Origin of the sequence: Pseudomonas sp. 3HC3, from assembly GCF_044904505.1 — a bacterium.
GTDB lineage: Bacteria > Pseudomonadota > Gammaproteobacteria > Pseudomonadales > Pseudomonadaceae > Aquipseudomonas > Aquipseudomonas putida_Y.
On the sequence record NZ_JADDRH010000012.1, the window covers coordinates 55983 to 111628 of the forward strand.

The 55646-nt window shown below is 62.7% G+C and carries 51 protein-coding genes, 2 pseudogenes and 1 riboswitch (2 of these 54 cut by a window edge); of the genes and pseudogenes, 32 read left to right on the top strand and 21 right to left on the bottom strand.

The window, feature by feature from the left end; genetic code table 11:
* Together INQ47_RS16925 and INQ47_RS16930 are read right to left on the bottom strand one after the other, a co-directional pair.
* On the bottom strand, positions 1-197 hold the start of the coding sequence (locus tag INQ47_RS16925; RefSeq protein WP_404702148.1) for a YbgA family protein. Its footprint begins 772 nt before the window's first position; the window shows 197 of its 969 coding nt (coding positions 1-197); its start codon is at positions 195-197; the stop codon falls past the left edge of the window.
* Positions 198-300: 103 nt separating this feature from the next.
* On the bottom strand, positions 301-1287 hold the full coding sequence (locus INQ47_RS16930; protein ID WP_021783495.1) for an NAD(P)/FAD-dependent oxidoreductase: 987 nt from the start codon (positions 1285-1287) through the stop codon (positions 301-303).
* Between the two features lie 186 nt (positions 1288-1473).
* On the opposite strand from INQ47_RS16930, the gene INQ47_RS16935 reads away from it, so the two are divergent.
* Both INQ47_RS16935 and hemH read left to right on the top strand, forming a co-directional pair.
* Positions 1474-2379: a TIGR01777 family oxidoreductase gene (locus INQ47_RS16935; RefSeq protein WP_404702149.1), complete on the top strand. Its 906-nt coding sequence runs from the start codon at positions 1474-1476 to the stop codon at positions 2377-2379.
* Between the two features lie 13 nt (positions 2380-2392).
* Positions 2393-3409: a ferrochelatase gene (gene hemH / locus INQ47_RS16940; protein ID WP_404702150.1), complete on the top strand. Its 1017-nt coding sequence runs from the start codon at positions 2393-2395 to the stop codon at positions 3407-3409.
* Positions 3410-3444: 35 nt separating this feature from the next.
* Here hemH and INQ47_RS16945 read toward each other — a convergent pair whose 3' ends face one another.
* Both INQ47_RS16945 and upp read right to left on the bottom strand, forming a co-directional pair.
* Positions 3445-4710, bottom strand: coding sequence for a uracil-xanthine permease family protein (locus INQ47_RS16945; RefSeq protein WP_103443485.1), 1266 nt, complete (start codon positions 4708-4710; stop codon positions 3445-3447).
* Between the two features lie 2 nt (positions 4711-4712).
* Entirely contained in the window at positions 4713-5351 is a 639-nt protein-coding gene (upp, locus tag INQ47_RS16950) for a uracil phosphoribosyltransferase (protein ID WP_003247366.1), read from the bottom strand.
* 161 nt (positions 5352-5512) lie between these two features.
* Between upp and INQ47_RS16955 the strand changes: the two genes are divergently transcribed.
* From INQ47_RS16955 to INQ47_RS16970, 4 genes are all read left to right on the top strand, one after another.
* Entirely contained in the window at positions 5513-6070 is a 558-nt protein-coding gene (locus tag INQ47_RS16955) for a hypoxanthine-guanine phosphoribosyltransferase (protein ID WP_003247364.1), read from the top strand.
* A gap of 2 nt (positions 6071-6072) precedes the next feature.
* The gene (locus INQ47_RS16960; protein WP_404702151.1) at positions 6073-6546 is read left to right on the top strand and encodes a WbuC family cupin fold metalloprotein; all 474 of its coding nucleotides are present in this window, start codon (positions 6073-6075) and stop codon (positions 6544-6546) included.
* A 51-nt stretch (positions 6547-6597) separates the two neighbouring features.
* Positions 6598-7068, top strand: coding sequence for a hypothetical protein (locus INQ47_RS16965; RefSeq protein WP_404702152.1), 471 nt, complete (start codon positions 6598-6600; stop codon positions 7066-7068).
* Positions 7069-7136: 68 nt separating this feature from the next.
* Positions 7137-7427 (top strand): PA4642 family protein, encoded by a 291-nt coding sequence (locus INQ47_RS16970; protein WP_404702153.1) that lies wholly within the window; start codon positions 7137-7139, stop codon positions 7425-7427.
* A gap of 158 nt (positions 7428-7585) precedes the next feature.
* On the opposite strand, the gene mqo is transcribed toward INQ47_RS16970, so the two are convergent.
* Complete coding sequence (mqo, locus tag INQ47_RS16975) at positions 7586-9094, bottom strand: malate dehydrogenase (quinone) (protein ID WP_252460293.1); 1509 nt, start codon at positions 9092-9094, stop codon at positions 7586-7588.
* 600 nt (positions 9095-9694) lie between these two features.
* Positions 9695-9928, bottom strand: a complete 234-nt coding sequence (locus tag INQ47_RS16980) for a hypothetical protein (RefSeq protein ID WP_252460292.1) — start codon at positions 9926-9928, stop codon at positions 9695-9697.
* 145 nt (positions 9929-10073) lie between these two features.
* Between INQ47_RS16980 and INQ47_RS16985 the strand changes: the two genes are divergently transcribed.
* Positions 10074-10658, top strand: coding sequence for a YajG family lipoprotein (locus INQ47_RS16985; RefSeq protein ID WP_021783486.1), 585 nt, complete (start codon positions 10074-10076; stop codon positions 10656-10658).
* Between the two features lie 74 nt (positions 10659-10732).
* On the opposite strand, the gene INQ47_RS16990 is transcribed toward INQ47_RS16985, so the two are convergent.
* Positions 10733-10939, bottom strand: coding sequence for a hypothetical protein (locus INQ47_RS16990; RefSeq protein WP_031322363.1), 207 nt, complete (start codon positions 10937-10939; stop codon positions 10733-10735).
* Positions 10940-11099: 160 nt separating this feature from the next.
* On the opposite strand from INQ47_RS16990, the gene INQ47_RS16995 reads away from it, so the two are divergent.
* The gene (locus INQ47_RS16995; RefSeq protein WP_252460291.1) at positions 11100-11360 is read left to right on the top strand and encodes a hypothetical protein; all 261 of its coding nucleotides are present in this window, start codon (positions 11100-11102) and stop codon (positions 11358-11360) included.
* Positions 11361-11395: 35 nt separating this feature from the next.
* On the opposite strand, the gene INQ47_RS17000 is transcribed toward INQ47_RS16995, so the two are convergent.
* On the bottom strand, positions 11396-12565 hold the full coding sequence (locus tag INQ47_RS17000; RefSeq protein WP_014589682.1) for a 1-acyl-sn-glycerol-3-phosphate acyltransferase: 1170 nt from the start codon (positions 12563-12565) through the stop codon (positions 11396-11398).
* A gap of 122 nt (positions 12566-12687) precedes the next feature.
* On the opposite strand from INQ47_RS17000, the gene INQ47_RS17005 reads away from it, so the two are divergent.
* From INQ47_RS17005 to INQ47_RS17020, 4 genes are all read left to right on the top strand, one after another.
* Positions 12688-12873: a CPXCG motif-containing cysteine-rich protein gene (locus tag INQ47_RS17005; RefSeq protein ID WP_010951999.1), complete on the top strand. Its 186-nt coding sequence runs from the start codon at positions 12688-12690 to the stop codon at positions 12871-12873.
* Complete coding sequence (locus INQ47_RS17010) at positions 12873-13133, top strand: putative signal transducing protein (RefSeq protein WP_404702154.1); 261 nt, start codon at positions 12873-12875, stop codon at positions 13131-13133. The genes INQ47_RS17005 and INQ47_RS17010 overlap by 1 nt, the downstream gene beginning before the upstream one ends.
* Before the next feature lie 15 nt (positions 13134-13148).
* Positions 13149-13769 carry an SOS response-associated peptidase gene (locus tag INQ47_RS17015; protein ID WP_404702155.1) on the top strand — a complete coding sequence of 207 codons (621 nt, stop codon included), beginning with the start codon at positions 13149-13151 and terminating at the stop codon, positions 13767-13769.
* Positions 13770-14119: 350 nt separating this feature from the next.
* Positions 14120-14938 (top strand): M48 family metallopeptidase, encoded by an 819-nt coding sequence (locus INQ47_RS17020; protein WP_021783481.1) that lies wholly within the window; start codon positions 14120-14122, stop codon positions 14936-14938.
* 43 nt (positions 14939-14981) lie between these two features.
* On the opposite strand, the gene INQ47_RS17025 is transcribed toward INQ47_RS17020, so the two are convergent.
* The 3 genes from INQ47_RS17025 to INQ47_RS17035 form a co-directional block, all read right to left on the bottom strand.
* On the bottom strand, positions 14982-15563 hold the full coding sequence (locus INQ47_RS17025; RefSeq protein WP_172402786.1) for a TMEM165/GDT1 family protein: 582 nt from the start codon (positions 15561-15563) through the stop codon (positions 14982-14984).
* Between the two features lie 91 nt (positions 15564-15654).
* A riboswitch (yybP-ykoY riboswitch) is annotated at positions 15655-15794 on the bottom strand.
* Between the two features lie 39 nt (positions 15795-15833).
* The gene (locus INQ47_RS17030; RefSeq protein WP_404702156.1) at positions 15834-16832 is read right to left on the bottom strand and encodes a methyltransferase; all 999 of its coding nucleotides are present in this window, start codon (positions 16830-16832) and stop codon (positions 15834-15836) included.
* A 54-nt stretch (positions 16833-16886) separates the two neighbouring features.
* The gene (locus INQ47_RS17035) at positions 16887-17852 is read right to left on the bottom strand and encodes a 2-hydroxyacid dehydrogenase (RefSeq protein WP_404702157.1); all 966 of its coding nucleotides are present in this window, start codon (positions 17850-17852) and stop codon (positions 16887-16889) included.
* Positions 17853-18145: 293 nt separating this feature from the next.
* Here INQ47_RS17035 and INQ47_RS17040 point away from each other — a divergent pair, with 293 nt between their 5' ends.
* From INQ47_RS17040 to INQ47_RS17075, 8 genes are all read left to right on the top strand, one after another.
* Complete coding sequence (locus tag INQ47_RS17040) at positions 18146-19828, top strand: fatty acid--CoA ligase (RefSeq protein ID WP_404702158.1); 1683 nt, start codon at positions 18146-18148, stop codon at positions 19826-19828.
* Positions 19829-20159: 331 nt separating this feature from the next.
* The gene (locus tag INQ47_RS17045; RefSeq protein WP_404702159.1) at positions 20160-22043 is read left to right on the top strand and encodes a DUF1302 domain-containing protein; all 1884 of its coding nucleotides are present in this window, start codon (positions 20160-20162) and stop codon (positions 22041-22043) included.
* A gap of 25 nt (positions 22044-22068) precedes the next feature.
* On the top strand, positions 22069-23433 hold the full coding sequence (locus INQ47_RS17050) for a DUF1329 domain-containing protein (RefSeq protein ID WP_252460485.1): 1365 nt from the start codon (positions 22069-22071) through the stop codon (positions 23431-23433).
* A gap of 334 nt (positions 23434-23767) precedes the next feature.
* Positions 23768-26485 carry a LuxR C-terminal-related transcriptional regulator gene (locus INQ47_RS17055; protein ID WP_404702160.1) on the top strand — a complete coding sequence of 906 codons (2718 nt, stop codon included), beginning with the start codon at positions 23768-23770 and terminating at the stop codon, positions 26483-26485.
* A 159-nt stretch (positions 26486-26644) separates the two neighbouring features.
* Positions 26645-28252: a tetratricopeptide repeat-containing response regulator gene (locus tag INQ47_RS17060; RefSeq protein ID WP_003247330.1), complete on the top strand. Its 1608-nt coding sequence runs from the start codon at positions 26645-26647 to the stop codon at positions 28250-28252.
* Positions 28249-28941 carry a sensor histidine kinase KdpD gene (locus INQ47_RS17065; RefSeq protein ID WP_252458579.1) on the top strand — a complete coding sequence of 231 codons (693 nt, stop codon included), beginning with the start codon at positions 28249-28251 and terminating at the stop codon, positions 28939-28941. The genes INQ47_RS17060 and INQ47_RS17065 overlap by 4 nt, the downstream gene beginning before the upstream one ends.
* Before the next feature lie 334 nt (positions 28942-29275).
* Positions 29276-29920, top strand: coding sequence for an MBL fold metallo-hydrolase (locus INQ47_RS17070; protein ID WP_252458578.1), 645 nt, complete (start codon positions 29276-29278; stop codon positions 29918-29920).
* Between the two features lie 109 nt (positions 29921-30029).
* On the top strand, positions 30030-30749 hold the full coding sequence (locus INQ47_RS17075) for an OmpA family protein (protein ID WP_003247328.1): 720 nt from the start codon (positions 30030-30032) through the stop codon (positions 30747-30749).
* Positions 30750-30828: 79 nt separating this feature from the next.
* Here the strand turns inward: INQ47_RS17075 and pta are convergent, their stop codons facing one another.
* Both pta and INQ47_RS17085 read right to left on the bottom strand, forming a co-directional pair.
* Positions 30829-32916 carry a phosphate acetyltransferase gene (gene pta, locus INQ47_RS17080; RefSeq protein ID WP_404702161.1) on the bottom strand — a complete coding sequence of 696 codons (2088 nt, stop codon included), beginning with the start codon at positions 32914-32916 and terminating at the stop codon, positions 30829-30831.
* A 31-nt stretch (positions 32917-32947) separates the two neighbouring features.
* Complete coding sequence (locus INQ47_RS17085; RefSeq protein ID WP_252458576.1) at positions 32948-33250, bottom strand: DUF3565 domain-containing protein; 303 nt, start codon at positions 33248-33250, stop codon at positions 32948-32950.
* On the opposite strand from INQ47_RS17085, the gene INQ47_RS17090 reads away from it, so the two are divergent.
* On the top strand, positions 33249-33734 hold the full coding sequence (locus tag INQ47_RS17090) for a peptidylprolyl isomerase (RefSeq protein WP_003247325.1): 486 nt from the start codon (positions 33249-33251) through the stop codon (positions 33732-33734). The genes INQ47_RS17085 and INQ47_RS17090 overlap by 2 nt on opposite strands.
* Before the next feature lie 145 nt (positions 33735-33879).
* Entirely contained in the window at positions 33880-34362 is a 483-nt protein-coding gene (locus tag INQ47_RS17095) for a glutathione peroxidase (RefSeq protein ID WP_003247324.1), read from the top strand.
* Positions 34363-34426: 64 nt separating this feature from the next.
* On the opposite strand, the gene INQ47_RS17100 is transcribed toward INQ47_RS17095, so the two are convergent.
* Positions 34427-35617 (bottom strand): glycosyltransferase family 4 protein, encoded by a 1191-nt coding sequence (locus tag INQ47_RS17100; protein ID WP_404702162.1) that lies wholly within the window; start codon positions 35615-35617, stop codon positions 34427-34429.
* Between the two features lie 307 nt (positions 35618-35924).
* On the opposite strand from INQ47_RS17100, the pseudogene INQ47_RS17105 reads away from it, so the two are divergent.
* Positions 35925-36518: pseudogene (locus INQ47_RS17105) on the top strand (PAS domain-containing protein); the annotation flags it as partial.
* Between the two features lie 180 nt (positions 36519-36698).
* Positions 36699-37112: pseudogene (locus tag INQ47_RS17110) on the top strand (methyl-accepting chemotaxis protein); the annotation flags it as partial.
* A gap of 112 nt (positions 37113-37224) precedes the next feature.
* Here the strand turns inward: INQ47_RS17110 and cysZ are convergent.
* Positions 37225-37953 (bottom strand): sulfate transporter CysZ, encoded by a 729-nt coding sequence (gene cysZ, locus INQ47_RS17115; RefSeq protein ID WP_209967990.1) that lies wholly within the window; start codon positions 37951-37953, stop codon positions 37225-37227.
* Positions 37954-38283: 330 nt separating this feature from the next.
* Between cysZ and trxB the strand changes: the two genes are divergently transcribed.
* Positions 38284-39246 carry a thioredoxin-disulfide reductase gene (gene trxB / locus INQ47_RS17120; protein WP_003247318.1) on the top strand — a complete coding sequence of 321 codons (963 nt, stop codon included), beginning with the start codon at positions 38284-38286 and terminating at the stop codon, positions 39244-39246.
* A 75-nt stretch (positions 39247-39321) separates the two neighbouring features.
* Here the strand turns inward: trxB and nadC are convergent, their stop codons facing one another.
* Complete coding sequence (gene nadC, locus INQ47_RS17125) at positions 39322-40170, bottom strand: carboxylating nicotinate-nucleotide diphosphorylase (protein ID WP_021781721.1); 849 nt, start codon at positions 40168-40170, stop codon at positions 39322-39324.
* 242 nt (positions 40171-40412) lie between these two features.
* On the opposite strand from nadC, the gene INQ47_RS17130 reads away from it, so the two are divergent.
* From INQ47_RS17130 to ampE, 3 genes are all read left to right on the top strand, one after another.
* A complete protein-coding gene (locus INQ47_RS17130; protein ID WP_404702163.1) occupies positions 40413-42572 on the top strand; it encodes a DUF1631 domain-containing protein in 2160 nt (719 codons plus the stop codon).
* Positions 42573-42660: 88 nt separating this feature from the next.
* Positions 42661-43233, top strand: coding sequence for a 1,6-anhydro-N-acetylmuramyl-L-alanine amidase AmpD (ampD, locus tag INQ47_RS17135; protein WP_252458569.1), 573 nt, complete (start codon positions 42661-42663; stop codon positions 43231-43233).
* Positions 43230-44060, top strand: a complete 831-nt coding sequence (gene ampE / locus INQ47_RS17140) for a regulatory signaling modulator protein AmpE (protein WP_404702164.1) — start codon at positions 43230-43232, stop codon at positions 44058-44060. Before ampD ends, ampE begins: the two co-directional genes overlap by 4 nt.
* A gap of 44 nt (positions 44061-44104) precedes the next feature.
* On the opposite strand, the gene INQ47_RS17145 is transcribed toward ampE, so the two are convergent.
* Both INQ47_RS17145 and cra read right to left on the bottom strand, forming a co-directional pair.
* Positions 44105-44881, bottom strand: a complete 777-nt coding sequence (locus INQ47_RS17145; protein ID WP_252458568.1) for a TatD family hydrolase — start codon at positions 44879-44881, stop codon at positions 44105-44107.
* 2 nt (positions 44882-44883) lie between these two features.
* Positions 44884-45879: a catabolite repressor/activator gene (gene cra / locus INQ47_RS17150; RefSeq protein ID WP_209967980.1), complete on the bottom strand. Its 996-nt coding sequence runs from the start codon at positions 45877-45879 to the stop codon at positions 44884-44886.
* A gap of 284 nt (positions 45880-46163) precedes the next feature.
* On the opposite strand from cra, the gene ptsP reads away from it, so the two are divergent.
* Genes ptsP through INQ47_RS17165 form a run of 3 tightly spaced genes read left to right on the top strand, consistent with a single transcriptional unit; the run spans position 46164 to position 51703 of the window.
* Positions 46164-49016, top strand: coding sequence for a phosphoenolpyruvate--protein phosphotransferase (ptsP, locus tag INQ47_RS17155; protein ID WP_404702165.1), 2853 nt, complete (start codon positions 46164-46166; stop codon positions 49014-49016).
* On the top strand, positions 49017-49964 hold the full coding sequence (gene pfkB / locus INQ47_RS17160; RefSeq protein WP_392546327.1) for a 1-phosphofructokinase: 948 nt from the start codon (positions 49017-49019) through the stop codon (positions 49962-49964). It abuts the gene before it with no gap.
* Positions 49961-51703: a PTS fructose-like transporter subunit IIB gene (locus INQ47_RS17165; protein WP_404702166.1), complete on the top strand. Its 1743-nt coding sequence runs from the start codon at positions 49961-49963 to the stop codon at positions 51701-51703. The genes pfkB and INQ47_RS17165 overlap by 4 nt, the downstream gene beginning before the upstream one ends.
* Positions 51704-51762: 59 nt before the next feature.
* Here the strand turns inward: INQ47_RS17165 and INQ47_RS17170 are convergent, their stop codons facing one another.
* Entirely contained in the window at positions 51763-51984 is a 222-nt protein-coding gene (locus INQ47_RS17170; RefSeq protein WP_404662639.1) for a DUF3820 family protein, read from the bottom strand.
* A gap of 201 nt (positions 51985-52185) precedes the next feature.
* Between INQ47_RS17170 and INQ47_RS17175 the strand changes: the two genes are divergently transcribed.
* Positions 52186-52662: a PA2169 family four-helix-bundle protein gene (locus INQ47_RS17175; protein WP_404702167.1), complete on the top strand. Its 477-nt coding sequence runs from the start codon at positions 52186-52188 to the stop codon at positions 52660-52662.
* Here INQ47_RS17175 and INQ47_RS17180 read toward each other — a convergent pair.
* Both INQ47_RS17180 and INQ47_RS17185 read right to left on the bottom strand, forming a co-directional pair.
* Positions 52659-54149, bottom strand: a complete 1491-nt coding sequence (locus INQ47_RS17180; RefSeq protein WP_404702168.1) for a sensor domain-containing diguanylate cyclase — start codon at positions 54147-54149, stop codon at positions 52659-52661. The genes INQ47_RS17175 and INQ47_RS17180 overlap by 4 nt on opposite strands.
* Before the next feature lie 683 nt (positions 54150-54832).
* Positions 54833-55646 carry the 3' portion of an OprD family porin gene (locus INQ47_RS17185; protein ID WP_252458840.1) on the bottom strand. 521 nt of this gene lie beyond the right edge of the window, so only the last 814 of its 1335 coding nucleotides appear in the window; its start codon lies off the right edge, out of view; its stop codon occupies positions 54833-54835.

Consider the following 55646-nt stretch of genomic DNA (forward strand, 5'->3'; position numbering starts at 1 on the left):
ACCAGGCGAATCGGGTCACGGGGAATACCCAGGCCGATTGCCACTTCCGGACACACGGGTAGCCAGTCGAAGTGATGTTCCAGCTGTTTACGGCACAGGTCGGAAGCCTTGTGGCCGCCGTTGTAGCGCACGCTGTGCCCGGTCAGGCAGGCGCTGATGGCGATGCGTGGCTTGCTGTGTACGGAAGGGTCGTGCATGGCTGCCTCCGAAAATAAACCTGTACGTGACGCAAATCTTGTACAGGTTTATTTCAGCACAGCGATGAAGTTATGCAAACTAGTATTTTTGTATAGTTCTGCATCACTCAAGGTGTTCGAGCAAGCGCCGCGCTGCTTCCTGGCCACTGAGCCAGGCGCCCTCGACGCGGCCGGACAGGCACCAGTCCCCGCAGGCGTACAAGCCTTGGTCAGCATCCGCCAGTGCCCCCCACTCATGGTTGCTGCTGGGGCGGGCATAGAGCCAGCGGTGGGCGAGGGCGAAGGTGGGCGGCGGTACCACGCAGCCGACCAGCTCGGCGAATTCGCCCCACAGCTGTTCGATGACTTCTTCCTTGGGCAGGTCGATGTGCTGCCGGCTCCAGTCTGACGTGGCGTGTAGTACCCAGGTGTCCAGGTGCTCATCGCGGCCGGGCTTGCTGCGATTGCGGGCCAGCCAGCCCAGCGGGCTGTCCTGCACGAAGCAGCCTTGCATTGGCGTATCCAGCGGTGCCTCGAAGGCGAGGGCTACGGCCCAGGTAGGTTCCATTTGCACGCCAGCGGCCACGGCAGCCAGCTTCGGTGTGGCGGCCAGAAGTGGCGTGGCCTGCGGTGCCGGGACGGCGATCACTACACGGCTGTAGGGGCCGTGGCTGCAACCTTCGGTGTCCTGCAGGTGCCAGTACTGCTTGCCGCGAAACACTTCCGCGATGCGGCAGCCGAAGTTGACGGTGACGTCCTTGAGCAAGCCTCGGGTGATGGCGCTCATGCGTGGCACGCCCACCCAGCGCGTCTGCTCGTCGGGGGAGGGGGTGAGTTCGCCATCAAGGTAGTTGTACAGCTGAGGCTTCCACTGCTCGGCCCAGCCAGCGGCCACCCATTGCTGCACCTGATCGACAAAGCGGCGGTCACGGGCCGTGAAGTATTGGGCTCCGAGGTCGAGCGCGCCGGCCTCGCTGCGCTTGCTGGCCATGCGCCCGCCACTGCCGTGGCCTTTGTCGAACAAGTGCACGGATTGCCCGGCCTTCTGCAAGGCCTGGGCGGCTGACAAGCCGGCGATGCCGGCCCCGATGATGGCGATAGGTACTGTCATGATGGCCTCTTCAAACCTTGCTGTGAGCAGACTACGCTGTCAGGCAAACCTGTACAATGCACAAATTATGTATAAGGTTATTCCGTGTGGCGAACAGGTTGGCCTATGTTTATCCGAGAGCGTCGGGTCAAAAAAGTGCCTTGATGTTAAAAATAGACCACCGCCGCACTCTGCGAGGACACAGCCATGCATATATTGCTGACAGGTGGCACCGGTTTGATTGGCAAGCATCTATGCCAGTACTGGCTTGGCCAAGGGCATCGGCTTACGGTTTGGAGCCGGCGTCCTGAACAGGTGGCGAAGATTTGTGGTAGCGGGGTACGTGGCATCGCCCGCCTGGAGCAGCTGGAGGCCGATGATCATCTTGATGCGGTGGTCAACCTTGCCGGTGCGCCGATTGCCGACAGGCCCTGGACGGCCGCCCGGCGCAACTTGTTGTGGGCCAGCCGTGTCACCCTTACCGAGCAATTGCTGGCTTGGCTGGGCACCCGTGAGCAGCGCCCGGAGGTGTTGATCTCCGGCTCTGCGGTAGGTTGGTATGGAGACGGTGGCGAACGCGAACTGACCGAGGCTTCACCCCCGGTGCGCGCAGATTTCGCCAGCCAGTTGTGTATTGCCTGGGAAGAGACCGCCCAGCGTTCGCAAGCACAGGGGATCCGCGTGGTACTGGTACGTACCGGCCTGGTGCTGGCCAGCGACGGCGGCTTTTTGTCGCGGCTGCGCATGCCCTTCAAGCTCGGGCTGGGCGGGCCTTTGGGCAACGGGCGGCAGTGGATGCCCTGGGTTCATATAGATGACCAGGTCGCCCTGATTGATTTTCTCTTGCAGCACAAGGATGCCAGCGGTCCTTATAATGCCTGTGCCCCGGAGCCTGTGCGCAACCGTGAGTTTGCCAGGCGGCTGGGCCGCGCCCTGCATCGTCCGGCGCTGCTGCCAGTGCCGGCATTGCTGCTCAAGGCGGGCCTTGGCGAGATGTCGACCTTGCTGCTGGGAGGCCAGCGGGCACGCCCGGTACGCTTGCTGGAAGCCGGCTTCACCTTCCGCTTCAACGATCTGCAATCGGCGCTGGACAACCTGTCCAGTCGCCTCTGACATAGGACGCTGCATGACCGATCACGCCCTGCTGCTGGTCAACCTGGGTTCCCCGGCCTCCACCTCGGTGGCCGATGTGCGCCGCTACCTCAACCAGTTCCTCATGGACCCGTACGTGGTCGACCTGCCGTGGCCGGTGCGGCGCTTGCTGGTGTCACTGATCCTGGTCAAGCGCCCGGAGCAGTCGGCACATGCCTACGCTTCGATCTGGTGGGAGGAGGGCTCGCCTTTGGTTGTGCTGACCCGTCGCCTGCAGGCCGCGATGGTCGAGCACTGGCCCCATGGCCCGGTGGAAATTGCCATGCGCTACGGCCAGCCGGCCTTGCCTGATGTGTTGGCGCGGTTGGCCGCCCAAGGTGTGCGCAAGGTGACTTTGGCACCGCTTTATCCACAGTTCGCCGACAGTACGGTGACCACTGTGGTCGAGCAGGCAAAACAGACGGTCAGCGAGCGGCAGTTGCTGTTGCAGATGCGCGTGCTGCAGCCGTTCTACGAGCACCCGGCGTACATTGAGGCGCTGGCAGCCAGCGCCCGGCCGTACCTGGAGCAGGGTTACGACCACCTGCTGCTGAGCTTCCATGGCTTGCCGGAACGGCACCTGAAGAAGCTGTTTCCGAAGGGGGTCAAGCACGACCTGCGTGCTGCCGATTGCTGCCACGGTGCTCCTGCCGAAGTACGTTCGGTTTGCTATCGCGGGCAATGCCTGGCTACGGCCAAGGCCTTTGCGCAGAGCATGGGCATACCTGATGGCAAATGGTCGGTATCGTTCCAGTCACGGCTGGGGCGGGACAAGTGGATCGAACCCTATACCGAGACGCGGTTGGATGAGCTGGCCAAGGCCGGAGTGAGGAAGCTGCTGGTGATGTGCCCGGCGTTTGTGGCGGATTGCATCGAGACACTGGAAGAGATTGGCATGCGTGGCAGCGAGCAGTTTGTCGAGGCTGGCGGCCAGGAGCTGGTGCTGGTGCCGTGCCTGAATGATCACCCGGAGTGGGTCAGGGTGTTGGCTGATATGTGTGAAAAGGCCTGAATCGAAGGGGCCGTGTTGCGGCCCCTTCCGACCGGTTATACATCCAGCTTCTTGTGCTTCCAGCCATCATTGCCCGGCAGAATCAGGTTCAGGGCAATAGCCACAATGGCGCACAGGGCGATGCCCTTCAGGCCCCAGTCATCCGGGCCGTCACCGCTGCCGATCAGCACGCCGCCGATACCGAACACCAGTGTCACCGAGACGATCACCAGGTTGCGTGCTTCGGCCAGGTCGATCTGGTGGCGGATCATGGTGTTCATGCCCACCGCTGCAATCGAGCCGAACAGCAGGCACAAAATCCCGCCCATAACCGGCACCGGGATGCTCTGCAGCAGCGCGCCGAATTTGCCGATAAACGCCAGGGTAATGGCGAAGACCGCCGCCCAGGTCATGATCTTCGGGTTGTAGTTCTTGGTCAGCATCACCGCGCCGGTCACTTCGGCGTAGGTGGTGTTGGGCGGGCCGCCGAACAGGCCGGCTGCAGTGGTGGCCAGGCCGTCGCCCAGCAAAGTCCGGTGCAGGCCGGGCTTTTTCAGGTAGTCACGGCCAGTCACGCTGCCCACTGCGATCACCCCGCCGATATGCTCGATCGCTGGCGCCAGCGCAACCGGGACGATGAACAGAATGGCCTGCCAGTTGAACGCAGGGGCGGTGAAATTGGGGATTTCCAGCCACGGTGCGGCAGCGATCCTGGCGGTATCGACCACGCCAAAGGCGAACGACAGGGCAAAGCCCACCAGCACGCCAGAGATGATCGGAACCAGGCGGAAAATACCTTTGCCGAATACGGCGACGATCAAAGTTGTCAGCAGCGCTGGCATCGAGATCAACATGGCCGTCTTGTACGGCATCAGTGCTGTACCGTCCCCACCTTTGCCCATCGCCATGTTGGCGGCGATCGGTGCCATGGCCAGGCCGATGGAGATGATCACCGGACCGATCACTACCGGCGGCAGCATGCGGTCGATGAAACCGGTGCCTTTGACTTTGACCATCAGCCCCATGAAGGTGTACACGAAGCCAGCAGCCATTACACCACCCATGGTCTCGGCAAGGCCGAACTGGCCTTTGGCGAGGATGATCGGAGTAATGAAGGCAAAGCTCGAGGCCAGGAACACCGGTACCTGACGACCGGTGACCAGCTGGAATAGCAGCGTGCCGATGCCGGCGGTGAACAGCGCGACGTTCGGGTCGAGGCCGGTGATCAGGGGCATCAGCACCAGCGCGCCGAATGCCACGAAGAGCATCTGCGCGCCCGAAACGACCTGGCGCCAGAGCGGGTCGTTGAAGCCGTCCTGCATGGTCAGGCGTCCTTTTGCTTGGTGCCGAAGATCTTGTCACCGGCATCGCCCAGGCCAGGCACGATGTAGCCGTGTTCGTTCAGGCGCTGGTCGATCGAGGCGGTGTAGATCTTCACGTCCGGGTGGGCTTTTTCCACCACCTCGATGCCTTCTGGCGCGGCGACCAGGACCATGGCGCGAATCTCTTTACAGCCGGCCTTTTTCAACAGGTCGATGGTGGCAACCATCGAGCCGCCGGTAGCCAGCATCGGGTCGATGATCAGGGCCAGGCGCTGGTTGATGTCCGGCGCGAGCTTTTCCAGGTAGGTGTGGGCTTCGAGGGTTTCTTCGTTACGGGCAACGCCGACGGCGCTGACCTTGGCACCCGGAATCAGGCTGAGCACGCCGTCAAGCATGCCGATGCCGGCGCGCAGGATCGGTACTACAGTGATCTTCTTGCCGGCGATTTTTTCAACCGAGACCTTGCCACACCAGCCGTCGATTTCGTAGGTTTCGAGGGGCAGGTCCTGGGTGGCTTCATACGTCAGGAGCGCGCCGACTTCCTGGGCGAGTTCGCGAAAGTTTTTGGTGCTGATATCGGCACGGCGCATCAGGCCGAGCTTGTGGCGGATCAGCGGATGGCGGATCTCACGAGTGGGCATAGGGGGGCTCCGAAAGGCGGGCAAAAAAACCGCGCTAGATTAATCTATTCAGCCTGTGCTGTCGTCTGGTCATTCTGGACGTTAGTCCATAAATGCTTGATCTGTGACGAGCGGATGCGTACCTTTGCCCGCTTTTCCAAAATGCCCCCCCGGAGAGCGCCATGTCCGCCGATCTCGAGCATATCCGTCAAGTCATGCGTGAAGCTGACTGCCTGTACACCGAAGCCGAAGTCGAAGCGGCCATCGCCAAAGTCGGCGAGCAGATCTGCAAGGACCTGCACGACAAGAACCCGGTTGTGTTCTGCGTGATGAACGGCGGCCTGATCTTCTCCGGCAAACTGCTGACCCACCTGCAGTTCCCGCTGGAAGCCTCGTACCTGCACGCTACTCGCTACCGCAACCAGACCAGCGGCGGCGAGCTTTTCTGGAAGGCCAAGCCAGAAGTGTCGTTCATCGACCGTGATGTGTTGATCGTCGACGATATCCTCGACGAAGGGCACACCCTCAGCGCCATCATCGAGTTTTGCAAGCATGCCGGCGCCCGATCGGTGTACACCGCTGTGCTGATCGACAAGGACCACGACCGCAAGGCAAGCCCTGACCTCAAGGCCAACTATGTGGGCCTGCCTTGCGTTGATCGCTATATCTTCGGTTACGGCATGGACTACAAAGGTTACTGGCGCAACGCTAACGGCATCTTCGCCGTAAAGGGGCTGTAACCTTGCGCCGGCCTGCGTTCATCGACCAATCGCTGTTCGCCGGGCTGGCCGAAAAGGCTACTGCCAACCCGCGTGGGCGGCAGCACCATAACTTTCACGATATGGAAGAGCCCTGCCACCGCATGGTCGTCGGGCTGCAACCGAGCACCTACATTCCGCCGCATCGCCATTTGAGCGCCGACAAGGCTGAAACCTTGATAGTGCTCAAGGGGCGCCTTGGCCTGCTGATCTTCGATGAACAGGGCGCGGTAACTGACACGCGGGTGCTGCAGGCCGGTGGTGACTGCTTGGGTGTGGATCTGACGCCTGGTACCTACCATGGTTTGGTGGTGCTGGAGCCGGACAGTATGCTGTTCGAGTGCAAGGCTGGGCCATACCGACCGGTGGGCGAGGGCGAGCACGCACACTGGGCGCCGCGCGAGGGTGAAGCCGGTGTGGCCAATTACCAGGCCTGGATGCGCGCGCAGTTCGATTGATATCGGCTGTACCCGGCGTGCTAGAGTGCTCCTTCAGACAAGGAGCCTCACATGCGTGCGATTCTTCCCCTCCTGCTGGCGGTCAGCATGCCGCTCGTTGCCGCACCGCTGCACAGTCAGTTCCTGCCACCTGATGACCTGTCCTTGCGCCAGGAAGCGCCGACTAGCCAGCAATTGCTGCAAGTGACTGACTATTCGGTGGTCGTAGGGGCCCAGCGCCCGTCCGATCAGCAGCCGATCCCGATCACATCGTCGTTGCAGGTGCGCCTGAAGGGCAAGCCGCTGAGCAAGGGCGCGACCATTGCCCAGGTGCTGCTGACGTTCGATGGTGAAGCGGCCAAAAGCCTGAAAAAGCCTGTGTATGACGCTAAAACCCGCACGTTGAGCCTGAACTATCCGGTGAGCAACTACCGGGTGGTCATGGACTTGCTGCGTAACGAAACCCTGTACGTGCAGTTTCTGACCTACGGCAACGGCCACATCTGGGCCGACTTGCACACCGGGACGGTACGTACGCGTTGAGGCGCGCAGCCTGCGGGGGGTAAACTGCCGGCCTTCGAAATTCCGTGATGGTCCAGTTGGAGTCGGCAATGCGTAAAGACAAGAAACAGGTAATCGGTGACGAAATCAGCGACGACTACATCAAGTCGTTCCTTCAGTTCGAGCCGGCCGATGGTGTGACTTCGCCGTCACTGCACAAGCTGGTCAAGGCCTACCGCGGCCTGCGTGTCGACGACTTCGAGCGCTTTGTAGGTTTCTTCGTCGAAGCTGGCCTGGACCTGGATGGCAAGGACGAGCACGGCAAAACCTTCGTCGAGCAGATTGCCGACCAGCGCAATGCCCCTGATTACATCGAGATCATCAATAAAGCCCGTGGTTGATTGGTAACCTGTCCCGGCCCTTTCGCGGGTAAACCCGCTTCTACAAAGGATATGCGGTCCATGTAGGAGCGGGTTTACCGCGAAAGGGCCGGCACAGGCTGACAAACACCCAGGCACAAAAAAACGCCCCGAGGGGCGTTTTTTCGTTAGCAGGCGGTTCAGGCGTAATGCTTGGCCGCCGGGCTGCTTTCTGCCAGGTCCAGGGCCGCGTCGTTATCGGCACTGATCTTGTGGTATAGCGCAGCATCGGTTGCCAGGGTCTTCTCGCGAGCCGGGAAGATTTCCTTGAGCTTGGCAGCCCAGGCACCCTTGGCCTGCTCGGGGAAGCAGCGCTCAATCAGTTCCAGCATGATCGATACGGTTACCGAGGCACCCGGCGATGCGCCGAGCAGTGCTGCCAGGCTGCCGTCCTGGGCCGAGACCAGCTCGGTACCGAACTGCAGCACGCCGCCTTTTTTCGGGTCTTTCTTGATGATCTGCACGCGCTGCCCCGCCACTTCCAGGCGCCAGTCTTCGGCCTTGGCCTGCGGATAGAAACGACGCAGGGCTTCCAGGCGCTGCTCCATCGACTGCATCACTTCGCTGACCAGGTACTTGGTCAGGTCCATGTTGTCGCGGGCCACGGCCAGCATCGGGCCGATGTTGCCCATGCGCACCGACAGCGGCAGGTCCATCAGCGAGCCGTGCTTGAGGAACTTGGTGGTGAAGCCGGCATAGGGGCCGAACAGCAGCGAGGTCTTGCCGTCCACGACGCGAGTGTCCAGGTGCGGTACCGACATCGGCGGGGCCCCTACAGCGGCCTGGCTATACACTTTGGCCTGGTGCTGCTTGACGATTTCCGGGTTGTCGCAGCGCAGCCACTGGCCGCTGACCGGGAAGCCGCCGAAGCCTTTGCTTTCCGGGATGCCGGACAACTGCAGCAGCGGCAGGGCCGCGCCACCAGCGCCGAGGAAGACGAAGCGGGCGTCGACTTCACGGCTGCCGCCGCTGTTGACGTCCTTGATGCTCACGGTCCAGCCGCTGCCGTTACGGCGCAGGCCGACAACCTTCTTGCTGTACTTGACCTGCGCGTCCGGTGAGTCGCCCAGCAGCTTGAGCAGCTTGTTGGTCAGTGCGCCGAAGTTCACGTCGGTGCCTTTGGCCACGCGGGTAGCGGCGATGTGCTGGTCGGCCGGGCGGCCAGGCATCATCAGCGGCATCCAGTCGTTCATCACGGCCTTGTCTTCGGTGTATTCCATCTCGGCGAAGGCGTGGTGCTGCTTGAGCAGCTCGAAGCGCTTCTTGAGGAAGGAAACACCCTTGTCACCCTCGACATAGCTCAGGTGCGGGACAGGGTTGATGAAGGCACGCGCCGAGCCGAAGTTGGCCTTCTTGCTCAGGTAGGCCCAGAACTGGCGCGAAACCTCGAACTGGGTGTTGATGTGCACGGCCTTCTTGATGTCGATGCTGCCATCGGCGGCCTGCGGCGTGTAGTTCAGCTCGCACAGGCCGGCGTGGCCGGTGCCTGCATTGTTCCAGGGGTTGGAGCTTTCCGCGGCCCCGGAGTCCATAGCCTCGACGACCTCAAGCTTCAGGGTCGGGTCAAGCTCCTTGAGCAGTACGGCCAGGGTGGCACTCATGATGCCCGCGCCTACCAGTACCACATCAACCGATTCGTTCTGCGCCATTTAACGCGTCTCCACAATCTACAGCTACCTAATTGACAGCATAGGACCTGGGGTTGCCAGGGTCGCCATGTCCGACTTTTCGCAGTTCTTGCAACTTCCGCGGACACCGCCAATCAGTCTTCGGGTTCGTGTATTGAACGCCGTTTGCCACAGGTGCGGCAATTCGACTTATGGTCAAGGTGTCGTGCGTGCGTTATGGAACGGTTCAGACACTCATACGGGATGAGCGCATCTGCCGCCTGTTCAGGGCTGTTCGGGACACATCTGCCGCTTTTGCACATGCCAGACTGTTCATTTGCTCGCCACACTCTTGTGAAGTTGTGAAAACCGTTTTTTCACGCTCTTTTGGAGACGTGAACCTCAAAAGGGGACTGCGCGATGGCAACCCGCAGGTTCATGCAGTGTGAAGGGCCGGAAAAACAGGCACGACAGCCGATGCAAGACCTGAGTGGAAGGCTCTCTGTGGGCGAAGCGGTGAAGTTGCCGGGGTCAATCGGCGGATGCGGGGCCCGATCAGGAGACGTCCTTATAATCGGGGGGAGATTATAGCGATGTCGCGGGCAGAAATGTCGCCATTCGTGGTTTTTATTGCAGCGTTTGTCAGACAGCGAGGAGGCGCTGGTGCCAACGGCGGTTTGCGCGGGCGCAAACCCGGGCTTCGATGGGCAGCTCGCGCCCCAGCCAGGCCAGCTGAATTTCGCTGATCTGCACCCAGTCGATACCGCTTGGTGCCTGACTGCATTGCTTGAAGGCCAGGCATTTGCCATCAGCGTCAAGGCGGGCATAAGCGTTGTGGCGCGGCCGTTGGAAGAGCAGAGTCCAGAGCGAGGCCATGGCGGCGAGTCCTTTGCGTTAGGGCTTGGCGCAAGGATAAGGGAGTGGCCATGAAACGATTGTGACAACCGGGTCGGGCCGATGACTGGTCTGTGCCTGGCTAGGTATACTGTGGGCCTTTGCCGCATTTTCTGGAGAAACGCGCATGTTGCAACGTCTGTTGTTCGGTTTGATCGCCGTGGCCAGCCTTAGCCTTGTCGGTTGTGCCCACAGCCCGCAACAACTCAACCCGCAACCCACGCTCAAGGCCCAGCTGGCCCCGGTCGGCCATGGCCAGCCGGTGGTGGTACGGGTAGTCGATGGCCGGCCTTCGCAGTCCCTGGGTACCCGCGGTGGCATGTACCCCGAGACCAGCACCATCAGTGTCAGCGGTAATGACGTGGTGCCCAAGCTGCAGGCTCAGGCTGAAGCGGCTGTGCGCCTGCTCGGCTTCACCCCGACCCCGAACGCCGGCAATGCACCGCAGCTGACCGTGACCCTGGCCGAGCTGAAGTACCAGTCGCCGAAAGACAACCTTTACGTGACCGAGGCCACCATCGGCGCCACCTTCCGTGCTGATGTGACCAATGGCGGCCGCCGTTACAGCGGCCGTTATGGCGCTTCGCTGGACCAGCGTTTCGGCATGGCGCCGAATCAGGACACCAATAACCAGCTGGTGGGTGATGTGCTGAGCGATGCCCTGACCCGCCTGTTCAAGGACCCGAGCATCGGGCAGGTGCTCGGTCAGTAAGCTTCAGGTTGTACAAGAAAACCCGCTGCCTGAGTGACAGGCCGCGGGTTTTTTATTGTCCGGTCGGCGCAGGCTCACGCAGCTTCTATGTGGAAATCCAGCAAGCTGAACCCTGTGCCTGCATGCACTTCGGGCAAATCCTCATGCGCGTGCCCGCCAAGCGCACAGTAGACCAGCCACTGGCGGTCCTGCACATTGATGGCAAAACCATCGATCAACGCCTGTTGTTCATCGCTCTGGGCAACGAGGTAGAGGCGGTCCTGGTTTTCGGCGTGCAACATGAAAAGGCTCCGGGCCATGAAAAGGCCGACAGGGTCGCCTGTATTGATGACGAGCGGATGACAGATGAAATTTAATGACAGTTTGTCGCCAAGGCCGGGCACCAAGGTGCGACTTGGGTAGAATGCTGGCCTTTGCCGTTGCTCACACCGAGGTTGCGTGATGTCCTTGCAAGTGCTCTGGGGGTTCCTGGCCGCCCACCCCACCAAGCTGATCAACCTGCTGGCGCTGCTGCTGACCTGCCCGGGCGGTTTGCTGCTGCACAGTGCGCGGCGGCGCGAGGCCGAAACCCGCGAGTACATGGCAGTAGACGAGGGGGTAGTGGACGCATCCGACCTTCGAGTGCCGAAATACTTCTACATTCTTGGCTTTTCGTGCCTGGCGATGGCGCTGCTGCTGTCCTGGTTCAGCACCTGGGTCTGAGAACCATCGGGGCCGCAAGGCAGCCCCAAACCTGATCAGGCTACAGGAGCCTGCTGTCTGACCTGGTACTGGTTGCGCACCGGCGTCGCATACTGCAACACCAGGTATGGCCGCTGCTCTTGCGGGCAGGCATCCAGACGCCGTTGCCATTCTTCCTTGGCCTTGGCCAGCTCATCCGCCGGGAACACCTTCTCGGCGCTTGGCACCTGCAGGGCTTCGTCCTTGCCCTCCCACATCGCATACGCCAGGTAATGCACCGGGAACAGTCGGTAGCCCCCCAGAATCTGCCGGTCGATCTCCGCCGCCAGCTGCTTGGTGTCTTCGTGGTACTCGGTTACCGGCGGGGCGAAATTGATGTGCACGCGGCCCTTGTAGCCGGTAATGCCTTTGGCAATGCTGTTGTCATCTTCGCCGGGCGCCTTCTTGTAGGTGCCGGTGGTGGCGCGGATGTACAGCTCCCGGGCCTTGGCCTGGTCGCACGGGTCATACTCGTAGCTGATCGACACCGGGGTCAGGTTCAGGCTCTGGATCACTGCACCGAACGGCTCGTCCTTGCGGCTCATGTGGAACATCTTGAGGATCGCCGAATCGGTGCGGTCGTCACCGTCCTTGGCCCGACCTTCGGCCTGGGCGATCCAGATCGAGGTGGCATCGTTGCGGATCGAGTGGTTGATGTAGGCCGATAGCAGCTGGTAAGCAGCCAGTTTTTCGCGTCGCCCGCTGATCGAACGGTGCACGATGAAGCTCTTGTTCAGGCGCATCATGTCGCTGACAAAGGGCTTTTGCAGCAGGTTGTCGCCAATGGCGATGCGCGGCGTGGGCAGGCCGGCGTGGTACACCGCATAGTTGACGAAGGCCGGGTCCATGACGATGTCACGGTGGTTGGCCAGGAACAGGTAGGCGGTGCCGGCCTTGAGCTGTTCCACACCCGAGTAGGTGACGCCGTCGGTGGCGCGATCGATGGTCTGGTCGACGTAGTACTCGACTTTGTCCTGCAAGGTCGAGACACAGGTAACGCCGGCGAATTCCTTGCGCAGGCGGCGTGCAATCAGGGGCTTGAGCAACCAGCCGAGAGCACCGGCCGCCCGCGGAAAGCGGAAGTGGGTGAGGATATCGAGGAATGCCGGGTCGCTGAGCAGGCGTGCCAGAACGGCAGGGACCTCAGCGTCGTCGTACGGTCGGATGGCATCGAATTCGCCCATCATGCTCTCTTGTTGGAAACGGCTAGGGTAATAAGGTAGGGACGGGCTCCGAAAAACGGCTCGGACGCACACAGACCCTGTAAACAGACCGGCAATTATACGCATAAGTCACTGCGGAGGCCGCGATGCTGGAAACCGACTTCTATGATTGCCCTTATTGTGGCGAACGTGTGGAAACTACCGTCGATCTATCTGCTGGCGACCAGGTTTATACCGAGGATTGCCAGGTGTGCTGCCAGCCTGTGGTGTGCATTCTGCAGGTGCACGGTGACGAATGGATGCTCGAAGTCCGCCGCGAGGACGACACCTGATGCAGCGCATCTACGAACCGGAAAGCCTGCTCGAAGCGGAAATGCTGGCAGGCATGCTTGCCAGCGAGGGGATCGAGGTGCACGTGGTCGGCCGTGACCTGCTCGGTGCCGCCGGCGAGCTGCCTTTGCAGGGGCTGCTGGGGCTCATTGTCACTGATGAGCAGGCCGAATGCGCACGGCGGCTGATCGATGCGTACAATGATGCCCAGCCATTGGTTGGCGACGAACCGGAGAATGTCCCCGGTACCTTGATCTGCTAGGTTCTGAATTCGCCCATGTGTGGACGTTATGCCCTGTTTCGCTGGCCTCAGGCCCTTGCCAGTCTGCCGGGCTTCCCCGTCGGTCAGCCGGCCCAATGGAATATATCGCCTGGGGCGTCGGTGCTGATCCAGCGTCAGTTTGACGGCCAGCAACAACTGGCCAAGGCGCGCTGGGGGTTGACCCCGGCCTGGCTCACCGACCTCTCCCGCACCCCTGCCCATGCCCGCGCCGAAACGCTGGCCGAACAGCCGATGTTTCGCGATGCGTTTCGCCAGCGCCGCTGCCTGATGCCGGCCAACGGCTTTTACGAATGGCGTGGCAGTGTGCGCAAACGCCCGTATTGGTTGACCCCGGGGGAGGGGGCGTCGTTGTACTTTGCGGCGGTTTGGGAAGCCTACCCGGTGCAGGACCAGGTATGGCTGAGTTGCGCGGTGGTGACCCAGGCCGCCATGAACCAGCGCCGGCCGCTCATACTCGACGAAGCGGGGCAGGCGGCCTGGCTTGACCCGGATACGCCGGTTGCCCGCTTGCACGAGCTTCTGGCCAGCCCACCGGCGACGTTGCGTGAGCGGGCCTTGGCCAATTTCGTCAATGACCCGAAGCTGGATGCGCCGGAGTGCCTGACCCCGGCTTGATGGGTTGTCTGCGCCGGTCCTTTCGCGGGCAAGCCCGCTCCTACAACGGTCGTGTTCCCCTGTACGGGCGGGCTTGCCCGCGAAGGGATCGGTACAGTCGACGAAAATCCTCCCAGCGGCCAAGGCGGCCAAGGCGGCCAATTTCGTCAATGAGCCGAAGCGGGATTGATGGGGTGCCTGTGCCGGCCCTTTCGCGGGCAAGCCCGCTCCTACCAACGGTCGTGTTCCCCTTGTAGGAGCGGGCTTGCCCGCGAAGAGGCCGGTACAGGCGACGAAAATCTTCCCTGCGGCTATGGCAGCCACTGGCGACTCGGCCTAGGATACGGCGCATGTAAAAAGGGAGTGTTTTCATGCGTAAGTCTTTTGTCGTCAGCCTGTTGAGTGCTGGCATCCTGCTGGCCGGCTGCCAGGCGGTGAATACCACCAGCGGCGGTGCTGTTGGCGTCGAGCGCCAGCAGTACATGTTCAGCATGCTCTCGACCGACGAGGTCAATCAGATGTACGCCCAGTCGTATCAGCAGACCTTGGGTGAAGCATCGAGCAAGGGTGTGCTCGACAAGTCCAGTGCCGATGCCAGGCGTGTGCAGGCCATTGCCAACCGCCTGATCGCCCAGGCGCCCAAATTCCGCCCGGATGCCGCGCAGTGGGACTGGCAAGTCAACGTGATCAAGAGTGACGAACTGAACGCCAACTGCGGCCCGGGTGGCAAGATCATCGTTTACACCGGGCTGATCGATCAGCTCAAGCTCACCGATGCGGAAATTGCCGCAGTGGTGGGGCACGAGATTGCCCACGCCTTGCGTGAGCATAGCCGCGAGGCCATGTCCAAGGCATACGGTGTGGAAATGGCTCGCCAGGGTGCCGGTGCCATCTTCGGCCTCGGCCAGAGCAGCATGGCCATGGCCGACACGGTGGTGAACTACGCCATGACCTTGCCCAACAGCCGGGCCAACGAGAACGAGGCCGACCTTATTGGCCTGGAGCTGTCGGCCCGTGCCGGCTACGACCCGAATGCCGCGATCACCTTGTGGAACAAGATGAGCAAGGCTTCCGAAGGTGCACCGCCTGAGTTCATGAGTACTCACCCGGCGTCCGCGAGCCGCATTGCTTCGCTGCAGGCGGCGATTCCGAAGGTGATGCCGCTGTATCAGGCTGCAGCCAAACCGTAACTGCCTGAATCCTGGGGCTGCATGGCAGCCCCCGTTTTTCCCTTTACCCAATCCAGCCACTGGTCTTCATTGCCGAATAGACGGCCACGATCGCCAGCACGAAGAACGCCGTTGCCGCCAGGCGGCGAATCAGCGTCAGCGGCAGTTTGTCAGCCGCGAAGTTGCCCGCCAGCACCACCGGCACGTTGGCAATCAGCATGCCCAGGGTAGTGCCGATAATGACCATGATCAGGTGCGGATACTGCGCAGCCAGCATCACGGTGGCGACCTGGGTCTTGTCGCCGATTTCGGCCAGGAAGAACGCAATCAGTGTCGTCAGGAACGGCCCGAACCGGCGCGCCGGGTTCTCGTCGTCATCCATTTTGTCCGGCACCAGGGTCCACAGTGCGGTGGCGGTAAAGCTCGCGGCCAGGATCCAGTGCAGCGCCGATTCGCTGAAGAAGCTGCCGACCCAAGCCCCCACGGCACCAGCTGCAGCATGGTTGGCCAGGGTGGCGGCGATGATGCCGGCGATGATCGGCCAGGGTTTGCGGAAGCGGGCAGCGAGAATGAGTGCGAGCAGTTGCGTCTTGTCGCCGATCTCGGCCAAGGCAACGATAGCGGTGGGGACCAACAGAGATTCCAGCATCAGGATTCCTACGGGGGCGGGTCGACACGGCTATGACACGTACAGCCTTCCCGCCCCGGGTAAGGTGTGCGTGTCATAGGTCTTGTCAAACCCTCGATCCGTCTATGCGGATCTCGCCATGCAGGCTTGCATGGTGGGTCGCACGCGCCATGGTCTGTGGACCAAGTATGTTGACGCGTACCGGGCGAGCTGGGTGCTCGCGGGAGACTACTCCCCTAGGACGGTGCGGATTCTGCCTAGGCAAAACGCTTTCGGCAAGCGCTGTTTTTATCCGTGAGTTGCCTGGTAGATGCGGAAACCGTCGGCCTCGTCGCATACTTGGCAGTTGCCCAATGCCCCTTCGATCAGTGGCTGGTAGCGCAGGAAGCTGTTGGCCACCAAGCGCATTTCGCCACCTTTTCGCAGATGAACGGCCGATTTTTTCAGCAAGTTTTCTGAAGCTTGATAGTTGGTATGAACGCCGGTGTGGAACGGCGGGTTACTCAGAATAAGGCTCAGTTCGGTTGGGGCTGCGTCAATGCCATCGCCGCTGATCACTTCGCCTTCCAGGCCGTTGGCAGCCAGCGTCAGGCGGCTGGCTGCCACGGCAAAGGCATCCACGTCCAGCAAGGTCACCCGGCTTTGTGGGTATCGGCGTTTGAGCGTGGCACCCAACACCCCGGCACCGCAGCCAAAGTCCAGCATGTGGCCACCGGGCAGGCCGTCAAGATGCTTCAGTAGCAGGGCGGTACCTCGGTCGAGTCGGCCATGGCTGAATACCCCAGGCAGGCTGACCACCTGCAGCGGGCCGTCTTCCAGGGCCAGCTCGAAGCGCTCGGCCAGGCTTTCCAGCGGTTTTGCCTGCGGCGCCTGGTCGATTGTCACTTGCCACAGCTGGCAGTGCCGGGCGCTGTCGAGTTTGCGTGGCTTGCCAAAGGCCTGCAACTGCTTGGCCGCGCCCTCGATGCCTCCGCGCTTCTCACCGACCAGGTACAGCTCGCGGCCAGCCAGGCGCGACGCCAGGGCGTTGAGCAGGTAGGCGGCCAACTCGCGGGATTTGGGCAGGAACAGCACGGCGCTGTCGAATGCTGCTTCAGGGGCCTCGACGCCGTAATGGCTGCGGCCTGCGAAGCGGCTTTCGAGCATGGCCTGATCGCCGGCATGCCAAGTCCAGGCCTGGGCCTGAGGCAACTGGCCGAGCAGGTCGTCGGCGGGGGCGCCGGCGATCAGCAGCGGCCCCTGAAACAGCTCTGCCTGGCGGAGCAACACTTCACTGCGCGGGTCCATGGACGACGTCTCCTGGAAAAAAGTGGCGCAGTGTAGCAGAGGCAGGCGCCCGGCTCAGCTGACCACGCGGCGTGGCTGCCCGGCGAAGAAGGCCTGGGCATTCTCGCTGAGCTGGCCGACGATGCGCTGGCGTGACTCCACGGCACCCCAGGCGCTGTGCGGGGTGATGATCAGGCGCGGGATGCCGGGCTCCAGCAGCGGGTTACCGTTGATCGGCGGCTCCACGCTCAGCACGTCGGTGGCCGCGCCGCCCAAGTAACCACCGCGCAGGGCGTCTGCCAACGCCTGTTCGTCGATCAGGCCGCCACGGGCGGTGTTGACCACCAGCGCATTGGGCTTGAGCAGGGCCAGTTCGCGGGCACCGAGCATATGCCGGGTGTGCTCGTTCAGCGGGCAATGCAGGGTCAAGGCGTCGACTTGCGGCAGCAACTCGTCCAGCGGCAGCCGGTCGGCGCGCTCCGGGCGGCCAGGGATCTGCCCGCTCAGTACGCGCATACCAAAGGCTTCGGCCAGCCTCGCCACGGCGCCGCCCAGTTCACCGTGGCCGAGCAGACCGAGGGTTTTGCCTTCCAGTTCGACGATAGGAAAGTCCAGCAGGCAGAACTGGCTGGCCTTGGCCCACTGGCCTTCGGCTACCGCCTGGTTGTAGTCGCACAGGCGGGTGGCCAGGGCCAGCAGCAGGGCCAGGGTATGCTGGGCGACAGACGGCGTACCGTAGCCCTGGCAGTTGCACACGGTGATGCCCTGGGCGCGGGCGGCGGCCAGGTCGACATTGTTGGTGCCGGTAGCGGCCACCAGGATCAGCTTCAGTTGCGGGTTGGCGGCCAGGGTAGCGGCGTCGAGCATGACTTTGTTGCTGACCACTGCCACGGCGCCCTGCAAGCGTTCCGCGACCTGTTCCGGGCGGGTCGCGGCGAACAGTTCGAATGCGTCGAACTGCTGCTTCAGGGGCGAAAGGTCGAGGTCGCCAAGGTCCAGGGACTGGTGATCGAGAAACACGGCGCGACGCGGGCTGGGCATGAAGATCTCCGGTGGCAGGGAGGGATAAGGGCGTTGTGGCCATTTGCGGGCATGCCCGCGCCCACAAGGTCACCACAACCCTTGCAGGAGCGGGCTTGCCGGCGAAGAGGCCCTCGGCTTCGGTGCAAACCTGAAGCCGACGCCGCAGTGTCTAGCTCAACCTTGCTGCCCGTCAACGCCCGCCACTCATACCTCTGCCGCGCAAATCATTCCTTCGGCTGATTTGGCCGTCACATTGGCGAACTACAGTAATCCCAGACTTGTCCGGCCCGCTTTTCAGAAAAGGGATCCCCATGTTGCAGACACGCATCATCAAGCCCGCCGAGGGCGCCTATGCCTATCCATTGCTGATCAAGCGCCTGCTGATGTCCGGCAGCCGCTATGAAAAGACCCGCGAAATCGTCTATCGCGACCAGCTGCGGCTGACGTATCCACAGCTCAACGAGCGCATTGCCCGCCTGGCCAATGTGCTGACCGAGGCCGGGGTCAAGGCCGGGGACACCGTGGCGGTGATGGACTGGGACAGCCATCGCTACCTGGAATGCATGTTCGCCATCCCGATGATCGGTGCCGTGGTGCACACCATCAACGTGCGCCTGTCGCCCGAGCAGATCCTTTACACCATGAACCACGCCGAAGACCGGGTGGTGCTGGTCAACAGCGACTTCGTCGGCCTGTACCAGGCCATTGCCGGGCAGCTGACCACTGTCGACAAGACCTTGCTGCTGACTGATGGCCCGGACAAGACTGCCGAACTGCCCGACCTGGTCGGCGAGTATGAGCAGCTGCTGGCTGCCGCCAGCCCGCGCTACGACTTCCCGGACTTCGACGAGAACTCGGTAGCCACCACCTTCTACACCACTGGCACCACCGGTAACCCCAAGGGCGTGTATTTCACCCACCGGCAACTGGTACTGCACACACTGGCCGAAGCCTCGGTCACCGGCAGTATCGACAGCGTGCGCCTGCTGGGCAGCAACGACGTGTACATGCCCATCACCCCGATGTTCCACGTGCATGCCTGGGGCATCCCTTACGCTGCCACCATGCTCGGTATGAAGCAGGTGTACCCGGGGCGCTACGAGCCGGACATGCTGGTCAAGCTTTGGCGCGAAGAGAAGGTCACCTTCTCCCACTGCGTACCGACCATCCTGCAGATGCTGCTCAACTGCCCGAACGCCCAGGAGCAGGACTTCGGCGGCTGGAAGATCATCATCGGCGGCAGTTCGCTCAACCGGTCTCTGTACCAGGCCGCCCTTGCACGCGGCATCCAGCTGACCGCCGCGTATGGCATGTCGGAAACCTGCCCGCTGATTTCGGCCGCACACCTGAACGATGAATTGCAGGCCGGCAGCGAAGATGAGCGCGTCACCTACCGAATCAAGGCCGGTGTGCCGGTGCCGTTGGTCGAAGCGGCCATCGTCGACGGCGAAGGCAACTTCCTGCCCGCCGATGGTGAAACCCAGGGCGAGCTGGTACTGCGTGCGCCGTGGCTGACCATGGGCTACTTCAAGGAACCGGAGAAGAGCGAGGAGCTGTGGCTGGGCGGCTGGCTGCACACCGGTGACGTCGCCACCCTCGACGGCATGGGCTACATCGACATCCGCGACCGCATCAAGGATGTGATCAAGACCGGTGGCGAGTGGGTTTCCTCGCTCGACCTGGAAGACCTGATCAGCCGCCACCCGGCCGTGCGCGAAGTGGCGGTGGTGGGGGTGGCCGACCCGCAGTGGGGGGAGCGCCCGTTTGCCCTGCTGGTGGTACGTGACGGCCACGATATCGACGCCAAGGCGCTGAAGGAACACCTCAAGCCGTTCGTTGAGCAAGGTCACATCAACAAGTGGGCGATTCCAAGCCAGGTCGCCGTTGTTACTGAAATTCCCAAGACCAGTGTCGGCAAGCTCGACAAGAAACGCATCCGCCAGGACATCGTCCAGTGGCAGGCCAGCAACAGCGCATTTCTTTCCACGTTGTAACCTTTGTGCGGGTCGCGTACGTCAGGGCGCGACCCGCATGCTAGAGAGCCCGCCGCCTTGCCAAACGGCAGAAATGCGCCATCCTTGAGCATTGCCAGCCCGCAACCGGAGCAAAACTGCAGCGAGTTGGTGGCATGGAGCGCAAATCACACTTTAGAGGGATCAAGCGCCTGTGCCTGCTGGCTATAGTCGGGGCCAGGGGATTTTCAGGAATGGGGGAGGGCGACATGCGCAAGTTGTGTCGCCGCAGGTGCAAGCCTGCAATCCGGTCGCTCGGGCCGTTCTTGAAAGGACTCACTGCCATAACAAAAAAGTACATGGAGTAGCGTCGATGAAATCTGCAAACCTGTTCTGGCGCCGGGCCAAGCTGCCCTTGGCCGTCAGCCTTGCTTCCACGCTCGCAAGTCCTGCTTTCGCTGTCAGTTTCAACATTGGTGAAATCGAAGGCCAGTTCGACTCGTCGCTCTCCATCGGCGCCAGCTGGTCGACGGCCAACCCCAACAAGAACCTGATAGGGGTGAACAACGGCGGCAAGGGCCTGTCACAGACGTCCGACGATGGCCACCTGAACTTCAAGAAGGGCGAAACCTTCTCCAAGATCTTCAAAGGCATTCATGACCTGGAGCTCAAGTACGGCGACACCGGTGTGTTCGTCCGTGGCAAGTACTGGTACGACTTCGAACTGAAGGACGAAGGCCGCGAGTTCAAGGACATCAGCGACTCCAACCGCAAGGAAGGCGCCAAGTCGTCCGGCGCCGAGCTGCTCGACGCCTTTGTCTATCACAACTACGCCATCGGCGATCAGCCTGGCTCGGTGCGTTTTGGCAAGCAGGTGGTGAGCTGGGGCGAAAGTACCTTCATCGGCGGCGGCATCAACGCGATCAACCCCATCGACGTGTCGGCGTTCCGCCGCCCCGGGGCCGAGATCAAGGAAGGCCTGATTCCGGTCAACATGTTCTACGTTTCGCAGAGCCTGACCGACAACCTGTCGGCCGAGGCCTTCTACCAGCTCGAGTGGGACCAGACGGTCGTCGATAACTGCGGCACTTTCTTCTCCCAGCCGGACATCATTGCCGATGGTTGCAGTGACAATCTGCGGGTGTTGAACAGTAGCAGGGCGTTGTCGCCCCAGGCGCTTGCCGGTTTGTCGGCATTTGGTGTGGACGTGAACAGCGAGGGTGTGAAAGTACCGCGTGGCGCCGACCGCGATGCGCGTGACAGCGGCCAGTTCGGCGTCGCGTTCCGCTACATGTTCGAGCCGCTGGATACCGAGTTCGGTGCCTACTTCATGAACTACCATAGCCGGGCACCGATCTTCAGTGCTACCGGGGCGCCGCAGGCGCTGTTCAACCTGGTGAACAACCCACTCGCGTCACCTGCGGTACGAGCGCTGGCGCCGTTGATCATTGCAGGCAACTCCCAGTACTTCGTCGAGTATCCGGAAGACATCCGTCTGTACGGGCTGAGCTTCTCCACCACATTGCCTACTGGCACGGCCTGGAGCGGCGAACTTAGCTACCGCCCTAACGCTCCAGTGCAACTCAACTCCACAGATATTCTGTTTGCCGGTGTAAGGCCGATCGATAGAGCGCCCTACAACAATGCCTCGGTGCTGACTGGCACTCCAGGACAAGACCTGCACGGCTACCGGCGCAAGGAGGTCACCCAGTTCCAGACCACCTTCACGCACTTCTTCGACCAGGTCATGGGTGCCAGCCGCCTTACCGTGGTCGGCGAAGTCGGCGTTACCCATGTGGGTGGGCTGGAAAGCAACAGCAAGGCGCGCTACGGGCGTGACCCGGTCTATGGCCCGGGCCCATTGCCAAACGGCACCTGCGCCACTCTCAACGGTGCCACCATCGTCGGTTCGGGGCTTGGCTCCTCAACCGCGAACCTTGATCGCAACTGCGAAAACGACGGCTTTACCACCTCGACCTCCTGGGGCTACCGCGCCCGTGCCATCTGGGACTACAACGACGTATTCGCCGGGGTCAACCTCAAACCAAGCGTGGCCTGGTCGCATGATGTCTCCGGCTACTCGCCCGGCCCTGGCGGCAACTTCGAGGAAGGCCGCAAGGCTGTCAGCCTGGGCCTGGATGCCGAGTATCAGCAAACCTACACGGCGAGCCTCTCGTACACCAACTTCTTCGATGGCAAGTACAGCACCGTGGATGACCGCGACTTCGTCGCCCTCAGCTTCGGCGTGAACTTCTAAGCATACAGATCCAGGACGACACGACATGAACAAGACCAGAAGTCTGCTGCAAGCCGGTGTACTGGGCCTGTCCCTGCTGGCGACCAGCGTCATGGCTGCGGTATCCGCCGACGAGGCGGCCAAGCTGGGCAGCACCCTGACCCCGATGGGCGCCGAGAAAGCCGGCAACGCCGACGGCTCCATCGGCCCGTGGGAGCCGCTGTCGAAGACCGCAGGCAGTGTTGACGGCAAGGGCTTCCTGTCCGACCCGTACGGCAGTGAAAAGCCGCTGTTCACCATCACGGCGCAGAATGCCGACCAGTACAAGGACAAGCTCTCGCCCGGCCAGTTGGCCATGTTCAAGCGCTACCCGAACACCTACAAGATCCCGGTGTTCAAGACCCACCGCGGCGCAACCGTCCCGGCCGATGTGTTCGCTGCCATCAAGGAAAACGCCACCAAAACCACCCTGGTGGAGGGCGGCAACGGCCTTAGCAACTTCCGCACGGCGGTGCCGTTCCCGATCCCGAAAAGCGGCCTTGAGGTGATCTGGAACCACATCACCCGCTACCGCGGCGGCAGTGTCAGCCGCCTGGTGACCCAGGCCACACCGCAGCAGAACGGCTCGTTCAACCCCGTGTACTTCTCCGACCAGTTCGTCTTCCGCGACAAGATGAAGGACTACGACCCGAACAACCCAGGCAACATCCTGTTCTACTTCAAACAGGAAGTTACTGCGCCTGCGCGCCTGGCCGGGACTGTGCTGCTGGTGCACGAAACCCTCGACCAGGTGAAGGAGCCGCGCAAGGCATGGATCTACAACGCCGGCCAACGCCGTGTGCGCATGGCACCGCAAGTGTCGTATGACGGCCCGGGTACCGCCGCCGACGGCCTGCGTACGTCGGACAACCTGGACATGTTCAACGGTGCACCCGATCGTTATGACTGGAAGCTGGAAGGCAAGAAGGAGCTGTACATCGCATCGAACGCCTTCAAACTGGATGATCCGAAGCTCAAGTACGCCGACATCATCAAGGCCGGGCACATCAACCAGGACTTGGCCCGTTACGAGCTGCGCCGCGTCTGGCACGTGGTTGCAACCCTCAAGCCGGGTCAGCGGCACATCTACGCCAAGCGTGACTTCTATATCGATGAGGACACCTGGCAGGCAGCAGTGATCGACCAGTACGACGGCCGTGGCCAACTGTGGCGCGTGTCCGAGGCTCACGCCCAGCCTTATTACAACGTGGAAGTGCCTTGGTACACCCTGGAAGCCATCTACGACCTGCAGTCCGGTCGTTACCTGGCCCTGGGCATGAAGAACGAAGAGAAACGCGCCTACGACTTCGGCTTCAGCGCCAGCAAGGCCGACTTCCAGCCAGCGGCGCTGCGTCAGTCGGGTATTCGCTAAGCTGAGATCACTGAACGCCGTGTGATCCCCAGAACGCCCCGGCTCGCCGGGGCGTTTCTATTTCCTGAACCGGCCTCTTCGCGGGTGAACCCGCTCCTACAGGTTCCGCGCAGCCCTGTAGGAGCGGGTTCACCCGCGAAGAGGCCGGACAAGGCAATAAACCTCCTGAATACCTCCCCAAACCCCCGCCCCAGCCCCTGTCCATCAGCCATGTTGCTTTTTGTCGCAGTCTTTTCCACGCCAATTGTGCCCATCATCTTCAAATACGCCGCATTACCCGCTAGTCTCGCAAACATCCATACCGCCGTTGTCTTCCAACCAGAACGAGCCGGCCATGACAGATTTGTCCCGTACGCATGGATTCGCAAGTCAGGCCCTTGGCCTGCGGGACGGGCGTTTCTTCCGGCCGCCGCTGCCGGACGGCCATGTACCGCGCCTGCGTTTGTGCCAGCGGCTGGAGGCCGGCTTGGGCGGGCGGCTGCTGCTGGTCAATGCGCCGGCGGGTTTCGGCAAAAGCTCCCTGGCCATCGAGTTTTGCGAAACGCTGCCCGAGCACTGGCGCAGCCTGTGGCTGGGCCTGAGCCAGCGGGATGCCGACCCCGGCCGCTTCCTTGAGCGCTTGCTTGAAGGCCTGCAGCAATACTGTCCGGCACTGGGCGGCCAGGCCATGGGCCTGCTGAAAATGCGCCAGCGCCATCAGCCGTTTGCCTTTGAAGAGTGGCTCGACGGCCTGCTCGACGAGCTGGCGCTGTACCTGCAAGCTGATACGCCGCTGCTGCTGGTGCTGGACGACTATCACCTGGCCCAGGGGCCGGTGCTCGACCGTTGCCTGCAGTTCTTCCTCAATCACCTGCCCCCCGGCCTGGTGTTGCTGGTGACCAGCCGCCAACGGCCAGACTGGCACCTGGCGCGCCTGCGCCTGTCCCGGCAGTTGGTCGAGCTTAACGAACAGGACCTGCGCCTCACCGCGGATGAGGCGCTGGCAGTGATCGGTCGCCAGCCTACCGGCCTGCGCGGCCAGGCGCTGGACAACCTGATCCAGCGCAGCGACGGCTGGGTGGCCGGGTTGCGTTTCTGGCAGTTGGCTGCCAGCGACAGCGCTGACGAGCAAGCCTTGCCCCAGGCGCTGCATGGTGGCGAGGGCCTGATCCGCGACTACCTGCTTGAAGAGGTCATCGACAGGCTACCTGCAGACGTGCAGGCCTTCTTGGACGAAACCGCCTGCCAGGAGCGTTTCTGCGCTCCACTTTGCGATGCGCTGCGTGGCCGTCACGACAGTGCCGCCGTCCTGAGCTTCCTGCAGGCGCATCAGGTGTTCCTTGTGCCGCTGGACGAGCATGGGCACTGGTTCCGCTATCACCATTTGTTCTCTGACCTGCTGCGCAGCCGCCAGGCCAGCGAATCGCTGGTGGCTCTGCATTTGCGGGCCTGCCGCTGGTTTGAAGCCCAAGGCCTACTGGATGAGGCGGTGGAGCAGGCTTTGCGTGCCGGCCACCTCGATGTTGCCGCCGACCTGGTGCAGAGCCTGTCCGAGGAGCAACTGCTGGCCGAGCAGAACGTCGGCATGTTGCTGCGCTGGAAGATGGACCTGCCCGACAGTCTGTTGATCAGCACGCCGCGGCTTATCGTGCTGTACAGCTGGGCGTTGGGCCTGGCTTGCCAGTTGGATGCTGCCGAGGAGCTGGCCGCCTACCTCAGTCGCTTTCTGCCCGCGCCTTCGGCGACCGCGCAAAAGTCGATGCTGGCCCAATGGCTGGCACTCAGTGGGGTGATTGCCCGTGGCCGTGGCGACCGCGAGCGCACCCTGGCCTATTGCGGCGAAGCGCTACAGAGCCTGCCGAGCAAGCGCTATGGCCAACGTCTGGTGTGCTTGTCGACGCTGTCCAACCTGGCCATTGCCGATGGTGACTTCTGGCGTGCCCGGGGCTGGAACCGTGAAGCCCTGGAGCTGGCCCAACGGGTCGGCAACCCCTTGTTCGAGGCGCTGGCTCATTACGACCGGGCGCGGGTGCTGCATGCCCGTGGCGAGGTGCTGCGCGCGCTGGACGAAGTGCGCCAGGGGCTGCAACGTCTGCAAGGGCTTTCGGCGCAGCGGCTGTATGCCGTACGTGCGCGGCTGACGCTTTACGAAGGTTACCTGTTGGTCTCGCGCCTGCAGCCGGCCCAAGGCCGGGCGCGTTTGCGCGCGGGGCTGGGCGAGGCGCGAGCGTGCCGGGACATCAGTGTGCTCATTGGTCATTGCGTGATTGCCACGCTCGATGGCCGGGAAGGTCACTTTGCCGAGGCCTTTGCCGAACTGGCCGAGGCCGAGCGTTTGATGCATATATGGGATGTGCCCCCGGTCTACTATCTGGCCATGATTACCCTGGTCAAATGCGAACTGTGGCTGGCCCAGGGGCGTACCGACCTGGCGGAGTCCTGGCTGCAGCGCCTGGGCCAGACCTATGGCGGTGAGCAGCCGGCGGTGCCACCGGAATTCCATCCGCTGCTGCCTTTGCACATTGCGTTGCAGCAGGCATTGCTCGATCGTATCCAGTTGCGTAGCGACGATGCCGTGCAACGCCTGGCTTGCCTGGTAGAGCGCGGCCAGGCCAGTGGCGGCATGATGCTCGCCGTAAGCGCCCTGTGCCAATGGCTTTCCCTGCTATTGGACGAAGGCAAGGAAGGCCAGGCCGCGCAGTTGCTGCCCAGTTTACTGGAGGCGGCTCATGGCGGCGTGATGCAGCCGATGCAGCCACTTCTGGAAAAACACCCGCAATGGCTTCATGAACAACTGCAGGCAGGTGCCGTTTGCCCGGTGCAGGCTGAACTGCTCAAGCATCTGCCGCCAGTGCCAGTCGCCAGTACGGGCAATGGCGAAGCGCTGAGTGGTCGCGAATTGGCCGTGCTCGAACTGATTGCCCAGGGCTGTTCCAATCAGCAGATCAGCGAGCGGTTGTTCATTTCCCTGCACACGGTGAAGACCCACGCCAGCCACATCAACAGCAAGTTGGGCGTGGAGCGGCGCACCCAGGCGGTGGCCAAGGCCAAATCCCTGGGGTTGCTGGGGTGATACTGGCCCTGTAGGTCATTGCTCGTTAAAGTGATGGCCTGACGCCATGGTTTGTGGCCGGCAATGCTCTACCCTCATCTTTCCCGACCAGCTGCCGATACAGCTATCGGTGGCATCGCCTCGCGCGATTTTTCAATCATTCCAAGGCAGGTCGTGTTGATGCTGCAGTACGGGCAAAAGAGCTTTCTGATCGTCGACGACTTTACCGACTTTCGTACGTCGACCCGTTCCATGCTGCGCGAGTTGGGCGTGCGCGACGTGGACACCGCTGACAGCGGCGAGCAGGCGCTGCGCATGTGCGCGCAGAAGCGCTATGACTTCATCCTGCAGGACTTCCATCTGGGCGATGGCAAGAAGAACGGGCAACAGGTGCTTGAAGACCTGATCATCGACAAGCACATCAGCCATGAGTGCGTGTTCATCATGGTCACTGCCGAGAGCAGTCAGGCGATTGTTCTCAGCGCCATCGAGCACGAGCCCGATGCCTACCTGACCAAACCGTTCAACCGGGTTGGCCTGGCCCAGCGCGTCGAGAAACTGTTCCAGCGCAAGACGTTGCTAAAACCGATCCTGCAGGCGCTGGACCGCAACCGCCCGGCCGAAGTACTGGCGGCCTGCGCCGAGCTGTGCAAGAAGGATCCGCGCCTGGCGCCATTGTGCTTGCGCTACCGGGCCGATGCCCTGCGCAACCTCAACCGTTTCGAGGAACTGGAAAAATTCCTCAAGGCCATCCTGGCCAGCCGCCCGCAGCCGTGGGTGTACGCTGCGTTGGGCGCACTGATGCACAAGCGTGGTCAGAATGCCCAGGCCCAGGGTGTATACGAGCAGGCGCTCAAAGCGTTCCCGATCATGCCAGGCCTTTACGATGGAATGGCCGAGGTGCTGGTGGCTCAGGGCGATACCCGGCGCGCGCAGAATTTGCTTGAAGAAGCCGTACGCTTGTCGCCATTGTCGGTGCGTCGGCAGTCGACGCTGGGCAAGCTTGCGCTGGAGAACGAAGACTTCGAGAGTGCATCGAAGGCGTTCCGTCATGCGGTGAACCAGGGGCAGAGTTCGCGTTACAAGGATGCCGAAAACAACCTTGGCCTGGTGCAGGCGTTGATGAGCAAGAATGCAGGCTTCGGCCTGGACGCCCGTACCCGGGTCGAGATCAACACCACGCTCAGTGAAGTGGCCAAGGAGAACCCTGAGGACCAAGGCCTGCAGGTGCGTGCACGGATGATGAAGGCTGCCAGCCTGCAGCAGGCCGGCGACCCGGAAACGGCCGGCAAGCTGACAGAACAGGCGATTCAGCGCCTGGACAAGATGAACCAGTTCTTCTCGGTCGATTCGGCCCTGACTGTCGCTGCGCAACTGCAGGCGATGGGGCAGGAAGCCGCCGCCATCGGCGTGCTGAAGAACTGTGTGGAAAGTTATGGCGATGACCCCAAGGTCATGGAGAAAGTGGGCAAGCTGACGGATGACCCCAGCGTGCTCAACGCCATTACCGAAGCGGTCACCCTCAATCGTCAGGGTGTGCGCAGTTACCAGGGAGGGCAGCTTGGCGAGGCATTGCAGCTGTTCCGAAAGGCATTGGGTTTACAGCCGAAGAACATCAGCATCGCCCTCAACACCGCCCAGGCGCTGCTGCGCATTGGCGGTGACAACCCTCAGCCTGCGATCATGCAGGAGTGCCGCGACGCCTTGACCAGCGTGGCCGGCATCCCTGCCAGCGATAATCGCTATGACCGTTACCGCAAACTGCACATCCGAGTGTTCGGCGCATGAATCAAGACAATCAGGGGCTGGATTTTTCCACGGTGATCGCCTCCACCGTGCACGACCTCAAAAGTTCATTGTCGGCGCTGATCCAGTCCCACAGCCAGTGGGTGGAGCGCTTGCCAGAGGAACTGCGCGGCGGTGCCGAACAGGGGATCATGGAGCATGAATTTCGTCACCTCAACGGCATGCTCGTGCAGTTGCTGGGCTTGTACAAACTGGGTGTGAACCAGTTGCCGGTATGCCCGGACTACCATGAGCTGGATGATTTCATCGAAGCCCAGCTGGCGGCGCACGAGGAAGTGCTCAAGCACAACGACATTCTAGCCACCTGGCGTATCGACACCGACAACCCGCTGGGTTTCTTCGACCGCGAACTGGTGGCCTCGGTGATCTCCAACGTCATCACCAACGCCACCCGCTTTGCCGGGCACGCCTTGCTGATCACCATCGAAGAGGCCGACAACCAGTTGGCCATTTGCGTCAACGATGACGGCCCGGGTTATCCAAAGCACATGCTCGAGCGCCAGGAGGAGTATATCCAGGGCATCGACTCGACCAGCGGCAGTACCGGCCTTGGGCTGTATTTTGCGGCGCGGATCGCCGCGTTGCATGAAAGCGGCGGGGTGCACGGGCGGATCGAGATCTCCAACGGCGGGGCGCTTGGGGGTGGGTTGTTCAGGTTATTCCTGCCTTGAGGTATTGGGTGCCTCGGGGATCGAGCGCCGCCCGCGCGGCGCATCGCGAGCAAGCTCGCTCCTACATTTGTTTCGGGCCAGTATTGCCTGCACCCACGCGCGCGACCGCCTTGTTTGTTCCACACAATATCGAGGTGGGCACCAAGGGGGCGTGCACCTCCGCCTCAGGAATAACTGGCTCGAAACAAATGTAGGAGCGAGCTTGCTCGCGATGCGCCGCGCGGGCGGCGCTCGATCTCACAGGCGCCACTTCGCTCAAGACATTAACCTCGTGCACCCACCCCATTTTCCTGTCAGGCTCCCAGCAGAACCCAGCTTCACCTGCGAGAACACCATGACCCAAGCCCCGCCTGCTCTCATCCGCGAAACCTTCCCTGTCGGCCCTTTGCAGTGCAACTGCACGCTGATCGGCGACCCCCTGACCAAGAAAGCCATTGTCGTCGACCCGGGTGGTGATGTGGACAAGATCCTTGCCCGCCTGCAGGCCCACGGCCTGACGCTGGTGAGCATCATCCACACCCATGCGCACTTCGACCACTTCCTCGCGTCAGGCAAGCTCAAGGAGCTGACGGGTGCTACGCTGCACCTGCACAAGGACGACCAGGTGCTGTGGGACAACCTCGAGATGCAGTGCCAGACGTTCGGTGTACCTTACACCCCGGTACCGGCACCGGACCGCTGGTTGGGCGATGACGAAGAACTCGCCTGCGGCTGCGGTGTGGCGCTGCATACGCCTGGTCATACCCCGGGCTCGATGAGCTTCTGGTTTGCCGATGCCAAATTGTTGATTGCCGGTGACACCCTGTTCCGTCGGGGTATTGGCCGCACCGATTTGTGGGGCGGCGACCAGCGGGCAATCGTGCGCTCTATCAAAGAGCGGCTGTACCGGCTGGACGAAGAGGCCGTCGTGGTGACCGGCCACGGGCCCGACACCCGTTTGGGCGACGAGATGCGCGAAAACCCGTTCGTGCGTGCCTGATGGCACATGAAGGCACTTTCATGGAATTTTTCGTTGCCGATGCAATCCAAGGCTGGCATAGATCCCTTTGAGATCTGCCGCATTCATGAATTTCAGTAGGAGCTTGTCCATGTTCACCATGCGTCGTCTGATTATCGTCGCAACCGCCGCAGCACTGATGACCGGCTGCGCCGGCCAGAATCCTTACGACAACCAGGGTCAGGCGCAGGGCTCCACTGGGATGAGCAAGACCGCCAAGTACGGCGGCCTGGGGGCGCTGGCCGGTGCCATCGCCGGTGCTGCGATCGACCACAACAACCGTGGCAAGGGTGCACTGATCGGTGCTGCCGCAGTGGGTGCCGCTGCAGCCGGTTATGGCTACTACGCCGACAAGCAGGAAGCCGAGCTGCGCGCGCAGATGGCCAACACGGGTGTGGAAGTGCAGCGCCAGGGTGACCAGATCAAGCTGATCATGCCGGGCAACATCACCTTCGCCACCGACTCGGCCAACATCGCCCCAAGCTTCTACTCGCCGCTGAACAACCTGGCTGGCTCGTTCAAGCAGTTCAACCAGAACACCATCGAAGTGGTCGGCTTCACCGATAGCACTGGCAGCCGCCAGCACAACATGGACCTTTCCCAGCGCCGTGCGCAGGCGGTCAGCACCTACCTGACTTCGCAGGGTGTGGACGCTTCGCGTATCTCTGTACGTGGCATGGGCCCGGACCAGCCGATCGCCAGCAACGCTGACGCCAATGGTCGCGCGCAGAACCGCCGTGTGGAAGTGAACCTGAAGCCGATTCCGGGTCAGCAGTATGAGCAGCAAGGTCAGGTTCAGCAGTATCCCTGATTGACCTTCAGGGCCGCTTTGCGGCGCTATGGGAGCGGGCAGTCCCGCTCCCACAAGGCTTGCAAAGAAGCCGCTGCTTTTAGCGCGCCACGCTGGCCTGAATCGCCGTCAGGGCAATGGTATGCACGATATCGTCAACCTGCGCCCCACGTGGCAAGTCGTTCACCGGCTTGCGCAAACCCTGCAGCATCGGCCCCAGGCTGACCCCGTCGGCACTGCGCTGCACCGCTTTGTGCGTGGTATTGCCGGTATTCAGGTCGGGGAACACGAACACCGTGGCGCGCCCGGCCACCGGGCTACCCGGTGCCAGCTCTCGGGCAATCGCCGGGTTTGCCGCCGCGTCATACTGCAACGGCCCGTCGATCAGAAGCCCCTGCGCCGCGCCCTGTGCCAGGCGTGTCGCTTCGCGCACTTTCTCGACTTCTTCATCGCTGGCCGAATCGCTTGAATAACTGATCATCGCCACCCGTGGCGCGATGCCGAAGGCCTGCGCCGATTCGGCGCTCTGCTGGGCAATCTCTGCCAGCTCGGCAGCGCTTGGGTGCGGGTTCATCACGCAGTCGCCGTACACCAGCACCTGCTCAGGGAACAGCATGAAGAACACCGACGAGACCAGGCTCGAGCCGGGTGCGGTCTTGATCAGCTGCAGGGCCGGGCGGATGGTGTTGGCCGTGGAGTGCACCAGGCCCGAGACCAGGCCGTCCACTTCGTCCAGGGCCAGCATCATGGTGCCGATCACCACGGGGTCTTCCAGTTGCTGCTCGGCCATCGGTGCGTTGAGGTTCTTGCTTTTGCGCAGCTCGACCATGGGGTCCACATAGCGCCCGCGAATCAGTTCGGGGTCGAGAATCTCCAGCCCCGGCGGCAATGTGATGCCCTGGGCGCGGGCCACTGCGTCGACATCTTCGGGTTTGGCCAGCAGCACACAGCGGGCAATGCCGCGGGCCTGGCAGATGGCTGCGGCCTGCACCAGCAGTGGCTCGGCGCCTTCTGGCAGGACGATGCGCTTGTTGGCCTGCTGGGCGCGCTGGATCAGCTGGTAGCGGAACACTGCTGGTGAAAGGCGCAGTTCGCGTGGCGTGCCGCAGCGTTGGTGCAGCCAGGCCGCGTCGAGGTGGCTGGCGACGAAGTCGGTGATGAACTCGGCACGCTCGCGGTCGTCCACCGGGATTTCGCGGTTCAGCGAGTTGAGCTGGTTGGCGGTGTCGTAGGAGCCGGTGCTGACCGACAAGATCGGCAGGCCGGCCTGCAGTGCACCGCGGCACAGGCCAAGGATACGCTCGTCAGGCTTGCTGTCGCTGGTCAGCAGCAAGCCGGCCAGTGGCACGCCATTGATCGCTGCCAGGCTGACAGCGAGGATGATGTCGTCGCGGTCGCCTGGGGTTACCACCAGGGTACCCGAGGTCAGTAGCGGGACCGTGTTGGCCACCGTGCGCGCACAGATGATGATCTTGCTCATGCGCCGCTGTTCGTAGTCGCCGGCATTGAGCACCTGCGCACCGAGCAGATCGGCCACATCGCGGGTCCGCGGTGCGTTCAGCTCGGGCTGGTAGGGTATGCAGCCAAGCAGACGGAAGTCATTACCACGCAGCAATGGCGAGTGCTCGCGCAGGCGGGTGGCAAAGGCCGCCATGCTCTCATCGGTGCGCACCTTGTTGAGGATCACCCCGAGCACTTTCGGGTCGCGTGGGCCGCCAAACAGTTGGGCCTGCAGTTCGACCCGCCCAGACAGCTCGCTGAGCACTTCGTTTTCCGGGGCCGATACCAGGATTACCTCGGCATCCAGGCTCTTGGCCAGGTGCAGGTTGACCCGCGCTGCGTAGCTGGCGTGGCGCGTGGGTACCATTCCCTCGACCACGACCACGTCGTTGCCGACGCAGGCTTGCTGGTAGAGGCGGATGATTTCTTCAAGCAACTCGTCCAGCTGGCCATCGCCGAGCATGCGCTCGACGTGGGCCAGGCTCAGAGGGACAGGTGGCTTGATGCCGTGGGTGCGGGCAACCAGTTCGGTGGAGCGCTCGGGGCCGGTGTCACCCGGGTGGGGCTGGGCGATAGGCTTGAAGAAGCCGACCTTCAGGCCGGCACGCTCCAAGGTGCGCACCAGGCCCAGGCTGATCGAAGTCAGGCCGACACCGAAGTCGGTCGGCGCAATGAAAAATGTCTGCATGCGTGCTTCTCGAAATAAGCGGTGCAAGAAATTAACGGCCAAGGGTAGCGCTATCGGCCCCTTGTGCGCACCAGCCGCAAGCGAAAGGCTGGCCGATGTGTTGCGCACGTTGTGCCGGGTCGAGCACCCAGGGGCGTGCCTGCCACGGCGGCTGGTGGCGCAGGTGCTGGGTATGGCCGCACGAAAGTTCCGCCACCCAGTGGCCTTCTTCGTCCTGATGAAAGCCGTCGATCCGACTGATGGGTCGTTGCTCGTCTGCAGTTCGTTCGCAATCGGACGATGGCTTGGTTACACTTGTGCGCTCTACATTCTTTTGCAAAAGGTCTTGCCCCATGCTGATCGCCGCCAACAAGGCTGTCTCCATCGACTATACCCTGACCAACGACGCCGGGGAGACCATCGACAGCTCCGCCGGTGGCGCGCCGCTGGTTTACCTGCACGGTGCCGGCAACATCATCCCGGGCCTGGAAAAAGCCCTGGAAGGCAAACAGGCTGGTGACGAGCTGAACGTTTCCATCGAGCCTGAAGAAGCCTACGGCGAGTACCTGGCCGAACTGGTCAGCACCCTGAACCGTAGCCTGTTCGAAGGTGTCGACGAGCTGGAAGTGGGTATGCAGTTCCACGCTTCGGCACCGGACGGCCAGATGCAGATCGTCACCATCCGCGACATCGACGGCGACGACGTTACCGTTGATGGCAATCACCCGCTGGCCGGTCAGCGCCTGACCTTCCAGGTCAAGGTTGTCAACGTGCGTGACGCCAGCGACGAAGAAATCGCTCACCGTCACATCCACGGTGAAGGTGGCCATCACCACTGATTTTCTGCGCTAAGCTCAGAAAGTCGCCAGGCGCTCGGGCAAGCCGATTTGCCTTCCTACGGGAGGTGAACGGTTTGGACGAGCGCCTTTTTAGTGGGCGAAATTCGCCTGCACGGCAACCGGGAACCTGAGAGGGGATTTCATCATGAGTGCATTTCACGACCTGAAACTGGAAGCGCTGAACGGCGGAGAACTGCCCCTCGCACCCTTCAAGGGCCAAGTGGTGCTGGTGGTCAACGTTGCCTCCAAATGTGGCCTGACGCCGCAATACAAGGCTCTGGAAAACCTCTACCAGATCTACAAGGACAAGGGCTTCAATGTGCTTGGCCTGCCGTGCAACCAGTTTGCCGGGCAGGAGCCGGGTAGCGAAAAGGAAATCCAGGACTTCTGTAGCCTCAACTACGGGGTCAGCTTCCCGCTGGGGGGCAAGCTGGAGGTCAACGGGCCGCAGCGCCATTCGCTGTACCGCCTGCTGGCAGGCGAGGGGGCCGAGTTCCCCGGTGACATTACCTGGAATTTCGAGAAGTTTCTGGTAGGCAAGGATGGCCGGGTGCTGGCGCGTTTTTCACCGCGCACGGCGCCGGATGACCCAGCGGTGGTGCAGGCCATTGAAAAAGCACTGGTCTGAATAGTACTGGGCGCGATCATTGTGGCATCTGCGAAGTCGAGCGCCGCCTGCGCGGCACTCGCTCTCACAGGCGCTGCACATGCTGCGTCGAACGACCAGCCGCAGCGCTGACACTTCGACAAGCGTTATCCAGATACCCCTCGAACTGCTCGACAATCGCCGGCCAGCCCTGGCGGCTGGCATGCTGTCGCGCATTCAGGCGCACCCTGCGCAACGTCTCCACTTCTTCCAGCAACCAGCACGCTGCGTCAACAAACGCCGCCTGGTCCCCCGGCATGGCCAGCGCGCCGCTGTGGCCATGACGAATATGCTGCGCTGCGGCTGCCTCGTCATAAGCAACCACCGCCAACCCTGAGGCCATGGCTTCGAGCACCACATTGCCAAAGGTCTCGGTCAGGCTCGGGAACAGGAACAGGTCGCCGCTGGCATAGTGCTCGGCCAGTCGTTCACCGCGCTGGGCGCCGCAAAACGCGGCATCCGGTATCTGTTGCTCAAGGCTGGCGCGCTGAGGCCCGTCGCCGACCATGATCAGGCGCAGGCGCTTCTGTGGATACGTCTTGCGTAACGCCTCAAGGCAAGGCCGTAGCAAGCCAAGGTTCTTTTCCGCCGCCAGCCGCCCGACATGCAATACGGCGATATCCTCCGGGCCTAGCCCCCAGCTTTCGCGCAAGGCCTGGCTGCGTCGGGCCGGATTGAACAGGCAGGCATCGACCCCTCGGGCCAGCAGCTCCAAGCGTTCGAAACCGCGACGCTCAAGCTCCAGGCGCTGGCTGGCACTCGGCACCAAGGTGATTGCCGTGCGCCGATGGAACCAGCGCAAGTAGTGGGTGAGCAGGCGCGCCAGCAGGCCAAGGCCGTACTGGCCGGAATACTGCGGGAAGTTGGTGTGAAAGCCACTGACCACTGCCACCCCCAGGCGTCGGGCCGCGCGTAGGGCGCTGAGCCCCAGCGGCCCCTCGGTGGCGATATACAGTACATCCGGGCGCTGCCGGCGCCAGCGGCGCAACAGCTTGTGCATCGACACCTCGCCCCACTGCAAACCCGGGTAGCCAGGCAGCGCCCAGCCACGGCACAGCATCAGCTGCGGGTCGTTGTGCACGTGCCCTTCGCCGGCCTGGCGCGGGCGCACCACCTCGACCTCATGGCCGCGCTGGCGCAACCCTTCGCTGAGGCGGCCAAGGGTGTTGGCCACGCCGTTGATCTCGGGTGGGAAGGTTTCGCTGACCAAGGTGATGCGTAGGGCGGGTGTATTCATGACAAAAAGTTTCCGCCTGCCGGGTTGCGCTAATGTGACTGCCTTATGACGTAAATGTGACGCCTGATCGCCGGCATTTTTGCCGCTATGAATATTTCCTCGCACAGCACTCAAGAAGGTGTCGCCGGCAGCCGATGAAGATGCATTCGACTACGTGATGCGCTCCAGGAGAGCGGTGATGTTCAACAACAAGCTCAAGCAAGAAATCCGGCAACTGCGCGAAGACCTGATGTCCATCGAACAGGTCAAGAGTAGTCTCGACAGCGAGATGCTGGTGCTGCAGCTCGACCCTCAGGGACGGATCGAGATGGTCAACGGCAACTTCGAGAGCGAGATGCTCTACCGTGCCGAACAATTGCTTGGACGCAATATCGAGGACATCGTCCCCGCCCACGTAAAGTCGCTGGACTTCTACCAGCGCATGAAAAGCGCGATCAGCCGTGGCGAACACCTGAACGGTGCGTTTCGTCTTATGCGCGGCAATGGTCAGGAAGCCTGGCTGCGCTCGATCCTGCAGCCGGTGAAGAACAGCGAGGGGCGCATCAAGTACTTCACCCTGCATTCCAGCGACCTCACCCGAACCATCGAGACCTCACGCGAGCACGAAAGCCTGATCAAGGCGCTGATGCGCTCTACTGCGGTGATCGAGTTCGACCTCGACGGTATCATTCTCACTGCCAACGAACGTTTCCTGGCCACTGTCGGCTATCGCCTGGAGCAGATTCGCGGTAAGCACCACCGCATGTTCTGCGAACCGCAGGAGGTCAACTCGGCCGGCTACCAAGCGTTCTGGGACAGGCTGCGCCGTGGCGAATATGTTGCCGATCGCTTCAAGCGCATTGATGCCCATGGCCGGGTGATCTGGCTGGAGGCCTCGTACAACCCGATCTTCGATGCCCACGATGTGCTGTACAAGGTGGTCAAGTTCGCCACCGTGATCACCGATCAGGTCAACCAGGAGTTTGCAGTGGCCGAGGCGGCGGATGTCGCCTACAACACCTCGCTGGGTACCGATGTCAGTGCTCGCAAGGCCACCGAAGTGGTCACTCAGACTGTCACCGTGATGCGTGGCCTGGAGGCTTCGATGCAAGAGGCGGCCGACGGCATCCAGGCGCTGGATACCCAGTCGCGGGTGATCGGTTCGATCATCAAGACCATCAGCGACATTGCCGGGCAGACCAACCTGCTGGCCCTTAACGCGGCCATCGAAGCTGCCCGCGCGGGCGAGCAAGGGCGGGGCTTTGCCGTTGTTGCCGACGAAGTGCGCCAGCTGGCCTCCCGCACCAGCACCGCCACCGAAGAGATCGCCCGGGTGGTACAGCAGAACGAACAACTGGCGCAGGCGGCAGTGTCGATCATCGACACCAGCAAGCGCCAGGCCGAACAGGGGCTGGCGCTGGCGGATGAGACGGGCAGCGTGATTGTCGAGATCCAGGACGGGGCCAAGCGGGTGGTGGATGTGGTGGGGCAGTTTTCCAGCCGGTTGGGGCAATAAGGAGCAAGCCAGGCAGGCTCCGCTTTTTTGTGGGAGCGGCCTTGTGTCGCGACAGGGCCGCTCCCACAGTGCCCGGGCATGGCAAGCGGAATGTGCAACGTGCCGAGAGCGATCAGCTCCGCTCCCGCACCCAGAACAACGTAGCCCCGGCCACCGCCGCCGGCATCATCAGCACGTTCACGCCCGGAATCATCAGCGCCAGGTAGGTGATGCCGCCAAAGCCCAGGCTCTGCCAGCGCTTCTGCCGCAGCCAGGCGAGCATGTCCTGCCAGCTCATCTTGTTGTTGTCCGCCGGGTAGTCGATGTACTGGATGGCCATCATCCACACGCCGAAGATCAGCCACAGCGGCGCAGCCACCACGTTGACCACCGGGATCAGCGACAGGACGAACAGGCCGATGGCGCGTGGCAGGAAGTAGCCCAGCTTGCGCATTTCGCGGCTGAGGGTACGCGGTACCATGGCTGCCAGTTCGCCCCAGCTGAAGGCTGGGAAGGTGTCTTCGCCACGTACCACCACCTCGACCTTTTCCGCCAGAAAGCCGTTGAACGGCGCGGCAATGATATTGGCCACCAGGGTGAAGGTGAAGAACACCATCAGCACCAGCAAGGCAACGAACAGCGGCCACAGAATGTAGCTGAGGAAGCTCAGCCAGTCAGGCAGCGTTGGCATAAGGGCATCGAGCCACAGGCCGAACTGATGGCCGGCGAAGTAGATCAGGCCACCGAACAGCAACAGGTTGACCGCCAGTGGCAGCAGCACGAACAGCCGCAGGTTGGGGCTCAGCACCAGTTTCAGGCCTTCGCGCAGGTATTGGGGGCCAGAGAGGACAGGGGCTTGCATCTAGGTACTCCGCAGAGAAGGAAAACGCGCTGACCTTACCGAGTTTGCCGCGCCGACGAAAGGCACGCAGTCGGCGGGAAACGGGATGTAACAAAAGCGCCCGGAGGGTGCTTATCGATGAAATCGCAGCATAGGCGATGCCTATGAGGTGGATTGTCTAAGGATATTTCCTTAATCTTTGCGACCTCGCTACAGTGCGCTCAACTTTTCGCTTTGCGGGCCTGCGCGTTTTAGCCTTCCCCAAGTGCTGCGTGGGTCCTTTTTAATTTCTTGGCTGGCGCAGCCGGTACACCGATGCCGGCCCTGCGGCCCGCTCGACAGGAGTTCGACATGTCTGAAGTACGTCATTCGCGCGTCATCATTCTCGGTTCCGGCCCTGCCGGTTACAGCGCTGCGGTGTATGCCGCCCGTGCCAACCTCAAGCCGCTGCTGATCACCGGCATGCAGGCTGGTGGCCAGCTGACCACCACCACCGAAGTCGACAACTGGCCGGGCGACCCCCACGGCCTGACCGGCCCGGCCCTGATGCAGCGTATGCAAGAGCACGCCGAGCGTTTTGAAACCGAAATCGTCTTCGACCACATCAACGCGGTCGATCTGGCCAACAAGCCGTTCACCCTGCAGGGTGACAGCGGCAAGTACACCTGCGATGCGCTGATCATCGCCACCGGTGCCAGCGCTCGCTACCTGGGCCTGCCGTCGGAAGAAACCTTCATGGGCAAGGGTGTTTCGGCCTGTGCCACCTGTGACGGTTTCTTCTACCGCAACAAGCCGGTCGCCGTGGTCGGCGGTGGCAACACTGCCGTGGAAGAGGCACTGTACCTGGCCAACATCGCCAGCAAAGTGACCCTGGTACACCGTCGCGAAACCTTCCGCGCCGAGAAGATCCTGGTCGACAAGCTGAACGCCCGTGTGGCCGAAGGCAAGATCGAGCTCAAGCTCAACGCCACCCTGGACGAAGTGCTGGGTGACAACATGGGCGTAACCGGTGCGCGTCTGAAGAACAACGACGGCAGCAGCGACGAAATCAAGGTCGACGGCGTGTTCATCGCCATTGGCCACACCCCGAACACTTCGCTGTTCGAAGGCCAGCTGACCCTGAAAGACGGCTACCTGGTGGTCAACGGCGGCCGCGAAGGCAACGCCACCGCTACCAACGTTGAGGGTGTGTTTGCCGCTGGCGACGTGGCTGACCACGTTTACCGCCAGGCCATCACTTCGGCCGGTGCAGGCTGCATGGCGGCGCTGGATGTCGAGCGCTACCTGGACGGTTTGGCCAACGCCTCGTTCTGATCTGAGAAAAAGGGGGGCAAAGCGCCCCCAATAAAAAACCGGCCAAGCGCCGGTTTTTTATTGCCTGCAATCAGTTCACAGGCTCAGTCGCATCGACAGGTCCACCGCTTTCACATCCTTGGTCATGGCACCAATCGAGATGTAGTCCACCCCTGTCTCGGCGATCACCCGCAGGGTCGTTTCGTTGACCCCGCCGCTGGCTTCAAGTTTGGCTTTGCCCGCGGTAATGCGCACGGCTTCGCGCATTTCGTCCAGGTTCAGCTCGTCGAGCATGATGATGTCCGCGCCAGCGGCCAGCGCCTGGCGCAGTTCATCCAGGCTTTCGACCTCGATTTCAACCGGTTTGCCCGGCGCAATGCGGTGCGCTGCGGCCACGGCCTCGGCTACGCCGCCGCTGGCGGCGATGTGGTTTTCCTTGATCAGGAAGGCGTCGTACAGGCCTATGCGGTGGTTGTCGCATCCACCGCAGGTAACCGCGTACTTCTGCGCCAGGCGAAGGCCCGGCAGGGTTTTGCGGGTGTCCAGCAGGCGCACCTGGGTGCCTGCTACCAGGTCGGCAAGGAAGCGCGCACGGGTAGCAACCCCCGACAGCATCTGCAGGAAGTTCAGTGCGCTGCGCTCACCACTGAGCAGCGAACGGGCCGGGCCTTCCAGGTGGAACAACGGCTGATTGGCAGTAGCCTGCTCTCCGTCGGCCACCTGCCAGTGCACTGCAACGCGCGGGTCGAGCTGGCGGAACACGGCATCGACCCAAGCGGTACCGGCGACCACGCAGTCTTCGCGGGTGATGATGGTCGCCTTGGCCAGGCGCTCGGCCGGGATCAGTTGCGCGGTGATATCGCCACTGCCGATGTCCTCCAACAGCGCGCGGCGCACGTTGGCTTCAATTTCAGCGGTCAGGTCGGCAAGGCGTAGGTTCGGCATGGTCGGCTCCACAAGCTAGGTGCCCGCGATTATAGGGCAGGGGGCCGGTGTGTACAGCCGCCTTGGTGCTGACCTTTGGTCGGGCGTCATGAGTAATCGGAGCAGAGCAAGGTCATTAGCCTGCCAGCGAAACGGCGCTGGCAGGCATACGGTTTTTTACCGATAATGGCGACCAGTATTTGGCGTCATAGCTTTGACGATTTTCGGCCCTTTCGGGCAAGACACCCTGCAAGGAGTCCAGGATGCAAAAAGAAGGCAAGGTGGTGCCCCTGGCGGCAGCCATCGACCAAGGGGGGCGTACGCCTCTGCCTTGCCTTCCGGTCGTGTTGCTGCAGGTGCGCGACAAGGCCGCGTTGCAGTTGCGTCAGGGCCTGCAGGACCTGTTCGACAATGCCGATGACACGCTCTTCGAAATGGCCGACAAGGCCTTGGACCGCGGTGACCAGAACCTGTACTTCGAGGCCATGCGTGACCTGCGCCTGAAGCGCAAGAGCATCGAGCGTGGTTTTCTGGATACGTTCCAGGATGCTTTCGTCCGAACCGGCCAGGTCGACTTGCTGGCAAACCTGGCTCAGCCGGGCAACCCGCGCAGCAAGGCTCAAATGGAGCGGGCCGCCGCCATTGAGGGCATGGTGGCGCGGGTGCTGTCACGCGATGGCATTGCCCTGCAGCAACTGGGTTTGCGCCTGCACGCGTTGCTCGACCGCCCCCTGTACGAGCAGCACAACCCGTTGGGGCCAGCCGCGCTGTGTCGTTACTTCCTCGATGCCGGGCGTAATCTGGGCGTTGGCCTGCGGGTCAAGCTGGTGCTGCTGAAGCTGTTCGAGCGTTATGTGCTGCGCGATGTCGATGTGATCTATGGCGAAGCCAACCAGTTGCTGGCCGCTGCCGGCGTACTGCCCGAACTGCAACCGGCGCCGCGCCGGCGTGCCGAAGACCGGCGCATGCGTGCGCGCCCTGGGCCGGCGAATCTTGGCCAGGAGGTGGGGGCGGATGCCGCAGGGCAGGCTTTGTTTGCCTCGTTACAGGCACTGCTGGCGCCGGTGCGCGGGCAGTTCGCTCCGCGCTTGCACGCGGTGGCTGCCGCCCAGCCGATCAGTACCGCCGACCTGCTCCGGCTACTTTCGCATTTGCAGCGCTACGTGCCTGCCATCCACGAGGCCGATGACTTCGAGCTCGGCCAGCAGCTTGAGCAACTGCTGTTGCGGGTGAGTGTGCGCAGCGGCACGCGTCGGCGTCTTGAAGTGGCTGACGAAGACATGGTCAACCTGGTTGGCTTGCTGTTCGCGTTCATCCACAACGACGACAACCTGCCGGCCAGCCTGCGGGCGCTGATTGCGCGCCTTCATATTCCCCTGCTCAAGGTGGCATTACTGGACAAGGGGCTGTTCAGCCGCGGTAGCCACCCCGCGCGCCGGCTGCTTAACGAAATCGCCGGCGCCGCGATTGGTTGGGAGTGCGGCAGCGAAGGCCTGCGTGACAGTTTGCACTTGCGGGTAGAGCGTATCGTCCAGCGCCTGCTCAATGATTTTGCCGACGATGCAAGCCTGTTCGCCGAGTTGCTCGACGACTTCCTGGCCTTCAATCAGGACGAACGGCGACGTAACGAGTTGCTGGAACAACGCACTCGCGACGCCGAAGAAGGCCGTGCCCGGGCAATGCAGGCCAGGCAGCAGGTGCAGCACGTGCTCAACCAGCGCCTGCGTGGCCGGGTATTGCCGCAGGTGGTGGTAAAAATGCTGGTGCAGGCCTGGAGCCAGGTGCTGCTGCTGGCTTGGCTGAAACAGGGCGAGGCCTCCGCGGTTTGGCGTGACGCATTGCAGACGATGGATTTGCTGCTGACCAGCATCACGCCGCCACATGAGCCGCAAACTTTGCTGCAGCAGGTGCCGGCCCTGCTCAAGGCGCTGCGCGATGGCCTGGCCAGCGTAGCTCTGGACGCGGTGGCGACCCGCGAGTTCTTCCTGCAACTGGAACAGTTGCACCTGCGCGCATGCGCAGGTAAAGAGGCGTTGCCGGCAGGGGAGGGCCGATCCTTGGGCGACGTGCTGGTGGCCGAAGAGATTGTGCTGGCAATTGCCGAAGAGCCCGCCTGCGTGCCTCTGCACGCTGCCGAGGGGCAGGCTGCAGCGCTGCGCCAGGCTCAACGCCTGCGCATCGGCACCTGGGTCGAGGTACTCGACGACGATGAACCACTGCGCTGCAAGCTGGTCGCGCGTATCGACAGCAGCGATAGGCTGGTGTTCGCCAACCGCACCGGCATGAAAGTGCGCGAGTGGAGCAGCGCCAGCCTGGCCCAGGCATTGCAGCGGCACGAAGTGCGCGTGCTGGATGACCGCCTGTTGTTCGAACGGGCGCTGGAGGCGGTACTTGATAGCTTGCGGCAAGGGCAGGCGCAATAGGCAGACGCATTACAATCATTCACATGCACACGGCGTTGGCGGCAGGGCATACTGTGGGCATGTTCACGGCGTTTTTCAGGATCTGCCCATGCAATTGGACCGTGCCACTGGCTGGTTCCACGGAATCGGAATCACCCACTGCCCCTCGCCGAACTTCAATACGCGCCCCGAAGGCGAATCGATTTCCCTGCTGGTGATCCACAACATCAGCCTGCCCCCGGCCTGTTTCGGCACGGGCAAGGTGCAGCAATTCTTCCAGAACTGCCTGGCCCCTGATGAACACCCGTACTTTGCCAGCATCAACCACCTGACCGTCTCGGCGCACTTGTTCGTCGAGCGTGACGGCGCGGTGACTCAGTTCGTGTCGTTGCATGACCGTGCCTGGCATGCGGGTGTGTCGAGCTTTGACGGGCGTGAAGGCTGTAACGACTTTTCCATCGGCATCGAACTGGAAGGCACCGACGACCTGCCCTATACCGATGCCCAGTATGCGGTGTTGGAACAACTCACCCGGCATATCCGAGATGCCTGGCCGGCCATCGACCTGAACCGCATTCAGGGCCACAGCGACATTGCCCCGCAGCGCAAGACCGACCCCGGCCCGGCCTTCGACTGGCCGCGCTACCGCCAGGCGCTGCAGCACAAAGAGGACAAGGCATGAGTTTTCTGGTGTTGTTGCTGGCGCTGTGGGTCGAGAAGTTTTCGGCCCTGCGCCATCGGGTGCAGCGCGACGGGTTCTTTCTTGGCGAACTGGTGCGTCTGGAACGCAACGGCAAGGTGCACCCATGGTGGACGTTGGCCATCCTGGTGTTGGCGCCGGTAGCGCTGCTGGTGTTGCTGCTGCATGTGCTGGAGCCGGTGGCCTATGGTTTGCTGGCGTTTCCGGTGCACCTGCTGGTGCTGATCTACAGCCTGGGCCGCGGCGATGCCAAGGCATCGCTGGGGGCGTTTCGTGATGCCTGGCGGCGGGGGGACGATCAGGCGGCGCTGCACGTGGCCGAGCGCGACCTGGGCCTGGTGGCCGATGAACCGCACAGCCTGCTGGAGCGGGTGCAGGGTAATTTGCTGTGGCAGGTGTACCAGGGCTTTTTTGCGGTGATCTTCTGGTATTTCGTACTGGGCCCAGGCGCTGCGCTGGCTTATCGACTGTTGGCGCTGTGTGGTGAACACAGCAAGCAGCCGGCGCTGAAGGTGCGTGCCGAGCAGTTGCGGCACATCATGGACTGGTTGCCGGTGCGAGCGCTGGCGTTGAGCTTTGCCCTGGTGGGCAACTTCCTCGCGGTGACACGGGTGATGCTGCACGAGGTGCTCAACTGGCACATCAGCGCCGGGCACCTGGTGGCTCGGGTCGGGCGGATTGCCGATGACATTCCCGAGGAAGAAGACAGCCAGCGCGGGTTGGGGCGGCTGGACAGCCTGTGGGAGCTGCTGTTGCGCTGCGCAGTGCTGTGGTATGCAGGGTTTGCGCTGTGGACCGTGCTGGTCTGAATCGGGGCCAATCGCATCCCACGGGATTCCCGATCACCTGAGTCTCACCAGCCAAACAACGCGCAAGCATTGCGGGTGCTGGCCTGTGCCAGCACCTCGACATCCAGCCCCATCACTTGCGCCAGCACCGCGGCAATTTCCGGCAGATGCTCCGGGCTGTTGCGTACCCCCGGGTACATCACCGGTGCCATGTCCGGTGCATCAGTCTCCAGCACCACACTGTCCAGTGGCAGCCGCGCCAGGGTCTTGCGCAGCCGCAGTGCCTGCGGCCAGGTAGCCGCACCGCCCAACCCAAGCATGAACCCCAGCTTGATGTACTCGCGGGCCTCTTCGTAGCTGCCGGCAAATGCATGAATCACCCCCGCCCGCGCAGGCTTGTAGCGCTTGAGCGTGGCAATCACCTGAGCATGGCTGCGGCGCACGTGCAACAGGGCCGGTAGTTCGAAGTCGCAAGCCATCTGCAGTTGCGCTTCGAACAGCACCTGCTGGCGGGGCTTGTCCAGGTCTGTGAGGTAATAGTCCAGGCCAAACTCACCCACGGCACATAGCCGCGGGTTGTCGCGCAGGCGCTCCAGCCACTCGCGCAGTTGCAGCAGGTGCTCAGGTCGATGCTGGTCGAGGTAGACCGGGTGCAGGCCAAGCGCGGCGAACAGGCGCGGCTCGGTGCAGGCCAGTTCCCACACCCGTTGGAAATTCGCCTGGTACACCCCCAGCACCACCATCCGCTCCAGCCCACGCGCCGCCGCGTTGGCCAGCAGGCGCGGGCGGTCGGCGTCGAAGTCGGGGAAATCCAGGTGGGTGTGGGTGTCGATCAGGCGCATGTTCAGGCCGCTGAAATGCGTTGCTTGAAGGTGCGGCCAACAGCATGCACGCCGGGCTCATAGCGTTTTTCCTCGATGGCGGCCAGTGCCAGTTCAAGCGCGGTGGCGGCAATCTGGCCGTGCTGCTGGGCCATGGCATTGACTGGCAGCGGCAGGAAATCGAGCAACTGGTTGTCGCCAAAGGTACCCAGTTGCAATTGGCGCGAGTCGACCGGGCGTGCCTGTAGGGTGTCGAACACGCCCTGCAACAGCACGTACGACGTGGTCACCAGAGCATCAGGCAGGCCACCCAGGTCGTCGATCAGTTGCTGCATCAGGCGTTGGCCGCACTCGCGGCTGAACGCTTCGCCCTGATAGCGGCGCACTTCGCCGGTATAGCCTTGCAGGGCTTCGTCGAATCCGCCGGCACGCGCCTGGCTAACCGACAGCTCGGGGCGCGCGCCTATCAGGGCTATGCTACGTGGTGCCGCGCTGAGCAGGCTGGCGGCCAGCTGGCGGCTGGCATCGCGGTCGTCGCTGATCACCGAGCAGAAGTGTGCGGGGTCCAGACGGCGGTCGATGGCTATCACCGGCAGGCCTTTGTCCTGCAGCTCGCGGTAGCTGTCATCTTCTGGCGGCAGGCAACTGGCAACGAACAGCGCATCGCAGCGGCGCGCACGGAACAGCTGCTGCAGTTGGCGCTCGCTGTCTGGCTGGTCGTCGCTGCTGGCGATCAGCAGCTGGTAGCCGCGAGCGCGGGCGCCTTGCTCCAGTTGCTTGGCAATGCGGGCGTAGCTGGGGTTCTCCAGATCCGGGAGAATGAAGCCCAGGGTGCGGGTATGCCGGCTGCGCAGCCCAGCTGCCTGCGGGTTGGGGGTGAAGCCGTGGGCTTCGACCACCGCGCGTACCCGCTCGACAGTACTGTTACTGATGCGCTGCTGTTCTGCCTTGCCATTGATGACGTAGCTGGCAGTGGTCACGGACACACCGGCCAGACGGGCGATATCGCTGAGTTTCACCGAATTTTCCTTGTTATTACCGGGGCTGGCTGTAAGGCCGGACCGGGTAGTTTGACCCGGTACAGGCATCACGCGCAGACGACCATTGTCGCAATTGTCCGACAGGATGGGGCTTTTTACTGGGCAGATTATCGAGTAACGTGGCCGCCTGGTCAGATTAAACGTTTCAGCTGCCGATTTTTCTGCCTCGGCTGCCACCCGTGCAAGGCTGCTGAACTGGCCCTTTATGTGAATTTCACAACAATACTCCAGTACCCGAACGGGAACTGCAAAAGGAGAAGGTCATGCTCGAGCTCGCCAATGAGCAGATAGCCATGGGCCAGAAGGCCGCCGACAAGGACGAGGCATTGCGCCTTCTGGCGGATCGACTGGTTGCGGACGGCCTGGTTGCCGAGGGTTACCTGCAAGGGCTGCAGGCCCGGGAGGCACAAGGCTCCACGTTCCTTGGCCAGGGCATCGCCATTCCTCATGGTACGCCGCAAACACGCGATCTGGTGTATGCCACCGGCGTGCGGCTGCTGCAGTTCCCCGAGGGGGTAGACTGGGGTGACGGGCAAATGGTCTACCTGGCCATTGGTATTGCCGCCCGCTCCGACGAACACCTGCGCCTGCTGCAGCTGTTGACCCGTGCGCTGGGCGAGACCGACCTGGCCGAAGCCTTGCGCCGGGCCAGCTCAGCCGAAGCGCTGCTCAAGCTGCTGCAGGGCGCGCCACAAGCGTTGGCGCTGGATGCGCAGCTGGTGGGGCTGAACTTGCCGGCTGAAGACTTCGACGAACTGGCCTGGCGCGGTGCCCGCCTGTTGCAACGTGCCGACTGTGTCGACAGTGGCTTTGCCGCCGTGCTCCAGCAGGCCGAACCGCTGCCGCTGGGCGAGGGCCTGTGGTGGCTGCACAGCGAGCGCCAGGTTCGTCAGCCGGGCCTCGCCTTCATCACCCCGCAGCAGCCGCTGCGTTACCGCGACCAGCCGCTCAACGGTCTGTTCTGCCTGGCCAGCCTTGGCGCCGCTCACGAGGCCCTGCTTGAGCGTCTTTGCGAAGTGCTGATCGAAGGCCGCGGGCAGATGCTCTACCAGGCCACCAACAGCCGTGCGGTACTGGAAGTACTGGGCGGCGAGGCGCCGGCGGACTGGCCCAGCGCACGTGTCGTGCTGGCCAATCCACATGGCTTGCATGCCCGACCGGCCAAGGTGCTTGCACAACTGGCCAAAGGCTTTGAAGGGGAAATTCGTGTGCGCCTGGTCGATAGCGCGCAGCCAGCGGTATCGGTGAAGAGCCTCAGCAAGCTGCTCAGCCTCGGCGCCCGCCGTGGTCAGGCACTGGAACTGGTCGCCGAGCCGAGTATCGCTGCCGATGCCTTGCCGGTGTTGCTGGCCGCTATCGAACAAGGCCTGGGTGAGGAGGTGGAACCGCTCCCGCAGAGCGTCACTCCCATTGCCGATGACCTACCCGAAGTGCTGCAAGCGCCTGCGGCCGGCAGTCGTATCCAGGGTGTGGGTGCCGCCCCCGGCATTGCCAGCGGCCCGGCGCATGTCTGTGTCGAGCGTGAGTTCGACTACCCCTTGCGGGGTGAATCGTGCGCCCAGGAGCGGCAGAAGCTGCGCGAAGCGTTGGCCATCGTCAATGGCGAACTGCAGGCTTTGGTCCTGCGCAGCGACAAGGCCATTGGCGAAATTTTCGTCACCCACCAGGAAATGCTTGCCGACCCGGCCCTGACCGACGATGTCGAGCAGCGCCTGGCCCAGGGCGAAAGCGCCGCGGCCGCGTGGATGGCCGTGATCGACGCCGCGGCCCGTCAGCAAGAGGCATTGCACGATGCGCTGCTTGCCGAGCGCGCTGCCGACCTGCGCGATATCGGCCGCCGCGTGCTGGCGCAGTTGTGTGGTGTGCAGGCGCAGGCTGAACCCGAGCAACCCTATGTGCTGGTGATGACCGAAGTCGGTCCATCCGATGTCGCCCGCCTGGACCCCACCCGGGTTGCCGGTATTGTCACCGCCCAGGGCGGCGCCACGGCCCACAGTGCCATCGTTGCCCGGGCTTTGGGCATACCGGCAGTGGTCGGCGCCGGTGCGTCGATACTGCTGTTGGACAGTGGCACGCCGCTGCTGCTCGATGGCCAGCGTGGTGTGGTTAGCATCGCACCGCCTGCGGATGAACTGCAGCAGGCGCTGGCCGAGCGTGACCTGCGCGAGCAACGCCTGCAGGCCGCCTGGGCCAACCGCTTCGAGCCGGCCATCACCCAGGATGGGCATGCCGTCGAGGTGTTTGCCAACATCGGTGACAGCAACGGTATTGCCAAGGTGGTGGAGCAGGGCGCCGAAGGTGTGGGCCTGCTGCGCACCGAACTGATTTTCATGGCCCACCCTCAAGCGCCGGATGTGGCTACCCAGGAAGCCGAGTACCGCCGCGTGCTCGATGGCCTCGATGGGCGCCCGCTGGTGGTGCGTACCCTGGATGTCGGCGGCGACAAACCGCTGCCTTACTGGCCAATCGCTGCCGAGGAAAATCCCTTCCTCGGCGTGCGCGGCGTGCGTTTGACCCTGCAGCGCCCGCAAGTGATGGAAGACCAGTTGCGCGCGTTGCTGCGGGCCGCCGACCAGCGCCCGCTGCGTATCATGTTCCCGATGGTTGGCCAGGTGCACGAGTGGCGTGAGGCTCGGGCCATGGTGGAGCGCCTGCGTGCAGAAATCCCGGTAGCCGACCTGCAACTGGGCATTATGGTCGAGGTGCCTTCAGCGGCCCTGCTGGCAGCGCAATTGGCGCGCGAAGTGGACTTCTTCAGCATCGGCACCAACGACCTGACTCAATACACCTTGGCCATCGACCGTGGCCATCCCAGCCTCTCGGCACAGGCCGATGGCCTGCACCCGGCGGTGTTGAGCCTGATCGACATGACCGTGCGCGCCGCCCATGCCCACGGCAAGTGGGTGGGCGTGTGTGGCGAGCTGGCGGCCGACCCGCAGGCGGTGGCCGTGCTGCTGGGGCTGGACGTGGACGAACTCAGCGTCTCCGCGCGCAGCATCGCTGAAGTCAAGGCACTGGTTCGCCAGGCCGATCATCAGACAGCCCGCGCCCTGGCGCGCGAGGCCCTGCAACAGGACAGCGCCGCAGCAGTTCGCGCGCTGGTGGAGCGTTACTGAATGGCCAAGATCCTCACTCTCACCCTGAACCCGGCGCTGGATATCACCATCGGCCTGGACACTCTACGCCCAGGGCAGGTCAACCGTAGCCAGGCGCAGCACAGTCACGCCGCAGGCAAGGGGCTGAACGTTGCCCAGGTACTGGCCGACCTGGGGCACAGCGTAACCGTTGGCGGTTTCCTTGGGCGCGACAATCTGCAGCCCTTCGAGGCGCTGATCGACGGTCGCGGTTTTACCGACTGCTTTGTTCGTGTGCCGGGCGAAACCCGCAGTAACATCAAGCTGGTCGAGGCCGATGGCCGCGTTACCGACATCAACGGGCAAGGCCCGGAGGTGGACGAGGCGGCACGCAATGCCTTGCTGCACAGGCTGCAACAGGTTGCCCCAGGCCACGATGCCGTGGTGGTGGCTGGCAGCCTGCCGCGCGGAATCAGTACTGACTGGTTCCGCCAGTTGCTCGAACTGTTGAAGGCTCAAGGCCTCAAGGTCGTCCTGGACAGCAGTGGTGAAGCCCTGCGTGTCGGCTTGCAGAGCGCGCCCTGGCTGGTCAAGCCCAATACCGAAGAACTGGGCGAAGTGCTGGGCCTGCCTGTGGATAACCTGGCGCAACAGACGGCTGCCGCCAAGCGCCTGCTGGCCAGTGGCGTTGAACACGTGGTGGTGTCTGCGGGCGAGCAGGGCGTCAGTTGGTTCAGTCGTGACCTGGCCATGCACGCCCGCCCACCCAAGGTGCGGGTTGCCAGCACGGTGGGGGCGGGGGATTCGCTGGTGGCCGGCATGGTCCACGGCCTGCTGCTGGCCGAGGCGCCTGCGCAGACGTTGACCCGAGCCACTGCCATTGCCGCCCAGGCCGTTACCCAGGTTGGCTTCGGTATCCGTGACCGCGAGCACCTGGTGCAACTGGAAGCGGCCGTGCAACTGACAGAACAACAAGAGGGTTGCCGATGAACATTGCCATAGTCACCGCCTGCCCCAATGGCCAGGTATCGAGTGTACTGAGCGCACGCTTGCTGTCCGCCGCTGCCCAGCGGCGCGGCTGGAGCACCAGCGTCGAAGTGCAGAATACTGAACACCCCGAGCGGCAGCTGAGCGCCGCACAGATCGCCGAGGCTGACTGGGTGCTTGTGGTCAGCACCGGGCCGGTGGACCTGGCCCGCTTCGTCGGCAAGCGCCTGTACCAAAGCACGCCATCCCAGGCGCTGGCTGATCGCGAAGGTTTTCTCGACGAAGCGGCGGCCAACGCCGAGCTGCTGGTGGCAGTGACAGATGGCCCCGCCGCCGCTGGCAGTGCTGGCGTCCGCATCGTAGCCGTCACTGCCTGTCCGACCGGCGTAGCCCATACCTTCATGGCCGCAGAAGCCCTGCAGCAAGCCGCACAACAACTGGGCTATCAGCTCACCGTCGAGACCCAGGGCTCGGTCGGTGCGCGCAACCCCTTGTCTGCTGAAGCCATCGCTGCGGCGGACGTGGTTTTGCTGGCCGCCGACATTGAAGTTCCCACTGCACGTTTCGCCGGCAAACGTATTTACCGATGTGGTACCGGCATAGCCCTCAAGCAGGCCCGCGCGACCCTGGACAAAGCCTTGGCGCAGGCCACGGTGGAAAACGGCGCCGACGCCGCAGCGCCGACCACGCCGACCAAGGGCGAGAAAACCGGCGTCTACAAGCACTTGCTTACCGGCGTGTCGTTCATGCTGCCGATGGTGGTGGCCGGCGGCCTGCTGATTGCCCTGTCGTTCGTGTTTGGTATCGAGGCCTACAAAGAGGCGGGCACCTTGCCGGCGGCGTTGATGCAGATTGGCGGCGAAGCCGCCTTCAAACTGATGGTACCGCTACTGGCGGGCTATATCGCATGGTCCATTGCCGACCGCCCCGGGCTGGCCCCCGGCATGATTGGCGGCCTGCTGGCCAGCACCTTGGGTGCCGGCTTCATCGGTGGCATTGTCGCCGGCTTTCTTGCCGGCTACAGCGCCAAGGCCATTGCCCGGTGGGCGCGCTTGCCCAGCAGCCTGGAGGCGCTCAAGCCAATCCTGATCATTCCATTGCTGGCCAGTCTGTTCACCGGCCTGGTGATGATCTACGTGGTCGGCCAGCCGGTAGCGGCGATGCTCGAAGGGTTGACGCACTTCCTCGACAGCATGGGCACCACCAATGCCATCCTGCTGGGGCTATTGCTGGGCGGCATGATGTGCGTCGACCTTGGCGGGCCGATCAACAAGGCCGCCTATGCGTTCTCGGTGGGGCTGTTGGCCTCGTCGAGCTACGCGCCAATGGCGGCGACCATGGCCGCCGGCATGGTGCCGCCGATCGGCTTGGGCATTGCCACCTTCCTGGCCCGGCGCAAGTTCGCCCAGAGCGAGCGCGAGGCGGGCAAGGCGGCGTTGGCGCTAGGGTTGTGCTTCATCTCTGAGGGGGCGATTCCGTTTGCCGCCAAGGACCCATTGCGGGTGATCCCGGCCAGTATCGCTGGTGGTGCGCTGACCGGGGCATTGTCGATGTATTTTGGCTGCAAGCTGATGGCGCCGCATGGCGGCTTGTTCGTATTGCTGATCCCCAACGCGATCAACCATGCGCTGCTTTATTTGTTGGCGATCATGGCCGGTAGCTTGTTGACCGCCGTGGTGTATGCCGTGATCAAGAAGAGCGAGCGGGTGGAGCTTGCGGTGACGCCGGTTAAAAGTACCTGAGTTGACCCCACGCTGCGGGAGCGGCACAAGGCTGCTCCCGCAGAGGCCGTGTTGACCTCTCAGCGCCCATGCTTCTGCCGCAACGGCACCAGCAGATCACCCAACCCGTTGTGATCGATCTCATGCATCAACGCCAGCAACCCGCCCAGTTCCCCTGCCGGGAAGCCCTTGCGCGCAAACCACGCCAGGTAGTCTCCTGGCAGGTCGGCAATGATCCTCCCCTGGTACTTGCCGAACGGCATGCTGCGGGTCACCAGTAGTTCGAGGGTTTCCGGCTTCATCTTCGCGCACCTGGCTGTGGAAAGGTGCCGACCATACTGCAATCTGCACGAAGCCCCAAGCGGCAATCATGCAGAACGCCGTTGAGAGCTGATGCAATTATTTTTTTAAGTTATTGAATAGTAAGAAATTTATATTTTTTGAAAGCGTGGCACGAACACTGCAATTCCCTAGTGGACTATCACCTGCCAAGGAGTTCGACCATGAGCAACCCCAACAAAGACGTGATCGACGTACTCAACGACCTGATCGAGTACAGCAAGGATGGCGAGAAAGGTTTCAAGGCCTCTGCCGATGATGTGAAGAACCCCGAACTGAAAGCGTTCTTCGTCCAGCGCGCGGGTGAGTGTGCTAACGCTGCCAGTGAATTGCAGGGCGAAGTCCGCCGCTTGGGCGGCGACCCGGAAACCTCCACCAGCATCAGTGGCGACCTGCACCGCGGCTGGGTCAACCTCAAGTCGATGGTCACCGGCAAGGACGAAGAGGCGGTGCTGAACGAGGTGGAGCGTGGCGAGGACCACGCCCTCAAGGCCTACAAGGAAGCCCGCGAGAAGCTGGTGAAACTGGGCCGCTCTGCCAGCGACATGACCTACAGCCTGGTGGAAAAGCAGCTGCAAGGCGTGCAGCGCAACCATGACCAGGTCAAGGCTCTGCGCAACGCCGCTCGCGCCCGCTCCTAATCGAGCGGGCCCTCTACCCGGTTCCGGCCATTGGCCTTGGCCCGGTAGAGCGCTTCGTCCGCAGCACCCAGCACCCTGCCAAGGTCGTGCTGGGTGCTGGACAAACCGATACCGATGCTCACAGTTACCGCGTGAGCATCATCCGCAAACGGCGCCAGCGCCTCGACGCTGGCGCGGATGCGTTCAGCCAGTAGCCGGGCCCCGGCCAGATCGGTTTCCGGCAGCACGACCTGAAACTCCTCCCCGCCGTAACGCGCGGCCAGGTCCGCCGGGCGGCGAATGCAGGCCTCGATGGCCTTGGCCACTTCGCGCAAGGCATGGTCGCCACCGGCGTGACCATGGCGCTGGTTGAATGCCTTGAAGTGGTCCACATCCACCATCAGTACCGCCAGTGGTTTACGGTTACGTTGGGCGCGGGCCCATTCCTGGCGCAGCACATGGTCCAGCCTGCGGCGATTGGCCAGGCCAGTCAGGCTATCGGTGGACGCGAGCATAGCCAGGTCTTCTTCGGCCTCGTGGCGGCGGCGCAGTTCGCGGCCCAGCAGCAACGTCAGCCAGAGAATGCCCACGCACAGACCGCCGGTGGCGACGCTGACGACAATGGCGGTGCGGCGCCAGGACTCGAACACCTCGTCGGCCGAGTGCACCACCAGCACGATCAGGGGCAACTGCGCGACCCGGGCGAAGGTAAACATGCGGAGCTTGCCGTTGATGTCGGAGCGGGCGGTGAAGGTACCGCTCTGTTCAGCGATGATGCGCTTGAAATTGGGCCTTTCGGTGTAGGAGGTTCCAATCAGCGGGTCCTGCGCGCGGTAGGGCTGGCGGACGAGCAACTGCCCGTCGGTATTGAACAGGTTGATGCTGCTGTCGTGGCCAATGTCCAGGCGCTGGAACAGCTCACTGAAGTACGACAGGCGCAGCGCACCCGCTGCCAACCCGGCGAACTCGCCATTGGGGCCGGAGATGCGTCGGCTGAAACTGATACACCAGTCCAGGTCGCCGAGCTTGGCCTTGAAGGGGGGGCCCACCAGCAAACCGAGGTTGGCATTCTGCTGGTGAGCCTTGAACACCCCGGTCTGACCGAAGTTGGCTTTGCGTGGCACGCTGCTGATGGAGTCGCCGACGACATTGCCTTGCTTGTCCAGCCACAGTATGTCGCCGCGCTTGCGGTTGACGAAGGCTTCATTGAACAGCAGACGCTGACGTAGCGGGCCGGGGACTTCCGGCAGTTCCTTGCGCCCGACGGCCCAGATCAGGCCTTGCAGTGACTGATCGTAGAGTTCGACGTTGCGCAGGATGTCGCTTTCGATCAGCTGGACGATGTTGTTCGACGAGCGCAACGCCGATTGCTCGACACTTACGCGCTCGCGGTCAAGCAGGTAGCTGACGATGGCCACAATGGCGAGCACGGCAAGGCAACTGCCCAGGTTGAGGATCAGCTCGGGGTGCGACCTGTAGATTGCGGAACGCGGGGATTGGGTGGGCATGCTCGCTACTGCGTGGGCAGGGCCATTCGCGGCGGCATTATTCTAGGGAAGCAGGGATTGTCGGACAAGATTTGTCCGACGGAAGCACGGTGTACTGAACTTTTCGATTTGCCGTCGTGTAGGAGCGGGTTCACCCGCGAAGAGGCCGGCCCTGCTGGCCAATCTCCACCCGCCGTTCACCGTTGCCGCCACTACCGTATTCGCGGGTAAACCCGCTCCTACACACTGATCCGCGGTGGACACACACCGAGGATTGGACACAGGCCGTTGTAGGAGCGGGTTTACCCGCGAATGGGCCGGGCCCGCTGGCCAATCTCCACCTGACGTTCACCGTTGCCGCCACCACTGTATTCGCGGGTAAACCCGCTCCTACACACTGATCCGCGGTGGACACACACCGAGGATTGGACACAGGCCGTTGTAGGAGCGGGTTTACCCGCGAATGGGCCGGGCCTGCTTGCCAATCTCCAGCAGGCGTTCACCGTTGCCGCCACCACGGTATTCGCGGGTAAACCCGCTCCTACACACTGATCTGCGGTGGGACACACACCGGGGAATGGACAGGCCGTTGTAGGAGCGGGTTTACCCGCGAACATCGGCGCAGCCGGTGCCCAACACCGCGGTGCCTTCTTCGCGAGTGAACCCGCTCTCACAGGGTTATAGGCGATGCTTGCAGCGCTAGATCAGAACACGTTCAGTGGGTAATCGACGATTACCCGCACTTCATCGTTGTCGCTGTTGCTGTCAATCGACGCATAACCCTGGCTGCCACGGTGGGTGGCATAGCGCACCAGCACCGACAGGTCCTTGAGGTCACCTTCCTGGAACACGTATTTCACGTCCAGGTCGCGTTCCCAGTGCATGGCATTCTTGCCATCTTCGCGGTAGTAGTCGTAGTGAGTAGTGTCCTGAGTGGCCTTGGTCAGGTCGGCCTCACCGCGCGAATACGACAGCGAGGTGCTCAAACCAGGCACGCCGACACCGGCGAAGTCATAGCCATACTGCAGTTTCCACGAGCGCTCGTTCGGCGCGTTGAAGTCCGAGTACATGCGCGAGTTGTCCAGGTACACGCTGTCGCCCAGGTTGATGTAGTCGAATGGCGTGTTGCCGTTCACTCGCTGGTAGGCGGCGGTGACGCTGTGGAAGCCTGCGTTGACGGTGAAGTGCACGCTGTAGGTGTTGTTGTCGATCTTGCCTAGCAGGGCCTGGCCGGTGTCCTGGGTGTGATAGAAGTGCACGCCCGGGTTCAGGCTGACCAGGTCATTGACCACATAGGTGTAGTCGAAGTCCGCGTAATACTGGTTCCAGATGTCCTTCAGCTCGGCGGCGTACAGGTTGGCGGTGATGTGCTCGGTACCGCTCCACGACGCGCCGGCCCAGTTCAGGTGCTTGCTCTTGTCGTGCTCGTCCAGTGACCCGTAGTAGGTGTCGATGCGGCGGTGGCCGCTCTGGTTGTACGGGTGGGTGAAGCTGACCTGGCCGCCTTCGAGCAACAGG

What these genes read in the sequence shown, in the direction of transcription:
- INQ47_RS16930 (WP_021783495.1), bottom strand. Translation starts at nt 1,287, where the DNA reads ATGACAGTACCTATCGCCATCATCGGGGCCGGCATCGCCGGCTTGTCA.
- INQ47_RS16935 (WP_404702149.1), top strand. Translation starts at nt 1,474, where the DNA reads ATGCATATATTGCTGACAGGTGGCACCGGTTTGATTGGCAAGCATCTA.
- hemH (WP_404702150.1), top strand. Translation starts at nt 2,393, where the DNA reads ATGACCGATCACGCCCTGCTGCTGGTCAACCTGGGTTCCCCGGCCTCC.
- INQ47_RS16945 (WP_103443485.1), bottom strand. Translation starts at nt 4,710, where the DNA reads ATGCAGGACGGCTTCAACGACCCGCTCTGGCGCCAGGTCGTTTCGGGC.
- upp (WP_003247366.1), bottom strand. Translation starts at nt 5,351, where the DNA reads ATGCCCACTCGTGAGATCCGCCATCCGCTGATCCGCCACAAGCTCGGC.
- INQ47_RS16955 (WP_003247364.1), top strand. Translation starts at nt 5,513, where the DNA reads ATGTCCGCCGATCTCGAGCATATCCGTCAAGTCATGCGTGAAGCTGAC.
- INQ47_RS16965 (WP_404702152.1), top strand. Translation starts at nt 6,598, where the DNA reads ATGCGTGCGATTCTTCCCCTCCTGCTGGCGGTCAGCATGCCGCTCGTT.
- INQ47_RS16970 (WP_404702153.1), top strand. Translation starts at nt 7,137, where the DNA reads ATGCGTAAAGACAAGAAACAGGTAATCGGTGACGAAATCAGCGACGAC.
- mqo (WP_252460293.1), bottom strand. Translation starts at nt 9,094, where the DNA reads ATGGCGCAGAACGAATCGGTTGATGTGGTACTGGTAGGCGCGGGCATC.
- INQ47_RS16980 (WP_252460292.1), bottom strand. Translation starts at nt 9,928, where the DNA reads ATGGCCTCGCTCTGGACTCTGCTCTTCCAACGGCCGCGCCACAACGCT.
- INQ47_RS16985 (WP_021783486.1), top strand. Translation starts at nt 10,074, where the DNA reads ATGTTGCAACGTCTGTTGTTCGGTTTGATCGCCGTGGCCAGCCTTAGC.
- INQ47_RS16990 (WP_031322363.1), bottom strand. Translation starts at nt 10,939, where the DNA reads ATGTTGCACGCCGAAAACCAGGACCGCCTCTACCTCGTTGCCCAGAGC.
- INQ47_RS16995 (WP_252460291.1), top strand. Translation starts at nt 11,100, where the DNA reads ATGTCCTTGCAAGTGCTCTGGGGGTTCCTGGCCGCCCACCCCACCAAG.
- INQ47_RS17000 (WP_014589682.1), bottom strand. Translation starts at nt 12,565, where the DNA reads ATGATGGGCGAATTCGATGCCATCCGACCGTACGACGACGCTGAGGTC.
- INQ47_RS17005 (WP_010951999.1), top strand. Translation starts at nt 12,688, where the DNA reads ATGCTGGAAACCGACTTCTATGATTGCCCTTATTGTGGCGAACGTGTG.
- INQ47_RS17010 (WP_404702154.1), top strand. Translation starts at nt 12,873, where the DNA reads ATGCAGCGCATCTACGAACCGGAAAGCCTGCTCGAAGCGGAAATGCTG.
- INQ47_RS17015 (WP_404702155.1), top strand. Translation starts at nt 13,149, where the DNA reads ATGTGTGGACGTTATGCCCTGTTTCGCTGGCCTCAGGCCCTTGCCAGT.
- INQ47_RS17020 (WP_021783481.1), top strand. Translation starts at nt 14,120, where the DNA reads ATGCGTAAGTCTTTTGTCGTCAGCCTGTTGAGTGCTGGCATCCTGCTG.
- INQ47_RS17030 (WP_404702156.1), bottom strand. Translation starts at nt 16,832, where the DNA reads ATGGACCCGCGCAGTGAAGTGTTGCTCCGCCAGGCAGAGCTGTTTCAG.
- INQ47_RS17035 (WP_404702157.1), bottom strand. Translation starts at nt 17,852, where the DNA reads ATGCCCAGCCCGCGTCGCGCCGTGTTTCTCGATCACCAGTCCCTGGAC.
- INQ47_RS17040 (WP_404702158.1), top strand. Translation starts at nt 18,146, where the DNA reads ATGTTGCAGACACGCATCATCAAGCCCGCCGAGGGCGCCTATGCCTAT.
- INQ47_RS17045 (WP_404702159.1), top strand. Translation starts at nt 20,160, where the DNA reads ATGAAATCTGCAAACCTGTTCTGGCGCCGGGCCAAGCTGCCCTTGGCC.
- INQ47_RS17050 (WP_252460485.1), top strand. Translation starts at nt 22,069, where the DNA reads ATGAACAAGACCAGAAGTCTGCTGCAAGCCGGTGTACTGGGCCTGTCC.
- INQ47_RS17055 (WP_404702160.1), top strand. Translation starts at nt 23,768, where the DNA reads ATGACAGATTTGTCCCGTACGCATGGATTCGCAAGTCAGGCCCTTGGC.
- INQ47_RS17060 (WP_003247330.1), top strand. Translation starts at nt 26,645, where the DNA reads ATGCTGCAGTACGGGCAAAAGAGCTTTCTGATCGTCGACGACTTTACC.
- INQ47_RS17065 (WP_252458579.1), top strand. Translation starts at nt 28,249, where the DNA reads ATGAATCAAGACAATCAGGGGCTGGATTTTTCCACGGTGATCGCCTCC.
- INQ47_RS17070 (WP_252458578.1), top strand. Translation starts at nt 29,276, where the DNA reads ATGACCCAAGCCCCGCCTGCTCTCATCCGCGAAACCTTCCCTGTCGGC.
- INQ47_RS17075 (WP_003247328.1), top strand. Translation starts at nt 30,030, where the DNA reads ATGTTCACCATGCGTCGTCTGATTATCGTCGCAACCGCCGCAGCACTG.
- pta (WP_404702161.1), bottom strand. Translation starts at nt 32,916, where the DNA reads ATGCAGACATTTTTCATTGCGCCGACCGACTTCGGTGTCGGCCTGACT.
- INQ47_RS17090 (WP_003247325.1), top strand. Translation starts at nt 33,249, where the DNA reads ATGCTGATCGCCGCCAACAAGGCTGTCTCCATCGACTATACCCTGACC.
- INQ47_RS17085 (WP_252458576.1), bottom strand. Translation starts at nt 33,250, where the DNA reads ATGGGGCAAGACCTTTTGCAAAAGAATGTAGAGCGCACAAGTGTAACC.
- INQ47_RS17095 (WP_003247324.1), top strand. Translation starts at nt 33,880, where the DNA reads ATGAGTGCATTTCACGACCTGAAACTGGAAGCGCTGAACGGCGGAGAA.
- INQ47_RS17100 (WP_404702162.1), bottom strand. Translation starts at nt 35,617, where the DNA reads ATGAATACACCCGCCCTACGCATCACCTTGGTCAGCGAAACCTTCCCA.
- cysZ (WP_209967990.1), bottom strand. Translation starts at nt 37,953, where the DNA reads ATGCAAGCCCCTGTCCTCTCTGGCCCCCAATACCTGCGCGAAGGCCTG.
- trxB (WP_003247318.1), top strand. Translation starts at nt 38,284, where the DNA reads ATGTCTGAAGTACGTCATTCGCGCGTCATCATTCTCGGTTCCGGCCCT.
- nadC (WP_021781721.1), bottom strand. Translation starts at nt 40,170, where the DNA reads ATGCCGAACCTACGCCTTGCCGACCTGACCGCTGAAATTGAAGCCAAC.
- INQ47_RS17130 (WP_404702163.1), top strand. Translation starts at nt 40,413, where the DNA reads ATGCAAAAAGAAGGCAAGGTGGTGCCCCTGGCGGCAGCCATCGACCAA.
- ampD (WP_252458569.1), top strand. Translation starts at nt 42,661, where the DNA reads ATGCAATTGGACCGTGCCACTGGCTGGTTCCACGGAATCGGAATCACC.
- ampE (WP_404702164.1), top strand. Translation starts at nt 43,230, where the DNA reads ATGAGTTTTCTGGTGTTGTTGCTGGCGCTGTGGGTCGAGAAGTTTTCG.
- INQ47_RS17145 (WP_252458568.1), bottom strand. Translation starts at nt 44,881, where the DNA reads ATGCGCCTGATCGACACCCACACCCACCTGGATTTCCCCGACTTCGAC.
- ptsP (WP_404702165.1), top strand. Translation starts at nt 46,164, where the DNA reads ATGCTCGAGCTCGCCAATGAGCAGATAGCCATGGGCCAGAAGGCCGCC.
- pfkB (WP_392546327.1), top strand. Translation starts at nt 49,017, where the DNA reads ATGGCCAAGATCCTCACTCTCACCCTGAACCCGGCGCTGGATATCACC.
- INQ47_RS17165 (WP_404702166.1), top strand. Translation starts at nt 49,961, where the DNA reads ATGAACATTGCCATAGTCACCGCCTGCCCCAATGGCCAGGTATCGAGT.
- INQ47_RS17170 (WP_404662639.1), bottom strand. Translation starts at nt 51,984, where the DNA reads ATGAAGCCGGAAACCCTCGAACTACTGGTGACCCGCAGCATGCCGTTC.
- INQ47_RS17175 (WP_404702167.1), top strand. Translation starts at nt 52,186, where the DNA reads ATGAGCAACCCCAACAAAGACGTGATCGACGTACTCAACGACCTGATC.
- INQ47_RS17180 (WP_404702168.1), bottom strand. Translation starts at nt 54,149, where the DNA reads ATGCCCACCCAATCCCCGCGTTCCGCAATCTACAGGTCGCACCCCGAG.